We start from the raw sequence: 57,671 nt of genomic DNA on the forward strand, positions 1-57,671 counted from the left end.
ATTGCATCATTTGCAACGGTTGCCGCTACTAACTGGGCAATTATCATACGTGCACCTGTAAACGAATTTATGGGAACCGTCAACGCTCTCCGTACAACAATGATTGGAATAGGCATCAGTGTGTTGATTGGGGCATTGATTATCGTTTATTTTGTAGCCCGCACAATAGTAAAACCGATACAAAACACCGTTTCGGCCTTGCAAAATATTTCGCAAGGAGACGGCGACTTAACGGTACGCTTGCCTACCGGCGGTAATGATGAAATTAGCGATATGTCCGAATATTTCAACAAAACAATAGATAAAATCGGCACATCGATACGGACGGTCGGTATTAACAGTCATGCAATGGAAGAAGTCGGCAATGAACTTGCAACCAATATGACAGAAACCGCAAGTGCGGTAAATCAAATCAGCACGAACATCGACGGCGTTAAACAGCAAGCACTCACTCAAGCAGCCAGCGTTACCGAAACGGCCTCAACAATTGAAGAAATTGTCCGAACGATTAAGCAGCTTAATACCAGCATAGAGACCCAAGCTAATAGCGTCGCTCAATCTTCCGCCTCGGTAGAGCAGATGGTTGCAAATATTGCTTCCATCAGCCAAACGCTCGGTAAAACCGACAGCGCAATCGGAAATCTTACGACTGCAACAGGAGACGGTAAGTCCACCTTGGTAATATCGAACACTGTAACCCAGAAGATAGCGGAAGAATCAGGTTCTTTGATGGAAGCTTCGAGCGTTATTCAGCACATTGCATCTCAAACCAATCTGCTTGCAATGAATGCCGCCATCGAAGCTGCCCATGCGGGCGAGGCAGGAAAAGGTTTTGCCGTCGTTGCCGATGAAATCCGTAAACTTGCAGAAGATTCTGCAGCACAGGGAAAAACCATCACCACTACCTTGAAGAACTTGAGCGGAGAAATAGAAACGCTTTCCAGCTCTTCAAAAACCGTAGAGGAAAAATTCAATACGATTTTTAACTTTGCCGAACAGGTAAAAGAGATGAGCAATAGCGTTACCGAAGCGATGCGGGAGCAAGAAAACGGAAGCCGGGAAGTATTAACCGCGATTAAAGATATCAATATGATAACGGCCGAAGTACAGGCAGGTTCCGAAGAAATGCTGAAAGGCGGTGAAAGTGTTGCAGAGGAAATGCGAAAACTCGATGAGCTTACCCGTAACATTACCGACAACATGACCGAAATGGCATCAGGTGCGGTGCAGATTAACAATGCTATACAAGAAGTAAATGAAATTACACAGAAAAACAAACATAGCATTGAGAGTCTGGCGGAGGAAGTAGCCAAGTTTAAAGTATAATCAGAACCGCCACGGATGGCGGTGGTTCCATACAGAAGCGAGATTTGCGTTTGACGCAAATCTCGTGCTGAGGGGAGTACAGGGATGTAGTCCCCTCAGTGGGCGGCTTAGGTAGATTGCGAGCCGGCGCAGCAATCTACCCTAAGAACCCGCCGTTGTTCTAGGGTTTAGTTCTAAAAAAAAAGGCAGCACCGAGTGGACGCTGCCTTTTTTTATCAGTCGTTAGAGCTGTTAAAGCCGTATCCGCTTAGGAAACGGCTTATTCGATTTAAAATACATCCAGCCGGAGACCTACCGATATATGCGGCAGGACGGCGTCGACTTTAGCTTTTGAACCTTCGCCGACATCGGTTGGGATAAACCATAATTGACCTTCGGTATAAACCGCAAAGCTTCTAAAATATTTCAGCTGCTTTTTAGGCAGTCTAACACGTGGAAATTCTATCTGCATAAGCATGGCAGCCAATACTTGCGGTGAGCCCTTCTGGGTTTCAGTAAAGACCGAGAAATTTGCACCTAAGGCGCCGGTCATGTAGAGCCATGACCAATCGGGGCCTGCAAAGGATTCAAAAGGAAGCTCGAATACGTTTGCAAGAATCTTCATAGAAGCAACATGCCCGCCGTACCGCATCTTAACATCTCCCTTATAGAATAGATCCCATTGCGATTGTAAGAATTGTCCGTAATGCAGCTGTAATTTAACATTGCTGCTGAAGAAGCTGAGCCCGACGCCCATATTCCACAGTGTCGAACCCCAGAAACCGACATCAAAATGCAGTCCCTGTACAAGCGTCGGTATACCGTAAAGGTATTTATCACCCTTTCGTAAGGCTAAAGTAACGTTTGTAACCGCGATATTATCGATTGCTAATCCCGCATACGTTAAAGATTGATTATAAGTACCGCCCTCATCGGGAGTTATCAAGGTAACCTCCGGCGCTGTTTTATCAATGCTTACAATCATGCGGCAAACGGCGGTTTCGTTATTCGCCATCCGGGCACGTACAAGCAGGAAATGCTCGCCTTCGGCCATATCACCGGTTTCCAGCCGGTATTTCCAGTTTGCTTTTGTACCGAGGGGAATAAACGTTCTGCCGTTGTTCAAGCTGATCTCTACTGCAGCTAATTTTTTTGAGGCAATCGCTTCCCTAACAGTTGCTGCGGTCGACTTATCCTTGAGCAGAAGAATTTCTTCTTCGGATACGGCATATCCCGCCCTTCCCTTCAGATACGGCCGGTCGACGGCAAAATCACCCATCGCAAAATTATCGATTGTAATCCATGGGCCTGTAGACTTATAGATTATCGAATGTACGGCAGAGCTTTCCGGTTTATTTTTGACGATTTCCGCCTTAACCGATATTGCGTGCGAACCTTCCGTCATACCTTCCGGCGTTATCCTAAAGTTAAAATAACCGGTTGATGAAACAGTAGACGTATCGCGTTCAACTCCATCGATATATAAGGTAACCGAATTGGGATAAGTCGTACTGGAAATTTTTCCATATACATTGAACTCTCCGGTTACGGTCTCCCCTGCAAACGGAGCCAGTAAATCGATTTTTCCTTTATCATTGCTTCGGTCTATTGTAAAATTGCGGGCAATATTGGTAATATTGCCTGCTTCGTCCGAACCGACAATCTCCAAATTGTATGCACCTTCGGGAAGATCGGCGACATTGATGGTTTTAACGGCGATAAGCTTGGTTTCCAACACCGTATTTAAAAACTTTGCCGGTACTGGCTGGCCTTCTAATCCTTTAATGTGGATAACAACTTCTTTTAACGCAATTTCATCGTATACTTGGCCGGAAACGAAAAGTTCGCTGTCATACTTTCCTCCGGGGATAGGGTATTCAAACTGCAGTACCGGTGGAGTATTATCAATATTTACCAGTGTTGACGTCAACGATTCTTCACCGTATTGATCGACTGCTTTTATAAATACTACATGAGTCCCATCGGCAATAACAGACGTGCTAAAGTCGTAGTGCCAGTTTTCTCCTCCTTCCGCTTTGGAATAGGTGCTGCCATTGTCAAGAGAAACTTCAATTGCCTTAATACCATTCTTATCGTTTGCAGTTCCTGTGATGGAGATTACATCTTTTACCATAGCCGTACTTACAGGAGTTCGGACTTCGACGGACGGCGGTGCGAGTGATACACGGACTTTCCGGTTAAATACATTGCTCTTAACGCCGTAAATATCTTCTGCGTAAATCGAAATCGTATGCTCGTTATCGGTAAAATCGGTTAAAGCAAATGGGACCGCAAAGGTATTCGTCACTTCAAGAGATTTTACAGCACCGTTATCAATCTGATAGAAGACTTTTGAAACACCGTCATCATCATATACAATACCGGAAAGCACAAAATCTTTTACAACAATAGAGTCTTCTTCCGGTAGATGAACTTCAATAACCGGCTTATCCGACTCGGTGTCTACCTCAAAAGAAAAATCGCTATAAGTGGAAACATTCCCCGCTTTATCCGTAAACCGGAACTGCATCCCCTTGCCGATCGGTGCGGATACCGTACCGATAATTCTATGCGGAATGGGCGAAACTTCCATCGGCTCCCATGAATGATTGGCGCCATCCGGTTTATATTCGGCTTTTTCCAGCAAAGAATAGTTATCCGGTTTGAATGCAACCAAAATAGAACCGTTTACCTTGTCCCCTTCACGCGGCAGAATCAATGAGACCTGCGGCCCCTGTAAATTCTTATAGAATGTCCGATATACGGAGCTTTTCTGCCCAAGCGCATCAACGGCATGTACGCCGACAACAATAATACCGTCGGGATAATCTTCAAGTGCAATTCTCTGAGAGAACTTAGCGGAAGAAAGCGGAAGCGCTTCAGAATCGCCGACCGTATAGGTGATTGATTGCAATGCGGAAATATCGGAAACGGTACCTGTTAGTTCCAAGGCTTCCTTTATAAACCGCGGTTCGTCGGCAAGACCGAGCGTAATTGCCGGCGCGGTATTATCGATAAGAATATCAATGCCTGAAGATGTAAAGGTGCGTCCTTCGGTATCGGTAACGGTAATCCGTACGTTTTTATAAAGCCCTTCTTCGGAGGCGGCCAGCGTAATAACATGCCCGGAGAAAGAGAGTTCACACGGTATTACTGCATCGGCTAATTCAACCGAAGCGATTTCCGACTCTCCTGCAGGCCGGTAAATACCCGTTAAAGTATTGTTACCGGGTAAAATAAAAGCTCCATTGGGAGATTTATCACCTTCCGCCCATGCGAAAGATTCTTCTTCAGCTGTTACCTGTGAATCTATTAAAATAGTTTGCGAAACCGAACGGCCGTATATATCGACTGCACGTACCGCAACAGGGGTAATCTTGCCGGAAAATGAAGAGTCAACCGGAATACGGATGAGCGTATTTGCAGCGCCCTTTCTGATAGAAACGGAAATTTCGGCATTATCTCCCATCGTATATGAAACGGAGTCCAGTCCCGCCCCTGCGCTGACATTTATCGTAACGGTTGCGCGGGTTCCGGGGGGTATTTGCTGTACAACGCCGCCGGTTCCGTCAATATTGATAACAGGCTTTGTTCCCATTACCGAGAAAGGCACCGTTTCGGTATTTCCCTTTACCCCTTGAGGATTAACGGCATATACGGAAAGTGTATGCGTTCCGCTTGAAATATCGGTAATAGGAATGCCGAACACATTCATGCTGACAGGCACAACTTTTTCTTCTTCTTTATCGAGCTTATACCGTATTTCGGAAACACCGAAAACACTCTCGACCGAACCGGCAAGGTAAACCGTATCATCGGCAACGGTATTGGCAACAGGCTGTACTATTGTAAGACGCGGAGCATCAAGCGATTTATCGATTTTGATTGCCCGCGTTACCGTTGTAATATTACCGGCAACGTCTTTAGCGGTGATTTCTACCGTTTCGGTCTTATTGGATGCGCCGCTTACATCAAATTCTTTTACCCAATACGGGTTTCCTTTTACCAGTTCAAACGTTCCTGTCTGGTTGCCCATACGCCATGACACAGACTCTAGGTCAACCGAGTCACTCGCGGAGCCCGCCACCCCAAAGACACTGCCGACCGATTCCGAAGGGGAAGGATAAAAGAAGTCCACAACCGGGGCTGTATTATCAATAAAAAAGAGAAATGTAGAAACGCCTTCTGCGCCTAATGTGTCGACAGCCTTAAACCAGCATACGGTCGGCCCTTCGGGCATTTTACGTGTGTCAAGATCGAATTTGAACGAAGAAGCTGCTGTTTTTTTATCATATTTAAGAGAAAGCGGTATATAATTTTGCCCTGCATCAAGTGAGTAGGAAAGCTTGCTGACTCCGTTTCCATCCCGAACAATTCCTTCAATTACCTGCTTACCGGATATTAGCGCACCGTCATCCATGTTTGTTACCATAGTTTCGGGCGTGTGCAGATTCAAATTGAACTGAACCGAGACGCCGTTCCCTTTCAATCCGTTAATATCGGTACCCCAAGCGGTAATACGGTGAAGCCCTTCCTGCAAGTTTGCCGTAGTAAAGGTTTGCGTCCAAAACTGTTTCCCTTTTGCCCGGACAGGTTCTCCGTCATCTAATGCCACTTCGACATAGTCGATGCCGTCATCATCAAAACATGTCCCGGAAGCACTGAAAGCCCCCATAACGTTCATATTTCTAGTGGGATTGGTAATAGAGGCAACCGGTAAATCGGAACGGGGATCAATGTACATATTGAAGGGACCCGCTTCGCCCACATTGCCTGCCGAATCTTCGGCAGTAACCAGTACATTGTACTTACCCGGTTTTTTTTCAGTAAGGTCAAATGATTCATCCCAGCTTTCGGGATTTTCTACGGTACGGGTTTCAACCTTGCCTCCGGCACATAGCAATGATACCATGGAGACATACATACAGACACAGAGCAGTAGCTTTTTCATAGAAGGTCCTTATTATAAAATAAATAAGCTTTCGCTTAATACGGAAGCTTTCTCCGGAAACCTACAGAAAGTACCGGTAGGCTGCAACTTTTATAGTAATTCGGATTAAGGTCGAGGGTATTATCGGCATCTCGGTTGGTTTTTCAAGACGCCCGGTAATATAAATCCCCTCATTTTTATCGGTACAATAGCCTGAAAACTTGAATATATCAAGCAGCTGATGCACGAATATTAAATGGAGACGACTTTTTTTATATCAGGATAAGATTCTTTTAGCTGAGCTTCAATACCGGACTTGAGGGTCATCAATGCAACGGGACAAGAACCGCATGCCCCCTTAAGCCGAACGGAAACAACGCCGTCATCCGACAACGAAACAAATTCTACATCGCCGCCGTCCGCCTGCAAATGAGGACGGACAACATCCAAAGCTTGCTTAACTTCATCAACGGTAACCATATATACCATCCTTGTGTAAAACTTGCGGAGAGGCTAAAAAGTAACCGCTTTTGAAGCTTCCCGCTTATCATACTGCTCATTATAATAGGCATTTTTAAAATTTTCAATGAAATTTTCAAAAAACTTACTCTTGCAATACATAAAGGTTTCCAGTATAATTTGTAATCTTGCTTATAGGCAGTTTTTGAAAATTGATATTTTTTAGCTGCCGGTTTTTTTGACGTAAAAAATCTATAGAAATGAGGTAGAAGAATTATGAGTAGTGATATTTCAAAAATGAGAAATATCGGTATAAGTGCGCACATCGACTCGGGAAAAACAACCCTTTCAGAGCGTATCTTATTTTATTGCGACCGTATTCATACCATTCATGAGGTACGAGGAAAAGACGGCGTCGGCGCCGTTATGGATAATATGGAATTGGAGCGGGAACGCGGTATCACAATCCAGTCCGCATCGACGCAGGTAAAATGGAAGGATCATACCATTAACGTTATCGACACGCCCGGACACGTTGACTTTACCATCGAGGTTGAACGTTCTTTGCGCGTTTTGGACGGCGCTATTTTGGTGCTTTGCTCCGTTGCCGGCGTACAGTCTCAGTCTATCACCGTTGATCGCCAGCTTAAACGCTACCATGTTCCGCGTATCGCGTTTGTTAACAAGTGCGACAGAACCGGCGCAAATCCGTTAAAGGTTCGGATGCAGCTGCGTGAAAAGCTCGGCCTAAATGCCTATATGATGCAGCTCCCGATCGGGCTTGAGGATAAGCTCGAAGGTGTTATCGACCTTGTAACAATGAAGGCGCTGTACTTTGAAGGAGACAGCGGTACCGAACTCCGCGTGGCCGAAATTCCTGCACACCTGCTTGATGATGCAAAAAAATACCGTGAAGAAATGATCGATGCGGCTTCAATGTTCTCTGATGAGCTTGCAGAAGCTTTCCTCGAAGGCGCCGAAACGGAAGAGATGATCCGTGCAGCGGTACGCGCCGGTACTTTAAAAGAAGCATTTGTACCGGTATTCCTCGGTTCAGCCTATAAAAACAAAGGTATCCAGCCGCTGCTCGATGCCGTTACCTACTACTTACCCAATCCGACGGAAATTACCAATAAGGCGCTCGATTTGGATAAAAACGAAGAGCCCGTTGTGCTGACCTCCAATCCTGATGATCCGGTTGTATCGCTCGGCTTTAAGCTGGAAGACGGAAAGTACGGCCAGCTGACTTATGTGCGTATCTATCAGGGCACGCTGAAAAAGGGCGGCGAACTGTACAACACCCGTTCACGCAAAAAGTTCAAGGTAGGACGTCTTGTCCGTATGAACTCCGCCGAAATGGAAGATATTTCCGAAGGCGGCCCGGGAGACATCGTTGCGCTCTTCGGTATCGAGTGTGCATCGGGCGATACGTTCTGCGGCGGAGACCTTAACTATGCGATGAGCTCCATGTTTGTTCCCGATCCGGTTATTTCGCTTTCGGTTACCCCTAAGGACAAGAAATCGGCGGATCAGATGGGCAAGGCCTTAAACCGCTTTACCAAAGAAGACCCCACCTTCCGCACCTATGTAGACCCCGAATCGAACGAAACGGTTATTCAGGGTATGGGCGAGCTGCATCTGGATGTATATATCGAACGGATGCGCCGCGAATACAAGTGCGAGGTAGAAACAGGTATGCCGCAGGTTGCGTACCGCGAAGCGATCAGCCAGCGTGCGGATTTTAACTACACGCACAAAAAGCAAACGGGCGGTTCCGGTCAGTTCGGCCGCGTAGCAGGTTTTATTGAACCGACCTCCGAACAAGATTACGAGTTTGTCGATCAGATTAAGGGCGGCGCCATTCCTTCGGAATTTATCCCGTCTTGCGATAAGGGCTTTAGAGCGGCGGTAAAGAAGGGAACGCTTATCGGCTTCCCGATTGTCGGCGTACGGGTTACGATTAACGACGGCCAAACACACCCTGTTGACTCTTCCGATATGGCATTCCAAGCCGCAGCTATCGGCGCCTTCCGTGAAGCATACAAAAAAGCGAACCCGATTGTACTTGAACCGATTATGAAGGTTTCGATCGAAGGTCCGCAGGAATTTCAAGGAAATATCTTTGGACTTATCAACCAACGTCGTGGTATAATCTTGTCATCCACTGAAGATGAACAGTTTACCCGCGTCGATGCGGAAGTCCCGTTAAGCGAAATGTTCGGTTTTTCAACCATTTTGCGCTCTTCAACGCAGGGTAAAGCGGAATACTCAATGGAATTTGCAAAGTACGGCAAGGCACCCCAGAGTGTTACGGAAGCCTTAATTAAGGCGTACGAAGAAAAACGCAAAGCGGAACAACAAAAATAGGAGGCGGGAAATGGTTAAAGAGGATTTAATCGAACGCAGCGCTGTTCGTAATTTTGAGAAAGCGCTCGGCGGGGCGTTACAGCCGGGAGAAGTCGGTATTGTAACCGCTAAAAGAGGCGTCGGAAAAACTTCCATGCTGGTACAGCTCGGATTGGATCAGCTGCTGCAGGGTAAACCGATTGTGCATATCTCGTTCAGTCAACAAACCGATTATGCCATTACATGGTATAACAACATGTTTGACGAAACAGCCGAGAAAAAACACCTTGAAAAAGCGGCTGAGTTAAAGTCGGAGGTTATCGCACGGCGTATTATCCTGAATTTTAATCAAGATATTGTGCGTACCACTCAGATTATCAAAACCGTAAAGGCGCTGTTTGAAGTAGGCTCCAAGCCTTCCGCGCTGATTATCGATGACTTTGATTTTTCAAAAGCGGTTCCCGAGGCAATTCAGCAGATAAAAGCTTTTGCCAAAGAAACCGGTATGTGTGTCTGGTACACCGCCTCCGCTGATGTACGGGAAAAGGTTATCCATCCCGACTTAAAGCCTTATGCCGACGATGTTGACGTTATCCTGTATTTGGAACCGGCGCCGGACGCAATTAAAATATATGCGTTAAAAGCCCGCGGAAAAACGGACTTCGACACCGGCTGCAAACTTGATACCAAAACAATGCTTTTAGCGGAAAAATAATTTTCCTTATAGCTCTGGATAAGCACACCGAGGCTACAAAGGCTATCGAAAAGCCCTGTCGATTATATCGGCAGGGCTTTTTTTATGGTATACAAAGTCTAATTTTTATATTGACAATACTAATACTCAATGCTATGATATTGATATGTGAGTATTTTTCGCATAAGGAGATCATTATGAATGATGAAGATAAAAAAAAAACTTTTTCAAACTACTGAGCGTCAAAATTGGACTAAACTTTCCGAAGAAGAATTAAAACGTTTATCAGCTTCGCGTGCTTGTATGTATGGTAGAAAGCAAGAAACAGAAGATAATTAATAATTGCATATACGTCTCAGTCAATTGATATTTTTTTAATATAACAAAGAAATTAGCTAATAAGCAAAATAGATATCGTGATGATTTCTTTACTGAGACTTGAATGAAAAAGACCTTATATTATTTTTCAACCCCTTTGTCAGGTAACAGGTATTTCTTATTTCATACTTTGTTGTTTGATTATATTGTTCTCGATTCTAATGAATTTGCTTATTGGCAAAAAGATCTATTTGAACGATTTCCGCCTAACATACATGATGAGTTATGTGATAAACGTTTTATTGTAGATAATGGTGATGACGTATTATTAAATGATGCTTTAGCAAAATTTTCAGATAAATCTCACTTACCGCCCTCCTTTGCAATTTATATTACGAATAAATGCAATTTATGCTGTCGCTTTTGTTTTACTGGATATGAGTTAAAGAAACAATATGGTCAATTAACAATCCAAAATATACATGCTATTTTTTCTGCAATTGATGATATTATTTCGATACATAATTCATATTTTTATAAAGGGTTGCCCACAATATCTATTTTCGGTGGGGAACCGTTATTACGGTCTAATAAATATCTTCTTGATGAAGTATTTAAGTTGTTAAAGTATAGAAACTTACGAGTTGAGATCGTTTCTAATCTTATATACGCTAAATATTTTTATGATATTTTCACGTACTATGAAAAAGAATTACATTTTAAAGTAACCTTTGTTGGGGATAAAAGCTATCATAATACTATTAGATGTGATGCAAAAGCTTCAGATATATATACACAACAAATTAAGCATATCATTCATTTACTTGAGCATGTTCCGAATTCTTTGGTTAATATTTCATTATTATTAGATAAAAATAATATTAATCTGCCTCTAATTTCTTCCTTAATCAATGATTTAGAAAATAATAAGATATTAACTAATGCAAGAATCCATTTAGGCTTTGGGCTCATTCAATTTCGAACTCTTTATGAAGGCGATAACTATAAAGATAATATACTTTCCCCCACAGATTATTATCCTAAACTCCTTGACATAATTAAAAATATAAACAGCTTATCAGATATAAAACTATCCGGAAGCCCCTTTCATATATTTGCGAATATTTATGATTATTGGTTTAAAAATATTCCTTTTGTTCCTTCTTTGTCCGGATGTGATGCGGTAACTCCAGGTCGCTATTGTTTTTATCCTGATGGTAAGGTATATCCATGCTTTGATGCTGTAGGTATTCAAAGTATGAGTATTGCAGACTATGTAAATGGTTTTAAATTTAACCCGGAGAGACATAATGCATGGAAACGTTTTTGTCTTAAAAAAACTAAATGCTTCCGTTGTAAATTTATTGCTATCTGTAATGGAGGATGCTTAATTACAAACTTTTTTAGAACTGGAAATATAAATATACCTGACTGCCTACCGGTAGAGGATGCGCTAGAAAAATTTATAAACTACTTGGATACTAATGGAAAGTTTAATGATAACAAGTGATTATTTTATCTTAAATAAACATTTTGGTGTTATAATTGATTATTACACAGGAAGTATTTTGTATGTCAAGAAATCATTTCTGCATCATTTTCATAAATACAATAAAGCAGACATAGAACAGCTTGAGAATGCATATAACAAAAATTTTTCAAAATTACTTCCAAATAATCTAAATATAGTATTGGTTCCTTCATATATGTGTAATATGAAATGCCAATATTGCTACGAATCATTATATTCGAAAAATAATTTCTGTTTAACCAATAATCATATTCGATCAATCATAAATGCAATTGAAGAATATTTCAAAAGACAACATTATAATTATATTACATTTACATTATTAGGAGGGGAGCCTTTATTAGACTATAATATCCATTGGTTTAATAATTTCTTCATGGAATGTAATAATAGAAATTTAATATATGATATATTCTGCATTACAAACGGGTTGAACCTTAATGACTTATTTGATAAATGCTCATTTAAAATTAGCGGTTTTCAATTGACTATCGACGGCGATGAAAGGATTCATAATCAACGGCGTCCTTCAAAGGATAAAAAAATCAATTCATTTAATCGAGTTATTGGTGCTATAGATTTTCTTGTTGAAAAAAATATTTATTTAGATATTCGTATAAATATCGATTTAAATAATATCAATGCATTGGGATATATCATTAATTTATTCTATGAAAAGCAGCTGCATATAAATAACAATGTTAATATATATGTATATCCTGTTACTTATTATCCTATATCAGCTAAAAAGAATTCTGAATTGGAAATATTTAAAACTGTATTGTGTTATCTCAAAACATTACCTGCTGAAAAACGATTTATAGGATTAGACTTTCATGGAAGAGAGTTCATAGATTCTCTTCTACTCAATAAATTATTCATTCCAAAATTTTGGTTTTGCGGTGTATCGACTAATCAATTGGTATTCGATTCTAATGGTAATATTTCAGCTTGTTGGTGGGGAGCTGATACGGAGGCTTTTCGTATCGGTGTATTTGATGAAAAAAAATATACGTTTTATCATTGGTCTTTAGAAAAGCTTCATAATAGGACTGTTATGAAGCTTCATAGTTGTAAAAGTTGTAAATATAAATATATATGTGGAACAGGATGTGCGTTTAAAGCAGTTAACCGTAAAAATTTTGATATGAAAGGACACTGTTCTGATTTTTATCATATTATTAAGCTTTATATCCAATTTTTATTTTTCGATATCAGCCGTAGTCAAATAAAAACAAAAAAAGAAATTAAGCATCTGCGATTTAAGTACTTATCTTTTAAGCATTTGATTTTAACATATGATGGATTATTTATTAAAGTCAGTGGTAATAGTATGTTTTTATCATCACAAAAGAACATATGGGCTTATGTATCGATTGCTAAGAATTATAACATAGGTGATATTGTATTATATCTTAGAGGATATGATTTGCTTGTTCACAGAATTGTCTGCAAAAATCATAAATTTTATTTATTAAAAGGTGATAATGAAAATTATATTGAAGAAATTCATGAACGCTGCATTATCGCAAAGGTAAATGGTTTTTCTGTCGGCAAGACTTTTGATTGTACAGTAATATCTGCAATTAAAGAATACTGCTATGATAGTATAAAATTTAGGTACCATCTTAAATCAAAATTTTTGTATAAAATCGAGGCTGAAAATGTGTGAAGTTATATCGTTGCAGCATGTTTCAAAAATATACCGTATACGGAAAATTGAAAACTTTGCGGACTATTTTAAATTTTACAAACCTAAAACGGTTATTCATGCGGTCAATGATATAAGTTTTACAATACGGCAAGGAGAATCCATCGGGTTATTAGGTGAAAACGGATCCGGAAAATCATCATTACTGAAAATAATGACCGGAATTATAACGCCGACAACAGGCCATGTCCGCATTTTCAATGTAAGCCCTGCAATCAAAAGGAAGCAAATTGTAAAAAGAATTGCTGTCGTTTTTGGACAACGGTCTCAATTAATACCGGATATTTCCGCAAAAGAATCTTATAAGCTCTTACAACATATTTATAGTATTGATCAAGAAAAATATGAAAAAAACTTAAAACAAATGACGGAGATACTGGATTTAGCTTCATTTATTGATCAGCCTGTCCGTACATTATCGCTCGGTCAAAAAATGCGCGCTGAGTTTTGCGCCACGTGCTTACATGATCCGGAGATTATTTTTTTAGATGAACCGACACTCGGTATGGATGTATTTACAAAGGACATAGTACTTCGGTTTTTAAAAGATATTAACAAAGAAAAACAAACAACACTGGTATTTATAACCCATGCAGTCAATGATATTATAGATGTTTGCAATAGGATATGTTTTATCAAAAGCGGGGCATTAATTTTAGATAAAAAAACAGCTGAAATACAAGTAGCGGATGCCGTGGATATCGTAGTAACTTTTGACAAACACATACATCCTTCGATATGTGATTTACCTTTGAATTTTGAATTAAGAGATAATGTACTGACCCTCCATGATATTAATGCATCGGAAGTAGGAAATATCATATATATGCTTTCTAGATACGGTAAATTATCCGATATAAAAATACTACAAAATAGTTTTGAAAAATATTTTAAACAGGTTTACCATGAATATAAAAACGCATGATATATTGATAAAACCTATAAATAACATAAAACTTTATATCACATTGAGTAAAGTAAGTTTTTCTTCATTGCAGATTTATAATGCGGCAATCTTAGTTATGATTATTCGGAATGCTCTTGTTTTTATGCTGCAAATTGCATTATGGTACGCAATACATAAAAGTAATAACGATCTTAGCTTACCGTATATTATAAACTACCTTTTTTTATCGCAGATAATCACTGTTATGTATCCCCGAGCATCGGGAAGAAAAATAAGCCGACTAATTGCAACCGGTAATATTATGATAAAATTTTTGCGGCCTATTAGTATTTTTACCGAATTATTTTTTGATAATCTTGCCAGGAGCTTTTATTTTTTTCTTGTTAATAGCATTCCTCTTACTATTATTTATTATGTTATGTTTAAGCAATTACCGCATATCCATTTTTCGGGCGCAATTATAATTTTCTGTCTTTATTCCTATGTCTTATGTTTTTTATTTGAATGTATTTTCGGCTGTCTTTCTTTTTTTACGTATAGCTTTTGGGGTATTCAAAGTTTGGAATATGCCCTTACCGGTTTATTAACCGGTAAATTTATACCTTTGCGGTTTTATCCTCAGTGGCTGTTAAAATATATCAACATATTGCCGTTTAAGTATATGTATTATTTCCCTATAGAACAGATATTACAACATGAAAAATCAGTTTTATCAACTTTCGATATTTTTGCAATGCTTCTCTATCTTCTAGGATTTATGCTGCTACTTACGTTTGCGTATCGAAAAGGTAAAGTTTGCGTAACAATACAAGGAGGATAATCTTGCGTTACTTGATAGTATTCAAATATTATTTTTTAGTTAATCTTAAAAGCATACTGATTTATGATGTTGATTATATACTTGGAATAGCAGCCTTATTATTAAAAAATACGCTTAAATTTTGCATTCTTCTTATTATATTTCATCTTATCAAGACTTTAGATGGATGGAGTTTTAATCAGATACTTTTTTTATATGGTTTCTCGCTCACGACTTACGCACTGTGGCATTGTTTTTTTATCAATACGATTTCTATTCCAACTATGATTCAAACCGGTACTTTTGATAGATTCCTGTTACGTCCGATTTCTCCGATTTTTCAGATTATGTGCGATGGTTTCGATGAGGACGGATGGGGAGATTTATTGTTAGGGATTATTATTTTAAGTGTTGCTGCTCTGCGATTATCGATGTCCGGCATATACCTTTTACTATTACCGGTGTTGCTGTTCGCTGCAAGCCTTATTTATGCTGGTATTTCTTTGCTTCTTTCCTGCATCGCTTTTTTTACAGTCGGAAATTCCGATTTTACCGATGTAACGGGATACCTTGCAGAATTTGCGAAATACCCCTTACCGATATACGGCAGGGGCTTGCAATGTTTTTTTACCTATATTATTCCTGTTGGGTTTGCAGCATATTATCCATCATTATTTTTTATTAAAGGTTGCGCTAACGGTTTGGCAACGCTTATCGTCTCACCCTTTGTTGCTGTTTTTTTCTTTCTTGCTTCGTGCTCTATTTGGAATATGTGCCTAAGGTATTATTCAAGTACCGGGCATTGAAACTTCAGAGCAAATGCATGAGGCGCTTTTTTGAACTACCCTGTCAAGGAATGTCCGACCTCAGCCATTCCCGTAAACTATTCTGCATCCTCCGGTTGAGCGGAATTTTCCGGTTGTGGAACCGATACAGGCGCTGCGGCGCTCTGTATTTCCGCTGTTCCCTGTGCCCGTTCGGAAGGTGTAGGACCTGTCGCCGGAGATGCGTGTGGGCTTGTCGTAGCGTTTACCGTTGAATCCGTAGCAGCCGGTTGCGAAGACGGTGTCGGTTGCGGAGCCGTCCCAAGCGAAAGGCGGATAGTTTCGTATTCGCTTCTATGTCTCATTTTCACATATAAAATTCTGCTATTAGCATTGTAGGCATAGCCGGAGGAGTTATACATTTCAAAACGGGCATCGCTTCTAAAGGGTATTCCGTACATTTCTATCCGATAGAACGGCCGGATACCGTGCAAGGTAAGGTAGTGGGATTGCCCTTCCGGAAAACGGACCCGCAATACCATGGTTCTTGACGTATTTTCCAAAACCTCGATGCTCTGCGCACATGTCCACGCCCAAATGCCGGCCTCCGACTGTAACGCCAGCGATTGTGCATGGGGATACCAGCTGTTATCCGGCATAAGCATGGGGTAGAGGGTTCCGGCATCCAGCATACCGCTGTCGTCGGCCGTAATCCCAAGTTGTGTCGATTTGCTGCCGGTTACGGTAAAACCGATCGGTAAACCGGCCGACTCACCCGAATAGCGCAATAAGGACGTTAGCAGCATTCGGGCAACGGATTGCCAGACCGGCGATTGCACAGCTCCGTACCGCATCAGAATCTGCGCTGAAGCCAAAGCGGCGGTACTATCGATATACGCGCCGTCATTGCTCAGATATAGACCTTCATCGATAAGCAATAACGATTCGGTAATTTTTTTCTCGCACAGCGGCAGCAAATCTTCAAACAGAGCCTTTCTTTCGGGATAATAATGCGCACTATCGAGCCAGACTTCCAATAAACCTGCCGCTTGCCGCGCATTGAGCCGTGAAGCCTCCAGTTTTCCTATCAGCCGGAATAAGTCTTCTATACTGCGCCTTGTGCCGCGATCGGTCAAAAACGGTATTAAATCTTCATATTCAAAAATTGCAAGGGAATCATCCGCAAGAAGCGCGGCATACCGTTCCCGCTTTCGTGTATCGTCGGCGGCTAATCCCGCATGGGTTTCCTGTATATTGCCGTAAAAAGGATTGGAAAGATATGTCCGTACATTCCGGGCAAGCGTTTGGGCAGGAGCGCTTTCAATTGCACCGGCAAACCTGCCGCGCTGCCCCATTTCGGCGATATAGGCGGTCAGCGTTTTTTCGGTAATTCTCTTAGCCGAAAGCGCTTGCGTACCCGCATAAAGAACGGCTGCAGAAAACGTGTTAATTGCCGCCGTATACGATTCGACGGAAGCCAGCGGCATTGTCGGAATGGTCGTTATATCCAGCTCTTCAAGCGGTAAATAAGTTTTGTAATAAGCAATCGGCTGCGTCTTTGCGAGTACCAAATGAGGGACTTCGGATTGCCCGGCGGCATTCCCGTCATCCGTATTAAACCCGAAACTGCCGGTAAAGGTATACTGCTTTTTGCCGGAACGCACAAAAATTTTACCGTCTGCCCGCTCAACTCCGGCATTTTGAGTAATCTTCCACGGAAGCAGCACCCTTTTTATTTCGTCGGGAAGCGCCGCTTCAACCATGAGGCTGTCGATTTCTCCCCGTTTTTCGGAGTAGAAAGAAATTACGACATCATTCGAACAATGCACCGAAAAACGATCTTCCGTTTCATAAAATTGATACGCCAAAATACGCAAAGGAGAACGTTGATCCGATTCATCTACCGCATAAACCGGATTCTGCTCGCTGATATACAAGTCCAATCCATTGGACACGACATGGAGCGGCAAAAGAGGAACGGTCTCACCCGATTCGGTACGTTCCTGCCTACCGGTAACGGCCATCGACCCTAAAGTTAAAGAAAAAGTTTGTCCTTTAGTAAACTGAAGAACAAAAATACCGAAAATAACACTACAGTAAAGAGCGGTATATACAATTATTCTGCCGACAATATGCTTCATACGCTCTATCACTGTTTATATAGATAACTTACGATATCTCCAGTTCTACTTACTATACATACGTGCTCATGCGTTATAAGCCATTTGGCTTGTTTTGTTGCTTCGGTATCGCCAAATTCTTCGCTTTTAAGCCATTTCATTATTTGGCTTTCAGTCCACATATCTTTATCCTTATCAGGTAATACTTTCGATATGGCATTCCATTGTTCTGCATTAAATTCTAGCTGAATAAAATCTCCGTCTTCAAGTCTGTTTTTAAAAACTTCTTTAAATTGAGTATATGTTGACCGGTCAAGCCAGATAGTATACTTTTTCGTTTCGGGATTTGAAGAGTTATTGCCTACAGGATTATTACAAGCAGCTAAAGTCATTAAAACAGCCAGCAAGCTGAACAGCAAAAAAGGTTTCAATAAATTAATCTTTTTCATTTTACAAAATCCTCCAATTATTTTGTGAAGAAAAATAGTTCCGTACTATCTATATATAAGCTATATAGTAGCGTGATAGCACCGAAATATATTATATGCAAACTTATTCCCTGTCAATGAAGTTTTTTACAGCATCCCTAGACCAGATTGAAAAACTTGGGTAGACTAGCGGGGTTATGCAAAAGCGGAAGCCTTTGAGCAGTTCCTTTAGTTTTAAGTTAATCACCGTTCCGTAGGAGTTTTCATGAAAAATTTGTATAAAGGTATTTTAAAAAAAACGGTATGTATATACTTTATCGTCAGTACGCTTTCCTGTTTAAGTGCGCAGGGAGCAAAACCTAATACTCAGCCCGCCCCGCAAGGAGCCGAAAAAGCGGCGGCAGACGGCAGCAGCGCGGAATCGGCCGAAGAAATTCCGCCGCGGGTTATATTCGGACAGCAATTAAGCGCATTGCTAAGCGAGCAGAAATGGGATGAAGCTATTGCGCTCTTTGATACCCTTCCGGAAGAAGATAGAGATTCTCTTTCCATACGGAATTTAAAGGTGGCCGTGCTTGTTTCCACCGGACGGTTAAAGGATGCGGAGGAAACGGCAAAGGCGCTGGAAAAACAATATCCCAACGACCTCAATGTGCTGTACACTATGACAATGGTTGCTCAGGCCAAAAACGACATAAAAATGCGGAAAACCTATTTAAAAAAGATATTAAAACTCGATCCCGACAATGTGCAGGCCTTATATGAAGAAGGCGTCGATTTCTACAATCAAGGGAGCTATAAAGAAGCGGGAGAAACATTCGGCAAAATTTTAAAGAAACACCCCGACGACGTTCAGGCATTGATTTGGTGCGGCAAGGTGTATTATTTGGACAACAAGATGACGGAAGCGGAGGAATGCTACCGCACGGCATTGAAGTATCAGCCGAAAAACAGCCTTGCTATCGCCGAATTGGCTCGGATAAAATCGGAAACAAACCGCATGGCGGAAGCTATTACGGATATACAAAAAGCAATTGACTTGGAACCCGATGCAGCGCCGCATTGGACGGATCTGGGCTCTTATAATCTGCAAATAGGAAGAAAAGAAGAAGCGCTTGCAGCATTTAACCGCGCAATCGAACTTGTTCCCGATTCATATTTTATTCATATTTACCTTGCGGGATTAAACGATGATCTCGGCAATAAAGAGGATGCGATAAAGCATTACAAAAAAGTAACCGAACTGTATCCTCAATATTATTTTGCGTATGAAGGGCTCGGCATTTTACTCTTTGAAAAAAAGGATTGGGAGGGCGCCCGTCGTGCCTTTATCAATGCCCTGCGCTATGCACCGGCAAATATCTATTATGCGCTATCCGCAACGGTGTGCACTTATAAACAGAATAAAAAGGCCGAAGCAAAAGACTTTATGTCAAAATATCTTAAAACGATAGACCGCGCAAAACGGGAAACCGATTATTATCTCTGTCGCCTCTTTATCGACTTTGCCGGCGATAGCGATGTCAATAACCGCATCACAAAGGAAAAGGATGAAACGGAGCGTTTGCGTAAATTCTTTTATTTAGCCGAATTCTACCGGCTTGCAGGGAAAGGCCATCTTGCCGAAAAATTTTTGCTCGAAATTAAAACCACGCAAACGCCGACTTTTTTTGAATACCGGCTTGCAATAAGCGAGCTTACCCCCAATGCGGATACAACCGCGGCAAAAAAATAGGACAGGGCTATGGATCAAACTTTAAAACACCTTACCTTAAATGATAAAGAAATTATCCTGCTTGGAACGGCGCATATTTCCAAAGAAAGTATTGATGATGTCGAACAATGCATTCACGATGAGCAGCCCGACTGTGTTTGCGTAGAATTGGATGAACAGCGGTATAAGGCGCTTACCGATGAAAAGCAGTGGCAGGAGCTCGATATTATTCAGGTACTCAAAAGCGGAAAAGGCTTTTTGCTGCTCGCTAATTTGGTACTTGCCGCTTTTCAGAAAAGGATCGGCGCCGATGTCGGCGTTAAGCCCGGGGATGAAATGAAGGCCGCCATTACCGCCGCAAAAGAACTTTCTATTAAAACGGAGCTTGTCGACAGGCCTATTCACATCACCCTGAAACGGGCATGGGCAAAGAATAATCTCTGGGGTAAGTCGAAGCTTTTGGCAACGCTGCTGAGCAGCGCCTTTTCTACCGAAAAACTCAGCGCCGATGAGATTGAAGCGCTGAAGGACAAAAGCGAGATGGACGGTATGATGGCGGAAATGGCGGAATACTTGCCGCAGGTAAAAGAAGTGCTGATCGACGAGCGCGACCGTTATTTGGCGACAAAGATATGGAATGCGGCGGGAAAGAAAACTGTTGCGGTTTTAGGCGCGGGACACCTTGAAGGCACCGCAGCCTATCTTGAAAAACTGCAAAGCGGAACAGCGCCGAACGATGTAACCGATATTGCCGATGTGCCGCCTAAGAGCGGTCTTGCAAAACTTTCCGGCTGGATATTCCCGGCGCTGATTGTGCTGCTCATCGCGGCAGGCTTTGTGAAAGGCGGCGTTGCAGTGTCAAGCGCCTTATTGGTTCGCTGGCTGCTTTGGAACGGAAGCCTCGCCGCATTTGGAACGCTGCTTGCACTCGGCCATCCGTTAAGCATCATCACCGGTTTTTTTGGCGCCCCGCTCGCAACGCTGAATCCGTTTATCGGCGTCGGTTTATTTACCGGCATCGTTCAAGCATGGGTACGGAAACCGCAAGTCGCCGATATGGAACATCTGACCACCGACGTAACGAACATCAAGGGCTGGTATAAAAATAAAATAGCGCACATCCTGCTGATCTTCTTTTTGTCCAGCCTCGGCGGTGCAATCGGAAACTTTATCGCAGTGCCTGCACTGATCAGCGGCTTGCTGTAAGAAACCGTAAGGCGGAAGGGAATAGTGGGAACGATGCAACCAAAGCAGACAGCAATTCAACGCAGGCTCTTATCGATGCAGGATGTGCAATACAGGGATTTTAACTCAAAGCTTATTCCCACTGTTGATCCGCATCTGATGATCGGCATACGGACGCCGCTTTTAAGAAAATTTGCCAAAGAGCTTTTTAAGACGGAACCGGAACAGGCCGCCGCTTTTATGCATGACCTTCCACACCGGTATTTTGAAGAAAACAACCTGCACGCATTTCTCATCGAAAACATCAAAGACTTTAATGCGGCAATGGATGAAACGGAAAAGTTTTTGCCGTTTATCGATAACTGGGCAACCTGCGATTCGTTTTCACCCTCGATTTTCAAAAAATATCCCGATGCGGTATATCAAAAAATTTTGACGTGGCTTCAATCGTCCCATACCTATACCGTCCGTTACGCAATCGGGTTATTGCTGTCCAATTACCTTGACGAGCGCTTTAAACCGGAAATGCTTGAACTCGTTTCCGCCGTAAAATCGGAAGAGTACTATATCAACATGATGATTGCGTGGTATTTCAGCTTTGCGCTGATTAAACAGTATGACGCCGCGCTCCCCTATATCAAAAAACAAACGCTTGCGCCTTTTACCCACAACAAAACCATTCAAAAAGCGATAGAAAGTTATCGGATCCCCGCCGACGTAAAAGACTACTTACGGACGCTGAAAGTGTAACGCGGACTCGGTTGTAGGGCGCGGCATGGGGTAATTCTACAGTGCGGTTATACAAGGATACATCATCAATTTTTTCATTTATATCCTTACTTAGCAATCGGTATATAAGTTAATGATTGAATGACGATATGTTTTCTCTCAACAAGTGTACGTATTCACATTCGTAAATACCTCTATACATCTTAATGATATATACGATTCGTTTTCTGCACAAATAGCTTCAATAAGGCGTTCGTATACTACCGGCTACCGCTTACTCAGTTTCTGTCGATGTTTTAAATTTATCGATTTGATTTTGGACTGAATCGATTATTTCGTTGAGGCTTTCGGCTTCTTGGATGACGATGTGTTCGGCGCCGGAGATTTCGTCCATACCGATAAGGATTTCGGTTATGCCCGTGTTGACTTGTGCTGCAAGACTTTCGATTTTGCCGCCGGTACGGGCCAGTTCCGACGAAACGCCGCCAAGCGTCTGCGCGCTCGAAGCAACCAGTCCTTGCTGATTGCGTAGATTGAGAACGGCTTGCTGAATGGCATCCGCTGCCCCGGATACGGTTTTAATTTGTTCCCGCATGGAAATAAATGCTTTTCCCGTTTGGTGTACGCCGCTATCGATGTCCGTAAAAGAGCGCTTTGTTTCCTCGGTAATGAGTGCGGCTGCCTGTGTTCGGTCGATGATATCTTTGAGAGAATGCGCAATGGCTGCGGCATTCTTTTTTGCATCGTCGGCAAGTTGGCGAATCTCCTGTGCAACAACCGCAAAGCCCTTGCCGTATTCGCCTGCGTGTGCCGATTCAATCGCGGCATTCATTGCAAGCATATTGGTTTTTTCTGCAATATTATCAATCATTTTGACGAACGAATCGATCGCATGAATGCGCGTGTTGATATCCGTTACCACTTTTTCCGTTTCATCCATACGGAGAATCCCCGATTCGGATTTGGTTTCCAGCGATTCGGAAAACGCTTCCAGCCGGCCGATTTCTTCCGCAATAATGGAAAAGCTTTTAATCATCTCGTCTGCAGCTTCTGCTGATGATGCGCTCGCCTGCGTTTGATGTCGAATAGCTTCCACGAGATTTTGCGCGATACCGGAAACATTTTCGCTCAGTGCGTTTGTACCGCCGACATCTTGTTTCAACAGCTCCGTTGATTTTGAAATTGCCGCAGTATTGCTGCGGATTTGGTTAATGGAGGCTGCCGTCCCCTGCGATGCGTCAAAGAGTTTTTTTTCTACGAGGCCTATCTGCGACGCATTAGTCTTTAAATCGGCAATCATCGTATTCAGATGCGCAATAAAATTGTTGAAGGTATGCGCGGTGTCTGAAATTTCATCATTGCCCTTTACCGCCAGCCGAATACTCAAATCTGCCGTCCCTCTGCCGATGTCATCGAGATTCTTACGAAGCTCCATCAACGGACGCACAAAGAAAACCGTAACTAAAAACACAACTACAGCAAGACATGCCATGCAGAACAAAAATACCGGAATGACTGTGAGCCATACTGATCGCATCAGCTGTTCATGCCGCCCGGAATAATCCGAATCGACTGCAATAGCATACCGGTTTGCAGAATCAGCGTTATCAAGCGGCATAAAAAGCGACTGCACAGTTCCGAACCGATTACGGTATGGTGAAGTCGTAAAGGTTATCGTGTTCGTTTGAAAGGCTTGCAAAAGTTCCGAAGGCGGCGAGTCAAGTGTAAAAAATGAATCTGCGCCGTGTGTCGCCGTTAAAACGAGCAGCTGCTCATCTGTTTTTCTGATAAACCAAATATTGTACACACCTGTTTGCTCTTGCAATTTGTTCAGCTTCTGCTGCAATGATAGAAACGGTTCCTCCTTACCGGAATCCGCCGTCAGCACATCAAAAGGGATACCGCTGCACAGAGCCTGCACTCCCGCTGCGGTAATATGCAGGGTTCTCCGTACCTCCGCCGATGCATCCAGCGCATTCTTATAGCGCAGCACAAAAAATCCGAACGTCAAAAATCCCATAATCGCCGGAAAAAATACCATAATGAGCTTAACGGACAACGTACGTCTTATTCGCTGCATAAGTAATCCTCTTGTGAAAATATATGGCGCAGTATCGCTGGTACAGTTTGCAATACGATTGCTTCAAATACGCTTATGCAAGCCATTTTTCTTAGCATGGTGGAAAGTTGCTTGCAGGCGTTACGTAAAGAAACACATAGCATGATAAGCGATTCTATGCTATAGTTTCAAGGATGAAACAACACAGCTTTCCGCAGCAAACACACTTTATCGGAGTTCTCCTCCCGGAGGATATCACCCTTACCCTCGAAGACTGCCGGCGATATATGAACAAAACTTACGGCTGCAAGTCCGGACATGCTACCCCAATTCATGTTACCCTTGTTTCTCCGTTCAGATTGCAACAAGATTATTCAACAGCCGATTTAATAAGTGCGATTGAAAAAAATGTTTTACCCAAAGGTTTAGGCTTTTCAGCTCATATAGATAACTTTGATGCGTTTGGAGATAGGACACTTTTTGCAAACGTAGTTGCGTACGAGGCTTGGACAAAACTCCGTGATGAAACGGTAAAGGCAATTCTGAACGCCTGCCCGGGCTGTACTAAAAAAGACCAAAGACCATTCCAGCCACACGCCACCGTTTCAAACCGGGACATTCCTGCGGGGGTAATGACAGAGGCGCTTCAGGTTATGAATGAATTAAATCTTGTAGAAGATTTTCCGGTTGATAACATCACGATTTTTGAACGCAAAGGCAACAGGTGGGAAGCGGCTGTTACGATGGAGTTGGGGGTATAAGCTGATGATCGGTAGGGTGTCGTAGGCTTCATCAGCGATAATACTGGGAATATGTGGTCGAATCGAAGGAACTCAGAAGTGTGAGAATTCATACGTAATTCTGAAAGATGCAAAAAAACGATATACAAATTTGTTTACGAAAAAGATAATGGCTAAAGGAATATTCGGTAAAGTATAAATTTTAAGCAGGTATATGACGTGAAGATACTCGATAATATTAACAATACTGTCCGCGATGATTTGCTGGCAGAGATAAAACGCGGAAGCAAGGTGTCCGTTGCGGCAACCTGTTTTTCTATGTACGCCTATCAAGAATTAAAAAAGCAGCTGGAAGCCGTAGAAACCTTCCGATTCATTTTTACGTCGCCTACTTTTATACAAGAAAAAGCTGAAAAGCAGAAACGTGAGTTTTACATTCCCCGTCTGTCTAGAGAAACCAGTCTATACGGTACGGAATTTGAAATCAAGCTTCGGAATGAGATGACTCAGCGTGCTATTGCAAAAGAATGTGCAGACTGGATTCGCAGAAAAGCACAATTCAAGTCCAACACCACCGGAGAGAACATGACGGGTTTTATGACCGTTGATACCGGAAATGTCCAGACCGCCTATACACCTGTAACCGGGTTTACTACGGTGGACATCGGGTGTGAGCGCGGTAACAACACCTACAATATGGTTAATTGCATAGACGCGCCCTTTTCGCATCAGTATATGCAGCTGTTTGACCAACTTTGAAACGATTATGAAAAAATGCAGGACGTGACGGATCTGGTCATTGAAAACATCAGCACAGTCTATACCGAAAACGCTCCGGAGTTCATTTACTTCATGACGTTATACCATGTATTCAGTGAGTTTCTGGATGATATATCTGAGGACGTACTTCCCAATGAGGACACAGGCTTTAAGCAAAGCCGTATCTGGAATATGCTCTACGATTTTCAACGAGATGCAGTACTGGGCATTATCAATAAATTAGAAAAATACAATGGCTGCATTCTTGCGGATAGTGTTGGTTTAGGTAAAACATTTACTGCACTGGCTGTTGTGAAATACTATGAAAACCGTAATAGGTCTGTGCTGGTTCTCTGCCCTAAAAAGCTGGCAGAAAACTGGAATACCTATAAAGATAACTATGTCAATAATCCCATCACCGCCGACCGCCTGAATTATGATGTGCTGTTCCATACAGACCTTTCCCGTAACGGCGGAATATCGAACGGACTGGATTTAAACCGGCTCAACTGGGGCAACTATGACCTGATCGTCATTGATGAATCCCATAACTTTCGCAATGGTATCGGCACACACAGTAATACGCAAGAAAACCGCTATCAAAAGCTGCTGGAAAAAGTGATCCGTGCCGGGGTCAAGACAAAAGTTTTGATGCTTTCCGCAACGCCGGTCAATAACCGATTTATTGATTTGAAGAATCAACTTGCTATTGCCTACGAGGGCAATTTCGAATATTTAGATGAACGGCTTAACACCACAAAAACGCTTGACGACATCTTTAAACAAGCACAAAAAGCCTTTAACGCATGGAGTAAGCTCGATCCGGAACAACGTTCAACGGACGCGCTGCTTCGTACATTAGATTTTGATTTCTTCGAACTGCTGGACAGTGTGACTATTGCCCGGTCGCGTAAGCATATCGAAAAATACTATGACGCAAATAAGATCGGTAAGTTCCCTGAAAGATTGAAACCAATATCCCTTCGTCCGTGTCTGACGGATCTGGACGATGCTATTAACTATAACCAGATTTATGATCAGCTGATGCAGCTTTCCCTGTGCGTCTATACGCCATCGAATTATATATTTCCAAGCAAGATTCAAAAGTACAAAGATCTTACGCATAATAAAGGCGAAAACTTAACTCAGACCGGTCGTGAGCGTGGTATTCAGCGTCTCATGAGTATTAACCTACTCAAGCGGCTCGAAAGCTCGGTCAATTCTTTTAAGCTGACACTAAATCGCATCATGAAATTGATCAACAATACAATTGACGGAATCAATCGGTTTGAGAAATACGGTTCAGCAGATATCTCCATGTATGAGGCAAACGGTGACGACTGGGATATGGATGATGAAAATACGGAATTCTTCACTGTGGGTAAAAAAGTCAAAATTGATCTTGCCGACATGGACTGGAAAAGTTGGCGGAAAGAATTAACGCAGGATGCTGAAGTGCTGGAATTACTCACACTGATGATAGCCGATATAACTCCGCAACACGACAGTAAATTACAGAAGCTTTTCTGTCTGCTGGACGAAAAAATTGCCCATCCCATAAATCCCGGTAATAAGAAAGTCCTTATATTTTCCGCATTTGCGGATACGGCAGAGTACCTCTATGATCATGTAAGCATGTATATAAAAAACAAATATGACTTACACACGGCGGTCATAACCGGCTCCATCGATGGACGTACAACAATCAAAGAATTTAAGGCAACGCTCAACAATGTATTGACGTGTTTTTCGCCGGTTTCAAAAGATCGCGATGTGCTGATGCCAAACAATAAGACGGAAATTGATATTCTGATTGCAACCGATTGCATCTCGGAAGGGCAGAATCTTCAAGACTGCGACTATCTTATTAACTACGATATTCATTGGAATCCTGTGCGTATTATCCAACGGTTCGGACGTATCGATCGTATTGGCAGCAAAAATAAGACCATACAACTGGTGAACTTCTGGCCTGATCTACCGTTGGACGATTATATTAATCTGAAATCCCGTGTGGAAACCCGTATGAAGATAACTGTCATGACCGCTACCGGAGATGATGATCTTATTAACTCAGAAGAACATGGCGATCTTGAATACCGTAAGGCGCAGCTTAAGCGCTTACAGGAGGAAGTTGTCGATATTGAAGATATATCTGATGGTATTTCTATTATGGACTTGGGTCTTAACGAATTCCATCTTGACCTATTGGATTACATAAAGCACAATAATGATATGGATAAGAAACCCCGCGGACTACACACCGTTGTACCCGCCACAGATGAGCTGCCGGAAGGGGCAATCTTTGTCCTGAAAAATGTCAACAGCAGTACCAATGTAGATAACGGCAATCGGCTTCATCCGTTCTACATGGTTTATGTTGGAATAGACGGTAAAATTATCTGTAATTACCTTAATCCTAAAAAGCTGTTGGACGATATTCGGTTGCTGTGCCGAGGAAAAACAACACCGATTCAAGAAGTATATGAGCAGTTTAATAGGGAAACGGATGACGGAAAAAATATGGCAGCTATGTCAGAATTACTGACTCAAGCGATCGACTCCATCATTGACGTCAAGGAAGAAAGTGACATCGACAGTCTGTTCTCCGCCAGCGGAACATCAGCTTTGATGAGCCATGTATCCGGATTGGAGGATTTTGAATTGATTTGTTTTCTGGTGGTTAAATAACTTTATTATGGGGAGGTTCTGATCTTGTTGGGATTGCCGGAATCAACGGAGTTTAACGCGAGAATTCCAAAACAAAAGTTTTATGAAAATCTATCGATTACTCCTGCTATCAAAAAGGCGTTCACGGAGCAGATAAAAATGATTTACTGGCGCAATAAGCTGGCTGCAACTACGCTGAATCTTGCTGCTGGAAAACGGGTCATGGAAATCGAGATATTTGAGGTAAACCTTAACTCGCTCGACCTTGATGAAAATGTGCTGCGTTTAATTGACCGGGAAATATCTTATCATATTCTGTTTATTTTGGAGCATAATGGGAAATATCAGGCTGTAATGGGATACAAAGAAACTGCAATTTCAGGCAAAGCAGCGTTTAAAGTTGACCGCTACTACCATACGGAATGGGTGGATGAAGAAGAATTGCCGCTGCATCTGGAAGGCTTGACAATGGATGCCGTGTACGAAAACTTCATCCGGCAAATTGCAGGGAATAGCCTCAACGGTAAAGAACATACCACACTGAAAGAAAGTATCGAACAACAGAAAAAACGCGAGCAACTGGAGAAGCAGATTGCCACGCTTGAAGCGAAAATAAGAAAGGAAAAACAGCTAAACCGACTGATGGAAATAAATGCGGAATTGAAGCAATTGAAAAATGAGGTTGGAAGAAGCAAATGAAGATAAAAAAGATTGAACTGAACAATTTCAAGCGGTTTACCCATTTAGTTGTTGAGGATATCCCTGAAACAGCTAAGCTGATAGTCTTAGTTGGTCCGAATGGTTCAGGAAAGACATCGTTTATGGAGTCCCTGAACCATTATTATAAATTTGCTGGATATAATAATATCGGTGATTACGATTATTTGAACAAAAGTAGTACGGCAGAGGCTTTCAACTATAGCCGATGGTATTATCACGCATCAAAAATTGTGAGTATTGACTTCTATGATATACATTTACCCAAAGACATTGGCGATAGTACCGATATAAGAGGTCATTTCTATTTCCGAAGCGCGTATAGAAACGAGCCTGATTTCAAAATAAATTCCATGCAGAGGCAGCAAGACCCTACCGAGTCGATCCGATTGGAATCACTTATCCAGAACGACCAAACGGTTTCTGCAAATTATCAGAGGCTTATTGCCAATACCATCGCAGGTGTGTTTAATAATGAAAATGACACAAAAGCCGTTGCTATGCTGCGCGATGAATTAATTGGAAAAATCAAAGCAGCCCTTAAACGCGTATTCGAGGATTTGGAACTTTCATCGGTCGGCGATCCGCTCCAAAATGGAACCTTCTATTTCACAAAAGGGACTACTAAGGATTTCAGCTATTGCAACCTTTCGGCAGGAGAAAAATCTGCTTTCGATTTGATATTGGACATGGTTGTTCAATCTAAATATTATCCTGACGCTATTTACTGTATTGATGAACCGGAAACGCACATGCACACTAAACTGCAAGGGAAAGTGCTGCGAGAGCTATATTTGCTTATTCCGGGGCAATCACAACTGTTGCTTTCGACCCATTCCATCGGGATGCTCCAAGAGGCGGAAGAAATTGAACAGGAACATCCGGGGACAGTTGCTTTTTTGGATTTTGGCGGGAGAGATTTTGATACAGATCAAATAATTCGTCCTGCAAGGATTGGAAAAGCAGTCATGGATAAGTTTTACGAACTCGCTTTTGGAGACTTTGCAAAGTTGATGCTTCCACGAATAATCGTGTTTTGTGAAGGTGACCCAAACGGAGGAAAGCGTAAAGATTTTGATAAAATGATTTACACCACCATTTTTGCAGAGACTTATCCCGAAGCATTCTTTATTTCCGGCGGCTCATGCAACGATATTGAGAATATTGAGAAAACACACGGAGGGATTATTAGTACACTACTTAAAAATACCACGGTCATAAAAATTGTAGATCGAGATGACAGAAGTGATCCGGAAATTTCGCAGCTTGCAGAAAAAGGCATTAGAGTATTAAAAGAACGAAACCTTGAGTCCTATCTGCTTGATGATGAAGTAATCAAAAAATTATGTGAATCAGTTGGAAAACCTGAGGAATACGATGAATGCATACGTGAAAAGGACAAAGCACTTGCCGCATCAATAAGCAGGGGGAATGCAGCGGATGATTATAAGTCTGTTCGCGGGGAGATTTATAATGTATTAAAAAAGCGTCTTACACTTACAAAATGCGGAAACAATCAGGATTCATTCATCCGTGATACCCTTGCCCCTTTAATTACCCCGGATATGGATGTATACAAACGTTTAGCGTTAGAAATATTCGGCAATGACACTAACGGAGGAAATAACTAATGGAAAAAATGCGTATGGAATCGCCCGATTTAACTGCACAGAATATAGACCGCATAGCAGCCATGTTCCCTAACTGAATCACGGAGATGCTGGACGAGGAACATAGTACACCGGAGAAAAAGGTGTACAAGCGGGCAATTAACTTTGAGTTGCTGAAACAGATGCTCTCACCCGACATAGTAGATGGCGACGAAGCTTATGAATTTACCTGGGTTGGAAAGAAGGCTGCGATCATAGAAGCCAACAAACCGATTCGTAAGACACTGCGCCCTTGTCCGGCAGAAAGCAAAGATTGGAACACCACCGAAAACCTCTATATCGAGGGCGACAATCTGGAAGTCCTAAAACTGTTGCAGGAAAGCTATCTCGGCAAGGTCAAGATGATTTATATTGACCCACCCTATAATAGAGGCTACGACTCTTTGTACCGTGATGATTTTGCTATGTCTTCTGATGAATACTCAGAAGAACGTGGCGCAACAGATGACGTTGGGAACAGAATGTTCAAGAACACAGATACTAATGGTCGGTTTCACTCAGATTGGTGCAGCATGATATATTCACGGCTGATGCTCGCGAGGAATTTGCTAACGGATGATGGAGTGATATTCATTTCGATTGATGAACACGAATATGCTAACATTAAAAAAATATGCGATGAAGTGTTTGGTGTGTGCAACTTTATTGCTGAACTTATTTGGTCTGCTGGTAGGAAAAATGACTCCAAGTACATTTCTGTTTCTCATGAATATATTCTGTGCTATTTCAAAGATTTACTATGGGTGAAAGAACATAAGCTCCTGTGGAGAGAAAAGAAGCAAGGCCTACCCGACATTTATGCCGAATATGAACGTCTAAAAAAATTGTACGGTGAAGACTGTGCTACAATCGAGAAATATCTTAAAACATGGTATAAATCATTGCCAGACGGTCATCCTGCAAAAGATCATTCACACTATAATAGAGTAGATAGTCATAGCATATTTTTCGCGTCTGATATTTCTTGGCCCGGTGGTGGCGGTCCGAAGTATGAAATAATGCACCCTATTACCCATAAGCCAGTCCGTATTCCGTCAAGAGGGTGGATTACCAACCATGAAACAATGCAGCGTTGGATAGCAGAAGGACGGGTGAACTTTGGTGTGGATGAAAGTTACGTCCCCACTATAAAATCATACCTGTCAGAACACGAATATGGCGTACCCTACAGTGTGTTCTATCAGGATGGACGAGCTGCATCTAAGCGTCTCGCAACTCTAATGGGTGATAAAGTTTTTGAAAATCCAAAAGATGAAGAGATTATACAGCGAATTATCCGGTTTTGCGGTAGCGATGACGGAGATATAATTATGGACTTCTTCTCTGGTTCGGCAACAACTGCTCATGCACTGTTCCTAGCCGATGCAGAACAAAACAAGCATCGCAAGTTTATTCTTGTTCAGCTACCTGAAACGATTGATCCGCAGAAAGAAGTATCGGAGAAAGCCAGAAAGGTTGCTCAAAATGCAGTTAATTTGTTGGACTCCATAGGGGCTGTACATAATATTTGCGAAATTGGTAAGGAGCGTATCCGTCGTGCCGGGGAAAAGGTCAAATCCGAAAGTCCTATGACTACTGGAAACCTTGACGTCGGCTTTCGTGTCTTTAAGCTTGATGACACCAATATGAAGGATGTCTACTATACACCGGATGATTACGATCAAGGGATGCTCACGGAAATGGAATCCAATATCAAGGCTGACCGCACCGATCTCGACCTGCTATTCGGCTGTCTGTTGGATTGGGGCTTGCCGCTGTCTCTGCCATACACCTCTGAAACGATTGATGGCTGCACGGTACATACCTACAATGACGGCGACCTGATTGCATGTTTTAACGACAACGTGCCGGAATCCGTGGTGAAAGAGATTGCCAAGCGCAAGCCGCTTCGTGCGGTATTCCGCGATTCCAGCTTTGCATCTAGTCCGGAGAAAATCAATGTATTCGAAATTTTCAAGCTCTATATGCCGGAGGATGCGAACGATATCACCAAACGAGTGAGAGTCATCTAAGAAAGGAGCTGCCGCATGAAACTACAATTTAAGCATCAGAAGTTCCAGGCCGATGCTGCAAAAGCGGTTGTTGACGTATTTGCGGGGCAACCGTATCTCACTCCTACCTACATGATGGATAAAGGTTTCGGAACCTATCAGATTGAACTTAACGAAGAAGAAAAATTTACCGGGTGGCGCAATGAACGGATTATACCGGAACTTTCAGATGCGCTGATTTTAGATCATTTACAAAAGATTCAGCGGGCAAATCAGATTGAACCTTCCCCAAAGCTCGAAGGCAGATATAACCTTACAATTGAAATGGAAACCGGCGTCGGAAAAACGTATACGTATATCAAAACCATGTACGAGCTGAACAAACACTACGGCTGGAGCAAGTTCATCGTAGTTGTTCCCAGTCTTGCTATCCGCGAAGGTGTTTATAAGTCCTTTCAGGTAACGCAAGAGCATTTTGCGGAAGAATATGGAAAGAAAATTCGCTTTTTTATCTATAACTCTGCCAAGCTCACGGAGATTGATCGTTTTGCCTCTGATAGTTCAGTCAATGTAATGATCATCAATTCTCAAGCTTTTAATGCCAGGGGAAAAGATGCCCGGCGTATCTACATGAAACTGGACGAGTTCCGAAGCCGCCGACCGATTGAGATTATCGCAAAGACAAATCCGGTTATGATTATTGGCGAGCCGCAATCTGTGGAAGGCAAGCAAACAAAAGAGCGGTTGAAGGAATTTTGCCCGCTTCTGACGCTGCGTTATTCTGCTACTCACAAGTCCGACAACCTCTATAACATGATTTATCGTTTGGACGCCATGGAAGCTTACAATAAGCGGCTTGTAAAAAAAATTTCTGTGAAAGGTATTACTGAAACCGGAAGCACCGCGACTGAGGGCTATGTATATTTGGAAAGTATCAACCTTTCTAAAGCAGACCCAACCGCTACCATTCAGTTTGACTACAAGGGGGCTGTCAGTGTCCGGAAAGTTACGAGGAAGGTTGGTATCGGATTCAACCTCTATGATAACTCAAACAACATGGAGGAATACAGAGACAACTTTGTTGTGAAGTTCATTGATGGCCGTGACAATCACGTTGAGTTCCTGAACGGCATCAAAATTTTCGCTGGAGACGTTATCGGTAAGGTCAGCGAGGAGCAGCTGCGCCGTATTCAGATCAGGGAAACGATTCTTTCTCATATTGAGCGGGAGCGGCAATTATTCCATAAAGGCATCAAAGTGCTTTCTCTGTTCTTCATTGATGAGGTTGCTAAATACAAGCAGTATGATGCGTCCGGCAAGCCCTACAATGGTATGTATGCCGATATGTTTGAGGAGGAATACACTGATATTCTTGCAAACATACAGCGTGAATTTGGCGACAATGAATACATGAACTATCTGGATTCTATCAAGCCGCAAGACACTCATGCCGGTTACTTTTCCATTGATAAAAAAGGCAAGCTGACCGACAGTAAGATTTCGGACAAAACTGAAAAGACTTCTGACGATATTGACGCTTACGATCTGATTATGAAGAACAAGGAGCTACTATTGGATCGCGATCCTAAGAACTCCCCTGTTCGCTTTATTTTCTCCCACTCAGCCCTACGGGAAGGCTGGGACAACCCAAATGTATTCCAGATTTGTACCTTGAAGCAGTCTTCCAGTGACGTGCGCAAACGGCAGGAGGTTGGTCGGGGCTTGCGTCTTTGTGTCAATCAAGACGGTGAACGAATGGATGTCAATATCCTCGGGAATGATGTACACAATATTAACGTACTGACCGTTATTGCCAGTGAAAGCTATGACAGTTTCGCCAAAGGCTTGCAGAGCGAGCTCGCGGATGCTGTGGCGGGACGCCCTGTGGCTATTACTGCAGATTTATTCAAGGGCAAGATCATTACAGATGCAAATGGCAATGAGCAGGTGGTAGACAATGACATAGCACAGGCTATCTACTTTGATATGGTCGTTAATGGCTATGTTGATAAGAAAGGTGTTCTTACCGAAAAATACTACACTGATAAGGCTAACGGTGAAGTCAAAGTTGCTGAGGAAGTGGCAGACTGCGCAGACGCTGTTCTGAAGATCGTGGATTCTGTCTATGACAGTAATGCGATGAAGCCTGAAAATGCCCGCGATAAGAACGTGGAGCTTCAAATTGATCCGGATAAACTTGCTATGCCGCAGTTCAAAGAACTTTGGGAACGTATCAGACCCAAGTCCATTTATGTTGTTGACTTTGACACCGATGAGCTGGTATGGAATGCGATTAACGTTCTGAACAGTAAGCTGCGCGTATCAAAGCTGTTCTTCAAGGTCGAGACCGGCGCGATGGAAGAGATCAAATCAAAGGATACACTGTTAAGCGGAGCTTCTTTTGTAAAAGAAAAATCTGCTGCTTACGGTGCTTCCCAGAAGATTCATGCTTCCTCAAGTGTAAAATACGATTTGATCGGCAAGCTCGTTGAAGAAACCGGGCTGACAAGAAAAGCTGTTGTGGATATTCTGACCGGTATCGAAAAGACGGTGTTCGATCAGTTCAAAGACAATCCGGAAGAATTTATTATCAAGGCGGCGTCACTCATCAACGACGAAAAGGCCACAGCAATTATCCAGCATATTACCTACAGTATTCTGGATGAGCACTATACTACGGATATATTCACCGAGCCGACGATTAAAGGCACGTTAGGTGTCAATGCGATGAAAGCACAGAAACATTTGTACGATCATATCATATTTGATTCTGCTAATGAGCGTAACTTTGCAAGTGATCTGGATACCAACACTGATGTTGCCGTATATGTAAAGCTGCCGGATGGTTTCTATATCTCCACTCCGGTCGGCCGTTATAATCCTGACTGGGCCATTGTATTTTATGAAGGAACCGTGAAGCATATCTATTTCGTTGCTGAAACGAAAGGCTCCATGTCCTCCATGCAACTCCGTCTGATTGAGGAGTCCAAAATCCACTGTGCCCGCGAGCATTTCAAAGCCATCGGCAGCGGCGAAGTTGTTTATGATGTTGTCGACAGCTATCAGACACTGCTCGACAAGGTGATGAAGTAAGCAGAAGAAGACTTTTATAGAGGATATCCCAACACCTCAGCCGTAGGATTGATGAAGAAAATAGACTTGTGTATGCTGTTGAGGAAAAGCTTGTTTTACCGATCTCCTGCCGCGGACACTACAAGGCGTAATAGCATGCAGGTGTTTCACACTCGATAATAAGGAACCGCAATGGATATTTTTAATCGATACGCACCCTTTATACAGGATTATATTTACCGCTCCGGCTGGCAAACGCTCCGGGCTGTGCAGAATGCGGCGGGTGATGCCATCTTCAATACAGACAAGAATGTGCTTTTGACGGCATCTACGGCATCCGGTAAAACCGAAGCGGCGTTCTTTCCTATTTTGAGCCTTTTGTACGAAGAGCCGTCTGCTTCGGTGGGCGTGCTGTACATTGCGCCGCTCAAGGCTCTCATCAATGATCAGTTCGGGCGGCTGAATGAGCTCTGCGAAGAAGCGGGTATCGCCGTAACGCGCTGGCATGGGGATGCGCCGCAGAGCCAAAAGCGAAAACTGCTCCGTAAGCCGTCGGGGATTTTGCAGATTACCCCCGAATCGCTGGAAGCACTGATGATTACTAAGCACAGCGAAATACCGTCGCTTTTCTACGATTTGCGCTTTATCGTCATAGACGAGATCCATTCGCTGTTGCGGGCAGACCGCGGCGGGCAAACCTTCTGCCTCATCGAACGGCTGTGCCGGACGGCTGGCTGTAATCCACGGCGGGTCGGTCTGTCCGCCACGATCGGCAATCCCCAAGAGGCGGGGCTCTTTCTTGCTGCGGGCAGCGGACGGGAGACGGTTATTCCCAAATGCGACGGCGGCAAAGAGGTGTGGCGGCTTTCTATGGAACATTTTTTCAACACGGAGCCGCAAGCTGACGAGGGTAAGCCTATCACCGTAGAGGCGCTTACCGTGGAAGCCGCTACGGATACCGCTCCCAAAGCGGCGGATCCGGGCATGGGCTATATCTTTGAACACACGCGCGGCAGAAAATGCCTTGTGTTTACCAATTCCCGCGAAGAATGCGAGTCCGTTTGCCAACATCTCCGGCAATACTGCGAGGCAAACCGGGAACCCGACCGTTTTTTGATCCATCACGGGAATCTTTCCGCTTCGTACCGGGAAAGCGCGGAAGAAGAAATGAAGGATGACGACTCGCTCATCAGCGTATGTGCAACTGCGACGTTGGAGCTGGGTATCGATATCGGCAAGCTGGAACGGGCATTTCAGATTGATGCCCCGTTTACCGTCTCCGGCTTTTTACAGCGCATGGGACGTACCGGTCGGCGTGGTAACCCTTCGGAAATGTGGTTTGTCATGCGGGAAGACCATCCCGAAGCGCGGGCTCTGCTGCCGGAGATGATCCCGTGGTATCTTATCCAAGGGATTGCGCTCGTCCAGCTGTATATCGAAGAGCGCTTTGTGGAACCGCCGCGCACGGAAAGGCTGCCGTTTTCCCTGCTCTATCACCAAACGATGAGCACGCTTGCCTCCTGCGGTGAGATGACGCCGGGTGAGCTTGCCTCCCGCGTGCTGCCGCTTTCCGCCTTCCGCCGCATCAGCCAAGATGACTTCCGTATCTTGCTGAGACACCTTATCGAAATTGATCATATCAACCGCACGGAAAACGGCGGGTTGATTGTCGGGCTTGCCGGAGAGCGGATTGTCAACAATTATAAGTTCTACGCGGTGTTCCAAGAAAACATCGAATACACCGTGCGCTCCGGCTCCGAAGAGCTCGGTACGATTGTCAAGCCGCCGCCCGCCGGCGAGAAAATCGCGATTGCAGGCAGGGTGTGGGTGGTGGACGAGGTTGACCACCAACGCCGCGAGGTATACTGCACCCTCGTTAAAGGGAATATCCCTGCATACTTCGGCGATGTAGCGGGCGACATACACACACGCGTTTTAGAGCGGATGCACCGTGTCCTTACCGAACAAAAAAGCTACCCGTACCTGATGCGCCATGCCGTGTGCCGCCTGCAAGAAGCGCGGAACACCTTCAGCAAGGCGGGCATGGACAGCCGTCCGCTCATCCACCTCGGCGGCAATATGTGGGCGCTTTTCCCTCAGCTGGGAACATACTCCTTTATTGCGCTGGAACGCTTCCTCAAGCTCCGCTGCGGACGGCGGCTGGGACTCAAGGGATTGAGCCCGTCCCGCCCGTATTACCTGCAATTTACCATGCAGGCAAGCGAGCAAGACTTTTACCGCATTATCACCGAAGAAGCCGCACAAGACTTTGACCCGCTGGAGCTGGTATACGAAAGAGAAGTCCCCGTCTTTGACAAATACGACGAGTACGTACCGGCGGAGCTGGTGCGTAAAGGATTTGCGTTAGGGGTGCTGGATGTTGTCACTATGAAGCATCGCCTCATGTCCTTTTGAAAATATACGGCGCATCTACGCCAAAAGTGTACATCCTTGTACACTTTTGGCTACGAGTTTCGGCAAAGCCGAAACATCGCTTCTCTGACAGGATGTCAGTGGTTCCAAGCAATATCGAGTTTTTCGTATGAAAAACTCGAAGCTAAAAAATGTACATGGAGGTATATTTTTTAGCGATGGCATCCATGCCGCTACTGAAAGACCGTCCTCGACGTATCAGTACCGCCACGGATGCTGCTGGTTCCATGCAGTAACGAGTTTAGACGTAAGGCTAAACTCGCAGGTAAAAATGTACATGGTTGTACATTTTTACCGTGTCTCCGGTTGGAATTTTGTGGCGCCTTGTATCTGTACTGTCTCTTTCAAAAGGCTTACGGAACAGCCTCACTATTTTGCGGGGGGTATACACCCAACTGTCTGATGCGTTTACCCGAATCTCCTGTTTTCGTCCTCTTTAAAAAAAAGTAAAAATCCGCTATACTCGCGCGCATGGAATTAACGCAAGAGTTTATTGACGGCCTCACGGTAAACGAGGTCGACATTATGAAGAAGGTTGCGGAAGAACTGAATATCAGGATGCAGCAGGTCTCCGCAGTTATCACATTGGTCAACGAGGGATGTACCATTCCCTTTATTTCCCGGTATCGTAAAGAAATGCACGGTTCACTCGACGAGGTGCAGGTTCGGGATTCCGATAAATTGTTTAGATCGTACGTCAATTTGGAAACACGGCGGCTGGAAATTGTGCGGGGTGTATTTGCGGCGGGGAAACTGACCGAGCTGCTCTACGACAACATTATGAAGGCGTCGACTTTGACGGAACTTGAAGATATTTGGGCGCCCTTTAAAAAGAAGAAAAAGACCCGCGGTATGCTGGCTGTTGAGCGCGGTTTGCAGGGCTTAGCCGATTTAATGAAGGAATTGGAAGAAGCGGAACTGGTAAAACGGGCGGAAGCGTTTGTTAAAACCGATTGCGAAGATGAAACGCTGAATGTGCCGACGGTAGAGGATGCGCTTGCGGGAGCTGCCGATATTATTGCAGAAGAAACAGCACAGGACACCGAAAACCGGAAGGCAGTGCACGACTTCTTTATGGCAACCGGTATGTTTGAGGTAAAAGGCATCGGAGATGAAGAAGCCCAGAAAACCTCCGTGTATCAGATGTACTGGGATTATTCCGAGGCGCTCAACCAGATTAAGCCGCACCGGGTGCTTGCCATCAACCGCGGAGAGCGCGAAGGTGTTTTGGAAGTAAAAATCGATGTTGATGTAGACGAAGCGGTTGCACGAGTACAGAGCCGTTCGGTACAGCACAATAAATACCACAGCGAAGCGATTGCAGACGGGGTTGTGCGGCTGCTCAGCCCCGCAGTCCTGCGCGAAATCCGCAGCAACTTAGGCGAAGACGCCGACAACCACGGCATTACTATTTTTAGCGAAAACTTAAAACACCTCTTGATGACGCAGCCGATTAAGGGCACCCGCGTGCTCGGCGTAGACCCCGGTATCAGAACCGGAACCAAATGCGCCGCCCTCGACGAAACCGGCAAGTACCTCGGCTCCTTTGTGATTTACCAGCACAAAGCGGAGGAGGCAAAAGCAGCGCTCCTCAAAGCGGTTAAGGACTATAAGGTTCAGCTGATTGCAGTGGGCAACGGAACAGGCTCCCACGAGGTGCAGGAAATCGTTTCCGATATTATTAAAACGCATTGTCCCGACGTACTTTTCACCGTGGTGGATGAGGACGGAGCCTCCGTGTATTCCGCAGGAGATGTAGCCCGCGAAGAATTCCCCGATTTGGACTTAACCATCCGCGGCGCTATCTCCATCGGGCGGCGCTTGCAGGATCCCCTTGCGGAGCTGGTCAAAATCGACCCGAAATCTATCGGCGTCGGGCTCTATCAGCATGACTTAAACCAAAAGAAACTTTCGGAAGAGCTTGATACGGTTGTCGGTTCGGTTGTAAACAACGTCGGTGTTAATTTGAACACCGCAAGCGCCTCGCTTTTAAAATACGTGTCAGGCATTACGAGCGGCTTGGCGAAAAAGATTGTCAGTTACCGCGAACAGACCGGTATCTTTACCGACCGGGAGCAGCTCCACAACGTCAGCGGCTTGGGACCGAAAACCTTTGAACAGTGCGCAGGCTTTTTGAAAATACCGGAGAGCGCCAATCCGCTGGATAACTCGTGGGTGCACCCCGAAAACTACCCTGCAGCGGAGGTTATCTATCAGATTGTCCGCAAGAACGAGCCGATAACCAAAGAGGTGCGGATGGAGCTGCAGGAAAAGTACCAGATCGGCGAACAAACGGTCAGCGATATTATCGAGGAACTGAAAAAGCCGAACCGCGACCCTCGTGAAGACTGCCCCAAGCCGATTATGCAGCAGGGCGTCCTCTTGTTTGAAGACCTCAAACTCGGCATGGCGGTAAAAGGGAAGATTAAGAACGTTGTGGATTTCGGCGCCTTTGTCGACCTCGGTATTAAGGAAACCGCCCTGCTGCACATTTCCGAAATGAGCGACAGCTTTGTGTCCGATCCGCTCGAGGCGGTAAAGGTCGGTGATATTGTCGAGTGCCGCATTATTGCGCTTGACGAAGCGCGCCGCCGTATTTCACTCAGCAGAAAAAGCGAAAGCGGAGTGCAGGGTAAGCTGACCGCAAAGCAAAAAGCGGACGTGAAAAAGATTACTATCAAGACCAAGGACGGAAAAACCGTTGCGGTTAAGACAAGCGGCGGCAAACCTGCCGTACAGGGTGAAAAGCATTTAAGTTCCCGCGGAGAGCGGCAGCCTGCAGTCCGTTCGGAAAGGCGCGTCGCGGAATCTCGACCCCGCAAGGATGATGACGGCACCAAGTATAATCCGTTTGCGGCATTCTTTAATAAGAAGTAAGACAAAAAAAATCCCGATAAAAGGTACCTCTTTTATCGGGATTGGTTCATTGAATGCTCGTACCCTTTAGGTATCTAATAGGTACGAATGCAATAGATAACCTTAATGAGCAGCATCTGCAATTTCTTTTTCAGTAGGAGTGGTAACTTTCTGCAGTTCTACCTCTGCATTGCTTGGTATACCTGTAATGCCTACTGGCTTTACTGTCATCTTCTCGCCCTTTAATGTATATGGGCTGACGTTGCTTCCGATAGTTATGTTTTTGTTATCGATAGTGTAAGTCCCCAATTTTACAGCAGTTAAGCCTAGCAGTTTTGTTGCCTGGTATGCATTACCATCGGAATGGAAGCAAAGGTATGTCTCACCGGGTATAGGAATACTTACTCCTGCGGCAGTTATTTTTTCCATCTTCCACACGGAACCTTTTGCCGGCTTACTTCCGCATCCCGTTACCATCATCACTGCACCGAACAGTACAACACACAGAGCCAATGCTGAAACAATCTTTTTCATTGTCCCCTCCTTAAAAGTAATATAGTCACCGGAAATTGCATATACTAATACGCTATGCAGCTTTTGCGATAGAGGCTATACAGCTGTAAAATGCAGATACAATTCACGCAGTAACCTGTCTTCTATGGTATCTCTCCTTCTTCAAAAATCAAGAGCAAAAACATATTTTGTTCCGATTTTGACGGAAAACACGAAAAGCAAGCGAAAAAATTCCCCTTGCTTAAAAGGATAAAACTTTCTATAATAAAACATTCTTATTTTCTTAAAAAATGGTTAGGAGAAAAAAATATGGAAACTCGAAGCCGTTATGCCCCGTCTCCGACAGGATTACAGCACATTGGCGGAGTACGTACTGCGTTATTTAATTATCTTTTTTCCCGCGCAACCGGCGGAAAATTCATCTTACGCATAGAAGATACCGATCAAACCCGCTATGCAGCCGAATACGAAACCAATCTGTACGATACCCTTGACTGGCTTGGAATTGACTGGGATGAAGGCGGCCCCCGCGGAGGCCCTTATGCACCCTATATTCAATCCCAACGCTCCGAAATATACCGCGAGTATGCTGATAAACTGGTTAAAAGCGGTCATGCGTATTACTGCTTTTGCGACGAAGAACGGCTTGAACGCATCAGAAAAATCCAAACCATGAATAAAATGCCCCCGGGATATGACCGGCACTGCCGCAATTTAACGCAGGAAGAAATCGATGCGAATATCGCGGCGGGAAAACCGTACGTTATCCGGCTGAAAGTGCCGCTTGAAGGAACAACGGTATTCCATGATGTTCTCCTCGGTACCATTGAATGGAAAAACGAAGACATCAACCCCGACCCTATCTTGCTGAAAAGCGACGGTTTCCCTACCTATCACTTGGCAAATGTTGTCGACGATCATTTAATGAAGATTACGCACGTCATGCGCGCCCAAGAATGGGTTCCTTCTACTCCGATGCACGTATTGATGTATCAGGCTTTCGGATGGGAACATCCCGATTTTTGCCATTTGCCGATGGTTATGGGAAACGACGGACATAAGCTTTCAAAGCGGCACGGCGCTACCAGCTGTAACGAATTCCGGAACAACGGCTATTTAAAAGAAGCAATCATCAATTATGTTGCGATGCTCGGCTGTTCGTATGAAGAAGGCCGGGATATGTTCTCTTTGCAAGAACTGGGCGAACGGTTTAAGCCGGAACACATCAACAAAGCTCCGGCAATTTTCGACTACAAAAAACTGGAATGGTTCAACGGCCAATATATGCGGCTTAAAACCGATGAAGAGCTTTTTGAACTTACATGGCCGTTCATCGCAAACTCAGGCATGTTCGGCGAACAGGATCCAAAAGCCCGGGAAGCGGCAGGATTGCGCTTTGCCGACCAAACTTTGCTTAAACCTACCGAGGAGCAAAAGTCAACGCTGATGAAGGTAATGCCGCTCATTAAAGAACGGCTGCACTTTTTGACGGAAGCACCGCAGATGGTGCGTTTCCTTTTTGAAGAACCGGCCGTTCCGCCCGTAGAGGAAATTATCCCTAAAAAACTGGATGCGGAAAAAACAAAGGCTGTGTTGGAAAAGGCAAAAACCGTGCTGCCTTCGATTGCACACCTTGACGAACATGCTGCAAGCGAAGTGTTCCGTGCAGAAGCGGAAGCTATGGGTGTTAAGCTGGGCGACTTTATGATGCCGATGCGTATGGCAATTACCGGCAGCCGTGTAAGTCCGCCGCTCGTCGGTTCGATCCAGATATTAGGCATTGACCGCTCTATTGCCCGTATCGAAAAAACTTTGAAAGAACGGTTCGCATAATAACCTACAGCACTTTACATAGCAAAAAGAGGAGCTTACAAAATGGAAGATCACAAAATTTCAATGGAAAAAATTGTCAGTCTGTGTAAAAGGCGCGGCTTTGTATTCCAGTCGTCTGAAATTTACGGAGGCCAGAACGGCGCGTGGGATTACGGCCCGCTCGGAATTGAATTAAAAAACAACATCGCCCGCGCATGGTGGAAGGAAATGACCCAGCTGCACAACTCAATTGTCGGTATCGACGCCGCAATTTTGATGCACCCGCGGGTATGGGAGGCTTCGGGACACGTAGAAAACTTTACCGATCCTCTGGTTGACTGCAAAAAGTGTAAAGCCCGTTTCCGCGCCGATCAAATCGACCCGGAAAAATTGGCAAAAAAAGAGTGTCCCGACTGCGGCGGAGAGCTCACCGATGTACGGAAGTTCAACCTCATGTTCAAAACCCACATCGGGCCGACGGATGATAACAGCAGTCTCATCTACTTACGCCCCGAAACCGCTCAGGGTATCTATGTGAACTATAAAAACGTTGCGCAGTCCAACCGTATGAAGATTCCCTTCGGCATTGCACAGATCGGAAAGGCATTCCGAAACGAAATCGTAACGAAGAATTTTATCTTCCGCACCTGCGAGTTCGAGCAGATGGAAATGCAGTTTTTCGTAAAGCCCGGCACCGATGACGAATGGTTTAACTACTGGCGCGAACAGCGGTGGGCATTTTACAAAAAGCACGGTGTGCGGATGGATAAACTCCGCTGGCATCGGCACGGTCCGGATGAACTGGCTCACTATGCAAAAGATGCCTACGACATCGAATACGAATTCCCGATGGGCTTTAAAGAGCTTGAAGGGGTGCATAACCGCACGAATTTTGACCTTACCCGTCATACCGAATTCTCCGGTAAGGATATGCAGTACATCGATCAGGATAACGGCAACGAGCGGTATATTCCGTATATTATCGAAACCTCTGCCGGCCTAACCCGCAACCTCTTGATGTTCCTCTGCGATGCGTATGAAGAACAAAAGGTCGCCGATAAGGGCAACGACGATGACTGGCGCACCGTACTGCACTTCCATCCGGTTATTGCCCCTATTACCGTAGCGGTGCTCCCGCTGATGAAAAAAGACGGCCTCGCAGAGCTCGCTCAAGACATCCAAGCGGAATTACGCGAAGACTTCCGTACCGACTACGACCAAGCGGGAGCAATCGGCAAGCGGTACCGCCGTCAAGATGAGGCGGGAACCCCGTTCTGCATTACTGTCGATTACGACAGCAAAGAGGACGGCACCGTTACCCTACGCTTCCGCGATTCTATGGAGCAGGTACGCGTTCCCCGTGCAGAACTTGCAAATCGGATTAGAACCGAAATAAAAAATTACACAAGAACATAAAACGATTTTCTCCCGTATGTACTGACTTGCTTTATCCTTAAAGCTGTCCGAACAATACGGGAGGAATCCGTGCTGTGCGGAGTTTTTAATGTCTGAATATTCATATACTGCAAATGATGAATCTCTATTAACGCCGGTATTGTATAAATACTTTGTCGACCCGCTTGTGAAGGTATTGCCGTATCGTCTGCCGGCGAATATTATTACGCTTATTTCTTTCGGTTTTGTTGTTATTGCTTTCAGTATCGCTGCCCACGGCTATCAGGTTCAACGGTACGATTTTTGGTGGGCAATTCCGATACTTGCTTTTTTCTATATTGTCGGCGATTGCTCAGACGGAAAACAGGCACGGAAAACAGGTACCGGTTCCCCGCTCGGTGAGTACTTCGACCATTTCTTGGACTGTTTTGTAACCGGTCTTTTAATGGGCATTTTGATGATTTCTTTCAGGGTAACAAAACCGGTTGTTATTACCATAGGGTTCTTCAATCTATATACAGGGCAGATCGGAAGTTTTTGGGAACGCTATAAGCGGCGTGTTATGAGTTTCGGGAAATTGAGCACCAGTGAGGGGATTATTACTATCGGCTTGACATCGTGGCTTATGTCAATACCGCCGATTCACAATGCGGCAAATACGATTCTGCTCTTCAATATAACAGCCGGAGAAACTCTGATTATCGTGATCATGCTGGGTGCAACGGTTTCTGCAATCCACTCATTTATCCGTGCACATATCATTTCTTTCCGCATGATTGCTCATCTTGTATTGTCATGTGCCGTTACCTATACTGCTGCATATCTCTATGGGAATAACAATATGGTATATATCACGCTTATCGTAAGCTTCTACAACGTATTTTTCCTTGCATCGCTTTTAGCGGCAACAAATCTAAATAAGCGCGAATGTTTGCCGGACATTATTGTTCCTCTTTCGTTTGTGTTATTCTTTTTTATCCCTGCTTATACTTCGCTTATTCAATATTTGCAAATTGCATATTTGGCAGTGCGGGTCAGCATAAAATTCGGCGCATTTGTCAGAATAAACCGGCAGTATTGGTATTGGATTAATCCGTCTCCACCCGCTGAAGATCTTTCAGCAACGCGGTAATCTTGTCCGGGTAGTCGGTGATAAGGCTGTCTACCCCCATTTCAATCAACTGCCGGTAATCGCATTGAATGCTGCCGAACCACGGATTGATACGGACACCGGCATTATGCAAAGCTGCAACCAGTTTGGGCGTTACACAGTAGGCAGACGGATGGTAGCATTCAATGCCGAGCTCCCGTACATACAGTTCAGGCCGGATTTGCCAGCTGTCTACCAATAATCCGCATACGACTGCAGAATCGATTTGCTTCATTCGCAGTACGCTTTCGTGATTAAAAGAGGACACGATACAGCGATCGATTAAGCCGTACTCCTTCATCAGCCGATACACAACTTCTTCGATTCCTTCATACACAAAGACACCCGTTTTTAATTCGATATTTGAAATAATATCCGGCTGCTCCGCCATATATTCAAAATATTCGCGTAATGAAGGAATCGGTGCAAAATCTACTGTTTCGGGATGCGGCTTTGCAGCATTCAGCGCTTTTAATTCACGGTAGGTTTTTTGCCCGACTAAACCTGTACCGTCCGTCGTCCGGTCAACCGTTTCATCGTGAATAATCACTGCTTCCCCATCTTTTGAAAGATGGACATCAAATTCGATGCCGTCACAACCGGCTTCTACCGCTTTCTTAAATGCAAGCATAGTATTTTCGGGATACCTGCTGCGGAATCCTCTATGTGCAATATTGAGCATATCTTTTCTTAGCATAAAAGAATTATAGCATAGAGGCTTTAATGATGTATACCGTTTAGGTTCGAGCTATGCATTGCCTGCAAGATTATATTTTAAACTTCCCAACTTCCTCTGCCAGATGCGCAATGCTGGTTGCATTTTGCGCGGTAATACAAGTTGCCTCTTCTACGGCAGATGTAATTTGTTTCGCGCCCGATGCTATTTCGGTCATGCTGTCCGTTGTCTCTTGAGTGATTACCGCAAGTTTTTTCATCTCTTCGGCAATTTGTTCGCCGCCTTCCAGCATTTCTTCCGATGCCGATTTTACACCCTGTGTTACTGCGGTGATTGTTTTAATTGCCGACAATATTTGCGTACCGTTTTCTTCCTGTTCACGCATAAGATTTACAATGGAATCTTCTTTTTCCGAAATCCGTAAGTTTCCATCCTAACTCAGGAAGCGAAAATAGATACGCTTTTCTATTTTTTCCATCCAATGTAATAGCTGTGGAGCCTTCTTTTTTTTGAACGATTTCTGAGAAAGCTATATCGATATCCCTTAGATTCTTAGAATTGAATGCACTATGGGTTGCATCTGCTAAAATCATTCCGTCATCTTGCACGAGCATACAATATCCCGTCGTTCCTATTTTGACACTACTGATAAACGATGTCAAATCCGTTAAATTGATATCAACTCCAATACAACCGAGCAATGCACCATTACTGTCTTTTATAGCCTTTGCCACCGCTACAACGGGAGTACCGTCTGTTGCAATATATACCGGTGTGATAACTATATCTCCGTTTGCTTCTGCGGCCTGTTTATACCATGATCTTTGCCGGGGATCGTATCCTCTACTCTCTTCTTGAGTCCATGAACTTGCCGCGCCGCCCCATCGGGTGCCCATATAGATTTCCTGAAATTCATCGAAGCTTCGTTCTATTGCTCTAAAAAGCGTTACAATTTCCTGTTCGGCTTTTCCGGTATGTGTATATATTATTCCCGATTTTTGCGCGTCTGTCGTATAATTGTAAATGGTTTCATCAGCACCCAATACGGCAGGATGCGAAGCAAGCATGGTAACAACGTTTTCGCCTTTTTGAATGAGGAGTTTGATCGATTTTTCGATGTTGAAAAATTGTTGTGCGGTAAATTCATTGAATTGTACGGTATTTCTTTTATAAAGTTCATAGCCGACAATGGCACAGATAACACCGATAATAGAAATAATCGTTATGGTAATTGCCCGTAGAAGTCTAAACTGAATTGAAGAAGCTCGTGTTGCCATAGTGTTCCTTTAAAGGTATATACTACCGTTAACAATATCGTCAATTTATATTATGAGTATTAGAGCAACTGATAGCGAATATATAATTTAGGATTATTAGCGGATCCTTTTGCGTCCGATGTATTTTACGGCAACGGAATAGGTGTACTTAAAAAACCGATAGATTGGTCGGCATTTTCTCCAAAGCACTGGATATACCGTGCATCAGTCGGTTTATTTTGAAGCGTTTGGAGATACCCCGTTTGCCGGCCGGTATCGTCGATTTGCAGTTGATATACGGTAAGCGGCTGCAAATCTGCGCTTAGCATAATCAATAAAAAAGATGAACACGCCACCCTATCGATTATTTGTACTGTCCACTGTTCAAATTCCAACGTAAATTCAAACGGCAAAGCGGTTATTATCTGCGGCGGCTGGAGAGAAAATGCCGTTTCGACTTTATTCCCGCCTAAGTCGGAAGCGGTGAACGTGTATTGCCCTGCAGGAAAAAAATGCCGAGGATATTTGAACTTATTTGAACCAACCCATTGCACATTTTTTGAATACCCCGCTTCCTGTAAAAAAACAGTATTTTCACGGTGAAGCGGCCATTCAAGTCCGGTCGCATCTTCACGCAGTGTTAATTCTTTGTAGTCATTCCTGCCGTCATCGTCTTCCAGCAGCATAAAAGCTGCCAGCCGCTCAGTTAATCTACCTTGCCGGTCATAGCTGTATATCCGCTGTTTCTTTGCAAGCACAACGGATGGTGTATTAAAAGAACACGCAGAAAACAATAAAAAGGCTGATAGAAAACAGATAAAACAACGGTGCTTCATCAGGCTAAAACATAAAGGAAAGATTGACAACGGTCAAATCGGCAGCGGCTCTGTTTGCGCTTGATTCAAAATGAACGTTTCTACTTTCGCATTGCTCTATAAGGTAAGAAATATAATACATACCAAGACTGCATATATCCGATCCTTCCGGCAGCGCGCGGTAAAAATCAATGAGCGAATTTTTATTAATATCCGCTTTTTTCATATCGTTTATACTTGCTTTTATTGCTTCCGAAGAGCTTGCTTTTTCTTTGTTATACAGCGAGATTTGCATTTTGCCCTGGGTGCCGATTGAAGTAGTACTTCCTCCTCCGATTTTCCACGAAACGAAAACTTTTTCTTCCTTCCGTTTCAATTCGGAAATAAGCAATTGGCGGACTTTCGGGTCAAAAAGGGCATCTTGCGGATCCTCGATATTAGGGAACAAAAGCTTCGCCTCATTCCGCATATTCATGTTTTCCGCGCTTAAAATAAGTTCCATCAGTACCAACGATATATATTCGGCAATTTTTGTTTTATCGATATATTCGTTAAGGCTTGTACGGATTGTCCGTATGATGAGGTCAAAATTCGGAGCGGATTTAAATTTAGTAATGATAAACCAAATAAACGGCCGCAGATTATTAAGAAATTTCTCACTCAAGAAAAGCTTCATATTTTTATCTGCAGGGGATAGGTCTTCCTTGCTGATAAAAGTATACAGCGGCGCAAGGATTTCCTTTTTCGTCTTATAAATGAGGTCTTCGTTTTTCTTTAAAATTGCCGCTAAATACTGCTGATTGATGTGCGTTTTTTCATCAATAATATTTGCAGGGTTGAGTCTGTTCCATTTCTTTATTACCGGAGAAGCCAAGATCTGTTTGAATATGAACATATCGTACTGCCGGTATAAGAGCGAGAAAACAATCAATTTTGATAGATCCATAATCTCTTGGCGTAACGAAACCAGTTCCGACTGCGAAATTTCAATCTTTGAAATATAATTTGCCAGGATAAGGCGCTGAATATTGTCGGGCACAAAGGAATCCAAAGAAATTCCAGACTCTTCAACATTTCCGGCTAGAGTAAACCGCAGCAGTTTTTTATTTTGTTTGATAAAGAAAGTTGAACCTTCCTGTGTTAATACTAACTTAATAGGAAGATTTAATAACCGTTTCTTTTCTACTGATGCCATAATTCTTATCCTCGTCTTAAAGATACTACCAAACTCGTCAAGTGTCCAATAGGTGTGCTAAAAAATCACTCTTGTTTTTAACGGTTCCCTAAAGATTAACCAATAATTTTCTCACTTCCGCCGCATTACGGTAATTCGGTCTTTGTTTAAGTAATTGTTCGAAAATTGCTTTTGCCTCCGCTTTGTTATCCAAACTAATATACACTTTTCCCAGCTCATAGTAACTATCCCATGCCTGCGGATTCATTTTGATAAGAGCCTGATAGGTATCGCGCGCATTTTCTTTTAATCCGGCAGATAGATAAACCGCTGCAAGATTTTGGCGGGCGTCGACATCTTTCGGCATAATTTTTATCGCATTGGTATAATAGTCAATCGCTTTTCCGTACTGTTTTTTTAAGCCGTAGAGTTTACCTAAGTTCATGTTCACTTCAAAGTTAGATGATTCCGCCCGATATCCTGCCAAGAGATGCTGCTCCGCGCTGTCAAGATGGCCGGCTTCAAGCTGAATGCGTCCGAGATTAATGCGGGGTTTGCCGTATTTCCCGTCTGCGGCAATTGCGCGCGTGTAGTAATCTTCGGCCTCATGCAGCCGATTGCTTTTTTCGAGCGCTAATCCATACGTGTATAAAAACCGGGCGTCTTTATCATTAGAAGCTAGAGCTTTTTGCGCATTCTGTAAAGCTTCCGCAGTCTTATTGAGTTCCAGCTGTACCGAAGCGAGGTTATAGTAGGTTACCGGATCGGTATCGCCGAGTGCCAACGCTTCTTTAAAATACCGCTCGGCCTGCGCGGCGTTCTTTTGTTTGGAGTACACTTGCGCCATCTCTTTTAAAGCCGATGTATTTGACGGTTCCAACGCCAGCGCCTTTTGATAATTGCTTATCGCTTCGCCGTAGTTGCGTTTTTTATCTTGCACACGTGCTATTTCTATCCACGCACGGACATAATCGGGTTTTAACGCCGCTGCTTTTGAAAAAGCCGTGAGGGCGGCATCATTTGCATTCATAATCTTATGCGTAATACCGAGATTGAAAAAGGCCGCCTCGAATTGAGGGTTCGATTTTACCGCCTGTTCAAAACAGCTGCGAGCCTGCGGATATTTTTTTTGCTCAAAATATTTTCTGCCCAGCTCATAATTATATTGAGCATTTTGGGGATCAAACCGGCGGGCAGCCTCCAATTCCTGCACTGTAAGCGCCGTGTTATTTTGGGAATCCGCTATTTGAGCGTATATATAATGAGATTTTGCATCATCGTTTTTAGACGCTATGGATTTTTTAATATAGTCGGCGGCGTCCTTTAAAGATTGCTCTTTATGAGTAGGTGCGGTTTTTGCAAATCCCTGCAAAACGTCCGCCATTTCCCGATATTGTTCCGCCGCAAATACGGCATCGCCGTCCGGCATCTGTGCAGCGGCCTTATTGAAGGCTCTTTGGGCTTCCGCAAAATTACCGGTTTCCGCGGCTTTTTTCCCTTGCTGTACAAGCGTATCGACTTCCCGTTTTTTAGCAAGCAGCTCCGCTTGCACCTTTTTTGCAGCCTCTGCTTCGGCAGCGGCGCGGGCTTGAGCGGCAGCCACCTGTGCATTTGCCGCGTTTCCGTTATTTGCCGTACCGGCCGTATTATTTTGTTGCCGTGCGGCATCCGCTTGCGTTTGCCGTGCAGCCGAGCCGCTCTGTTGTGCCGTTTGCGGTTTTGCAGCGGTGTTTGTTTGATTTGCCGACTGCGCTTCCGTAATTCTTGCAGCCAAGGCCTGCGACTCGGCGGTATTCTTTGCGGCGAGCGCTTTCTTTATATATTCATCGGCCTTGTTTAAGGCGCTCGCTTTTGTCTGCTTGTCTGCCGAATTTTCAGCCAAGTTGAACATCGCATCGGCCATTTTTCGGTAGGATTCTTCCGCAAAATCATTATCATTAGGCATAAAGCGCCCTGCTCTATCTAAAGCGAGGATTGCGTTATTCAGCTGCTTCCTTTGTGCCGCGGCAGTCCCCTGAGCTATGAGGTTTTCTACTTGCTTATGAGCAGCCGTTTTAGGCTGCTTTTGCTGCTCTTCGGCTTTCTTTTGCGCCGCAGCTTGCGCGGCTTGTTCCTGCTGTTTTCGCTGTCCTTCGGCTTTCTTTTGCGCTGCGGCTTGAGCGGCTTGTTCCTGCGGCTTACGTTGTCCTTCGGCTTTCTTTTGTGCCGCAGCTTGCGCGGCCTGCTCTTGCTGCTTCCGCTGCGCTTCCGCTCTCGCTTGCGCAAGTCGCTCTTGTTCTTTCCGTGCATCCAGTATCTTGGCGTAAAGATTCCGCGCGTTGGAGCTGGTTTGAGTCGCGAGCGCCTCTTTAATATAGCTTTCGGCCTTATTCAACGCGGTATTCACGTCATTAGGATTTGAAAGATGCTGTGCTAGATTGAGCATTGCATCGGCCATTTCGCTATATGAATCGCTTGCAAACTGTTTATTATCCGGCATTGCGGCGGCCGCTTTGTCGAAGGCGGACACGGCGTTATTTAGCTGCCGCCTGTTTACGGCATTTTTTCCCTGCCCGATGAGTTCGACCACTTGCCTCCGTTGCTGTTCCGCCTGTTCTTCCTTGCGGGCGCGGTCGGCAGCCTGCTGTTGTGCTAACAGCGTCTCTTGCCGTTTTGTCTCGGCCGCTTTTCGGTTTTCAGCTATAATCGTGCTATAGAGTTCTCGGGCGTCTGCATTATCGCGGACTGCAAGCGATTTTTTTATATACCGCTCCGCCTCGTCTCTGACGGTTTGGGCTGTCTGTGCATTGGGCACCGTTTTTGACAATAAAAAGAGCGAGGATGCTATATCTTGATACGAGGCAGCTTCAAAATCTTTATCGTCGGGCATTGCTTCACCGGCCTGTTCAAAGGCGGCAAGCGCATTAGCCGGTTGATTTTTTTGAGCGGCACTTTTTCCTTGTACAATATAGTCGCGGACTCTATTACGGCTTTCCTCAAGCTTCTGGTTTTCGGTAGTTTGCACCGCTGCCCGTTCCTGTGTTCCGCGATTGAGTGCGAGGGCATCATTCCCGAATACTCCCGGATAGCCGGAATCCGTTCCGGCGGTGGTTTGTTCATTTCGGAAACCCTGCTGATTTTGTGCACCGTTTCCATCTTGGCCGCCGTATTGCTTTGCAAGGCTTTCATTTGCAGCCTGAGCTGCCAAAAGTCGTTCTTGCTGCTCCGGAGTAAGCTCAGCATCGTCATTTTCTAAGCTGAAAGAGCCGTTATTCCCTAAAATATCGGAAGAGCGGCCCGAAGCGGTTCCTATAGCGCTGCCGTCCAGCTCGGTTCTTGAAATCGGCACATTGTTTGTTGAGCCTCTGCCGGAAAGAAGGGAGTATCCGCCCCAAATTAAAAGACACAGTACAATACCGGCTGCCGTCCCTATTAAATATTTATACAAATCATTCAAGATTATAATCCTCCGAATAGTCGAGCGTTTCGTCCGAACCGGCAGAAAGGGAAGATGCGTTGTCTACCGATTGCAAATTGGCATTTATTTCGTCCTGCAGTTTTCTATACCGATCTTCCGCTGCCCGTTGTTCCGCTTCTTCCGCAAGTTTCTGAGCTTCCGCTTGCATCCGAACTATTTCGGCCTCCCGCTGTTCCGCTTCCAAAAGCGATACCATACGCTGAATTGCTTGCCTTTGTGAAGAGGCCGGCTCAAGATTTAAATAAAATTTGTAATCTTCCAGCGCTTGGGGATATTGCTCCAATTTAATATATGTATTGGCTCTATTCAACACTGCGGGGGGATATGCTCGGCGCACTGCCAGCGCTGCGGTATACGCCTCTTCCGCCTCCGTAAACCTGCTTTGTAAAAAATAGATATTCCCCAAATTATATGAGTACAGATACGAACCACCGGCATCTTTACTTTTACCGGCCAACAGCTGCTGTTCGGCTTCCGCATATTTACCGAGGCTGATATAGCATACCCCTAAATACAGATTAATTTTAGGATCGTTCTGTCCTTCCGATGCCGCCTTATAGAAAAGCGGCACTGCCTTATCCGGCTGATTATTCAGCAGAAACTTTTTGCCTTGCGTTAGAGCATCTTCCGTAAAGCCTAATGCAGCGGCAAGTATTAGATAGACAATAATCGGGATTAAGTGCCGAACAACTATGCGGCCAACACGCTTCATTGACATTACCTCTCAAAAATTATACCATAAAATTATGTCTTTGTACCTTATTAGTTTCATTAGCGTTCTCGCTTTTTTCATTCTATTGCTCGCTTTCTTACTGATACGTTCAATAATTTCACCGAAAAAGGCTGCTTCAATAGAAAAATATATCAATGCCGGCAAGTACGCAGCAGCAATTAAACGGGCAAAAGCCATTATAGCAAAAAACCCGCGTGATACAAAAGCCCATTATCTTCTTGGTAAGGCTTATTTGGCCGACGGCCGTGCGGAACTGGCATTGATGGAATTTAAATCAATCAGCAAGGCATCTTTTGAATCAAAAGCCCAAGAAAAAGAATTTCGAAATTTAACGGCGCAGCTGTATGAGCGCTTCCAACAACATACAGAAGCCCTCGCCGAATATGCATTACTGATAAAGCTGGATCCCCAAAATGCGGAATATCACTACGCAATCGGGCAGCTTTTTGAACAACTTAATAAAACCGAACAAGCAATCTTTCATTATCGGCAGGCTATCACCCTTGATCCTAAACATGCTGCAGCCCACGCAGCGCTGGGACTGCTCTTATTCCGCAATAAAATGATGAGCGAGGCAAAACAGGAAATCAGTACGGCGCTTAGGCTTGAACCCGACAATACCACTGCGCTTTACTATCAAGGACGGCTTCTCCGCGAAACAAAGGAATATGCCCAGGCCTTGGCTTCGTTCGAGAAAGCCGCCCGTAATGCGGATTTACGGCAAAAATGCTTTACAGAGCGGGGCTTGTGCTATCTTGATGCAAACAGCCTTGAAAAAGCAGCTTTTGAATTCGACCGTGCACTTAAACTCACAACGGTGAAAAATTCAAATCCCGATACACTCCGGCTCCGCTATGCGGCTGCTTCATGTTACGAAAAAATGAGAGACCTTGACCGCGCTATCGAGCAATGGGAAGCAATTCATGCCGTAGCATCGGGATATAAGGATGTTGCAGATAAACTGAACCAATATCGCGATCTCCGTTCAAATGATTACATGAAGGAATATCTTACCGTCGGAGCGGAACCGTTTCTCAAACTCTGTAAAGCGATTACCGAACAAGCTTTTGCGCTTTCCGTTCAATCCCAAAAAGAGATTAAACAGGGATGCGCCATTATCGCGCTCGAAGATAATTCCGAAAAATGGATGAATGTGCGTAAGCAGCCTAAACTCTTTATCTATTCGCGGGACAGCGACATCATCGGAGATTCTTTTTTACGCTCGCTGCATGAACAGATGAAAGCTCAAGGGTTGGTGCGCGTCGTTGTCATTACTTCCAGCGGCTTTTCTCGGTCGGCATTAAGCTTTGCAGAAAACAGGCCGTTTGAATTGATCGATAAGGACAAATTGGAGTCAATGCTTAAAACAATAAAAGGTATATAGCATGAAGATTCTTTGTGTTTCCGACCAAATCGATCCGCTTGTATACAGCATAAATATTAAAGAGCGGTATCAAGATGTCGATCTTGTGATTTCAGCCGGCGATTTACCGATGGAATACTTGGAGTTTATCGTTTCATCGCTGAATAAACCGCTCTTTTTTGTGTTCGGGAACCATAATCTTAACACATTACCGTATTATCATAAAAACCTTAGAACGGATGCCTCTTTTCAATCAATGGCCGAAGAGCGGTCTGAAGGATACGGCTCTACCTATCTCGGCTTTACCACCCGCCGGGAAGGAGGGGTTCTGTTTGCAGGCGTTTCAGGATGTATCCGGTACAATAGCGATATAGGACAATATACCGAGCGGCAAATGAAGTGGCAATTGCTTGCGCTTGTTCCGCGCCTTATTTACAACAAGCTTAGGTACGGTAGATATGTAGATATTTTTATTGCACACGCTGCGCCGTTCGGCATCCATGACCGACCGGATCCGTGCCATACGGGATTTAAATGCTTTTTATGGTTCATAAAAAAATTTAAACCGCGCTACTTTCTACACGGTCATATTCATCTGTACGATCTGCAGGCTCCGCGGGTAACCGTCTATGAAAACACAACAGTCATTAATGTATTCAGCAACTACCTTTTAGAATTCGACCCTGCACAAATTGCGGAACAGCCTCATGCACAGTGATTTAACAACTCTTATGTTTATAAGTAAAAAAATTGAAATAACCGAAAAAACCAATCTAATCCATATAACATCACACTAATAAGGAGATTATGATGATAAATAATAAAACGGTGCTTGCCCGTAAGAAGCTTTTTAACGAAACAGGCGATATAGAAGTTCATTTGCGGAAAATGATAGGCGGTAATACCACCAACCTCAACGACTTCAACAATATGAAGTATGCGTGGGCAAGCGAATGGTACCGGCAGGCGATGAATAACTTTTGGATACCGGAAGAAATCAATATGAACACCGATGTGCAGGATTACCGCAAGCTGAGCCCGGCGGAAAAAACCGCTTATGATAAAATCCTGTCCTTCCTTATCTTTTTGGATAGTATTCAGACGGCAAACCTGCCGAACGTCGGGCAGTATATCACCGCAAACGAGGTGAATCTCTGTCTTACCATTCAGGCGTTTCAGGAAGCGGTGCATTCGCAAAGCTACAGCTATATGCTCGACACCATCTGCTCCCCCGACGAGCGGACTGCGATCCTTTATCAATGGAAGGATGATGAACATTTGTTAAAACGGAACAAGTTTATCGGCGACTTATACAATGAATTTCAGGATGATAAAAGCGCTCTGGCTCTTTTGAAGGTTGCCGTTGCCAACTATATTTTGGAAGGTGTGTATTTTTATTCCGGTTTTATGTTTTTTTATAACCTCGGCCGAAACAACAAGATGCCCGGATCCGTGCAGGAAATCCGCTACATCAACCGTGACGAAAATACGCACCTGTGGCTGTTCCGCTCGATTATCCATGAGCTGCAAAAGGAAGAACCGCAGCTGTTTACACCGGAAAACAATGAACTGTTCCGCAGTATGATCCGCGAAGGCTGCGAGCAGGAAATTGCGTGGGGACATTACGTGATCGGGGACGACATTCCCGGACTGACCCGCGGCATGGTTACCGACTACATTCAGTACCTCGGCAACCTTCGCTGCGAAAACCTCGGATTTGAACCCTTGTATGAAGGGCACCGCGAAGAGCCCGCCTCGATGAGCTGGGTAAGCCAATACAGCAACGCAAACCTGATTAAAACGGACTTTTTTGAAGCAAAATCCACCGCCTACGCAAAATCTTCCGCGTTAAAGGATGATCTATAGGGATATCACCAATTTTCGATGAACAGACAAGGGCGATTAAAGAGTGGAAAGCAGAACCACTGTAATATAAAGTAAATCTCGCACCAATCCGCCTATGAATCATGCTTTTGGGACAGCCCCGGCAAGGCTAAAACTTACCGCCGCCGAGTTTAAAGCTCAGGTTATAGCCGATGGAACCTTTGGTATGCGCCGAAGGGCTTAGCGGATACGTGAATATCGGGCCTGTACTCATCTGCACAAACTTAAATATCTTCCAGTTGAGGCTCAACGTGGTCATACCTTCAAGTTCGCTGATTGCAAATTGCTGGAATAAATTTGCCGTCAAATCTTCCGTACCGATTTTATTTTGAGCAACGGTAAAAGCGATGTAGTGTTGCCCTCGGTTTCCCATTGCGGTAATATCTCTGTATTGTTGGCGTAAAGAATCGGTAAAATTTTGCTTTTTCAGTGCGGCAGCAGCATTGTCCGTAATGCGGTCGGCGGCTTTCGTGTTCTTATAGCCGAAACCGTTATAGTAATATTGGAGTGCAATGGTTGTGTGCGACTTTTCGTTT

Annotated in this window: 42 protein-coding genes (2 of these 42 cut by a window edge); 28 read left to right on the top strand and 14 right to left on the bottom strand. The window is 44.1% G+C overall.

Annotated features, from left to right (window positions below; translation table 11 throughout):
- Positions 1 to 1,326: the 3' portion of a methyl-accepting chemotaxis protein gene (locus HMPREF1222_RS06360; RefSeq protein ID WP_016518701.1), read on the top strand. The gene continues 768 nt to the left of window position 1, outside the view; the window shows 1,326 of its 2,094 coding nt (coding positions 769-2,094); its start codon lies off the left edge, out of view; its stop codon occupies positions 1,324 to 1,326.
- A 268-nt stretch (positions 1,327 to 1,594) separates the two neighbouring features.
- Here the strand turns inward: HMPREF1222_RS06360 and HMPREF1222_RS06365 are convergent, their stop codons facing one another.
- The gene (locus HMPREF1222_RS06365) at positions 1,595 to 6,256 is read right to left on the bottom strand and encodes an Ig-like domain-containing protein (RefSeq protein ID WP_016518702.1); all 4,662 of its coding nucleotides are present in this window, start codon (positions 6,254 to 6,256) and stop codon (positions 1,595 to 1,597) included.
- 231 nt (positions 6,257 to 6,487) lie between these two features.
- On the bottom strand, positions 6,488 to 6,715 hold the full coding sequence (locus tag HMPREF1222_RS06370; protein WP_006187718.1) for a NifU family protein: 228 nt from the start codon (positions 6,713 to 6,715) through the stop codon (positions 6,488 to 6,490).
- Positions 6,716 to 6,970: 255 nt separating this feature from the next.
- Between HMPREF1222_RS06370 and fusA the strand changes: the two genes are divergently transcribed.
- The 8 genes from fusA to HMPREF1222_RS06405 all read left to right on the top strand — a co-directional run bounded on the left by fusA (position 6,971) and on the right by HMPREF1222_RS06405 (position 15,806).
- On the top strand, positions 6,971 to 9,061 hold the full coding sequence (gene fusA / locus HMPREF1222_RS06375; RefSeq protein WP_016518704.1) for an elongation factor G: 2,091 nt from the start codon (positions 6,971 to 6,973) through the stop codon (positions 9,059 to 9,061).
- A gap of 10 nt (positions 9,062 to 9,071) precedes the next feature.
- Entirely contained in the window at positions 9,072 to 9,755 is a 684-nt protein-coding gene (locus HMPREF1222_RS06380; RefSeq protein ID WP_016518705.1) for a hypothetical protein, read from the top strand.
- 180 nt (positions 9,756 to 9,935) lie between these two features.
- Positions 9,936 to 10,073 carry a hypothetical protein gene (locus HMPREF1222_RS12735; protein ID WP_016518706.1) on the top strand — a complete coding sequence of 46 codons (138 nt, stop codon included), beginning with the start codon at positions 9,936 to 9,938 and terminating at the stop codon, positions 10,071 to 10,073.
- A 103-nt stretch (positions 10,074 to 10,176) separates the two neighbouring features.
- Entirely contained in the window at positions 10,177 to 11,562 is a 1,386-nt protein-coding gene (locus HMPREF1222_RS06385; protein WP_006187714.1) for a radical SAM/SPASM domain-containing protein, read from the top strand.
- Positions 11,537 to 13,255, top strand: coding sequence for a radical SAM/SPASM domain-containing protein (locus HMPREF1222_RS06390; protein ID WP_016518707.1), 1,719 nt, complete (start codon positions 11,537 to 11,539; stop codon positions 13,253 to 13,255). The genes HMPREF1222_RS06385 and HMPREF1222_RS06390 overlap by 26 nt, the downstream gene beginning before the upstream one ends.
- The gene (locus tag HMPREF1222_RS06395; RefSeq protein ID WP_006187711.1) at positions 13,248 to 14,219 is read left to right on the top strand and encodes an ATP-binding cassette domain-containing protein; all 972 of its coding nucleotides are present in this window, start codon (positions 13,248 to 13,250) and stop codon (positions 14,217 to 14,219) included. Before HMPREF1222_RS06390 ends, HMPREF1222_RS06395 begins: the two co-directional genes overlap by 8 nt.
- Before the next feature lie 124 nt (positions 14,220 to 14,343).
- Positions 14,344 to 15,021 (top strand): ABC-2 family transporter protein, encoded by a 678-nt coding sequence (locus HMPREF1222_RS06400; RefSeq protein ID WP_244870165.1) that lies wholly within the window; start codon positions 14,344 to 14,346, stop codon positions 15,019 to 15,021.
- 2 nt (positions 15,022 to 15,023) lie between these two features.
- Positions 15,024 to 15,806, top strand: coding sequence for an ABC transporter permease (locus HMPREF1222_RS06405; RefSeq protein ID WP_006187709.1), 783 nt, complete (start codon positions 15,024 to 15,026; stop codon positions 15,804 to 15,806).
- A gap of 77 nt (positions 15,807 to 15,883) precedes the next feature.
- On the opposite strand, the gene HMPREF1222_RS06410 is transcribed toward HMPREF1222_RS06405, so the two are convergent.
- Both HMPREF1222_RS06410 and HMPREF1222_RS06415 read right to left on the bottom strand, forming a co-directional pair.
- Positions 15,884 to 17,905 (bottom strand): hypothetical protein, encoded by a 2,022-nt coding sequence (locus HMPREF1222_RS06410; protein ID WP_016518709.1) that lies wholly within the window; start codon positions 17,903 to 17,905, stop codon positions 15,884 to 15,886.
- An 8-nt stretch (positions 17,906 to 17,913) separates the two neighbouring features.
- Positions 17,914 to 18,333 carry a hypothetical protein gene (locus HMPREF1222_RS06415; protein ID WP_006187707.1) on the bottom strand — a complete coding sequence of 140 codons (420 nt, stop codon included), beginning with the start codon at positions 18,331 to 18,333 and terminating at the stop codon, positions 17,914 to 17,916.
- Between the two features lie 244 nt (positions 18,334 to 18,577).
- Between HMPREF1222_RS06415 and HMPREF1222_RS06420 the strand changes: the two genes are divergently transcribed.
- From HMPREF1222_RS06420 to HMPREF1222_RS06430, 3 genes are read left to right on the top strand one after another with little or no spacing between them, the layout of a single operon-like run.
- Positions 18,578 to 20,047 (top strand): tetratricopeptide repeat protein, encoded by a 1,470-nt coding sequence (locus tag HMPREF1222_RS06420; protein ID WP_016518710.1) that lies wholly within the window; start codon positions 18,578 to 18,580, stop codon positions 20,045 to 20,047.
- Positions 20,048 to 20,056: 9 nt separating this feature from the next.
- Complete coding sequence (locus tag HMPREF1222_RS06425) at positions 20,057 to 21,232, top strand: TraB/GumN family protein (protein WP_016518711.1); 1,176 nt, start codon at positions 20,057 to 20,059, stop codon at positions 21,230 to 21,232.
- 33 nt (positions 21,233 to 21,265) lie between these two features.
- Complete coding sequence (locus HMPREF1222_RS06430) at positions 21,266 to 21,961, top strand: DNA alkylation repair protein (RefSeq protein WP_038076563.1); 696 nt, start codon at positions 21,266 to 21,268, stop codon at positions 21,959 to 21,961.
- A gap of 253 nt (positions 21,962 to 22,214) precedes the next feature.
- Here the strand turns inward: HMPREF1222_RS06430 and HMPREF1222_RS06435 are convergent, their stop codons facing one another.
- Positions 22,215 to 24,020 (bottom strand): methyl-accepting chemotaxis protein, encoded by a 1,806-nt coding sequence (locus tag HMPREF1222_RS06435; RefSeq protein ID WP_016518713.1) that lies wholly within the window; start codon positions 24,018 to 24,020, stop codon positions 22,215 to 22,217.
- Between the two features lie 173 nt (positions 24,021 to 24,193).
- Here HMPREF1222_RS06435 and HMPREF1222_RS06440 point away from each other — a divergent pair, with 173 nt between their 5' ends.
- The 10 genes from HMPREF1222_RS06440 to HMPREF1222_RS06475 all read left to right on the top strand — a co-directional run bounded on the left by HMPREF1222_RS06440 (position 24,194) and on the right by HMPREF1222_RS06475 (position 40,928).
- Positions 24,194 to 24,760 carry a 2'-5' RNA ligase family protein gene (locus HMPREF1222_RS06440; RefSeq protein WP_006187702.1) on the top strand — a complete coding sequence of 189 codons (567 nt, stop codon included), beginning with the start codon at positions 24,194 to 24,196 and terminating at the stop codon, positions 24,758 to 24,760.
- 198 nt (positions 24,761 to 24,958) lie between these two features.
- Complete coding sequence (locus tag HMPREF1222_RS13135) at positions 24,959 to 25,498, top strand: phospholipase D-like domain-containing protein (protein WP_016518714.1); 540 nt, start codon at positions 24,959 to 24,961, stop codon at positions 25,496 to 25,498.
- Between the two features lie 15 nt (positions 25,499 to 25,513).
- A complete protein-coding gene (locus tag HMPREF1222_RS06445; RefSeq protein ID WP_016518715.1) occupies positions 25,514 to 28,189 on the top strand; it encodes a DEAD/DEAH box helicase in 2,676 nt (891 codons plus the stop codon).
- Positions 28,190 to 28,222: 33 nt separating this feature from the next.
- Complete coding sequence (locus HMPREF1222_RS06450) at positions 28,223 to 28,867, top strand: DUF4391 domain-containing protein (RefSeq protein ID WP_244870166.1); 645 nt, start codon at positions 28,223 to 28,225, stop codon at positions 28,865 to 28,867.
- Positions 28,864 to 30,516: an AAA family ATPase gene (locus HMPREF1222_RS06455; RefSeq protein ID WP_016518717.1), complete on the top strand. Its 1,653-nt coding sequence runs from the start codon at positions 28,864 to 28,866 to the stop codon at positions 30,514 to 30,516. The genes HMPREF1222_RS06450 and HMPREF1222_RS06455 overlap by 4 nt, the downstream gene beginning before the upstream one ends.
- A gap of 86 nt (positions 30,517 to 30,602) precedes the next feature.
- Positions 30,603 to 32,567 (top strand): site-specific DNA-methyltransferase, encoded by a 1,965-nt coding sequence (locus HMPREF1222_RS06460; protein ID WP_016518718.1) that lies wholly within the window; start codon positions 30,603 to 30,605, stop codon positions 32,565 to 32,567.
- Between the two features lie 15 nt (positions 32,568 to 32,582).
- The gene (locus HMPREF1222_RS06465; RefSeq protein WP_016518719.1) at positions 32,583 to 35,639 is read left to right on the top strand and encodes a type III restriction-modification system endonuclease; all 3,057 of its coding nucleotides are present in this window, start codon (positions 32,583 to 32,585) and stop codon (positions 35,637 to 35,639) included.
- Between the two features lie 23 nt (positions 35,640 to 35,662).
- Positions 35,663 to 35,770 (top strand): type II toxin-antitoxin system YoeB family toxin, encoded by a 108-nt coding sequence (locus HMPREF1222_RS13285; protein WP_081636900.1) that lies wholly within the window; start codon positions 35,663 to 35,665, stop codon positions 35,768 to 35,770.
- Positions 35,771 to 35,810: 40 nt separating this feature from the next.
- Positions 35,811 to 38,033, top strand: coding sequence for a DEAD/DEAH box helicase (locus HMPREF1222_RS06470; RefSeq protein WP_016518720.1), 2,223 nt, complete (start codon positions 35,811 to 35,813; stop codon positions 38,031 to 38,033).
- A 489-nt stretch (positions 38,034 to 38,522) separates the two neighbouring features.
- Entirely contained in the window at positions 38,523 to 40,928 is a 2,406-nt protein-coding gene (locus HMPREF1222_RS06475) for a helix-hairpin-helix domain-containing protein (RefSeq protein ID WP_016518721.1), read from the top strand.
- Positions 40,929 to 41,030: 102 nt separating this feature from the next.
- Here the strand turns inward: HMPREF1222_RS06475 and HMPREF1222_RS06480 are convergent, their stop codons facing one another.
- Positions 41,031 to 41,441 (bottom strand): hypothetical protein, encoded by a 411-nt coding sequence (locus HMPREF1222_RS06480; RefSeq protein WP_016518722.1) that lies wholly within the window; start codon positions 41,439 to 41,441, stop codon positions 41,031 to 41,033.
- 288 nt (positions 41,442 to 41,729) lie between these two features.
- Between HMPREF1222_RS06480 and gltX the strand changes: the two genes are divergently transcribed.
- The 3 genes from gltX (at position 41,730) to HMPREF1222_RS06495 (ending at position 45,759) form a co-directional block, all read left to right on the top strand.
- Positions 41,730 to 43,253 (top strand): glutamate--tRNA ligase, encoded by a 1,524-nt coding sequence (gene gltX / locus HMPREF1222_RS06485; RefSeq protein WP_016518723.1) that lies wholly within the window; start codon positions 41,730 to 41,732, stop codon positions 43,251 to 43,253.
- A 42-nt stretch (positions 43,254 to 43,295) separates the two neighbouring features.
- Complete coding sequence (locus HMPREF1222_RS06490; protein WP_016518724.1) at positions 43,296 to 44,648, top strand: glycine--tRNA ligase; 1,353 nt, start codon at positions 43,296 to 43,298, stop codon at positions 44,646 to 44,648.
- Between the two features lie 88 nt (positions 44,649 to 44,736).
- Entirely contained in the window at positions 44,737 to 45,759 is a 1,023-nt protein-coding gene (locus HMPREF1222_RS06495) for a CDP-alcohol phosphatidyltransferase family protein (RefSeq protein WP_016518725.1), read from the top strand.
- Here the strand turns inward: HMPREF1222_RS06495 and HMPREF1222_RS06500 are convergent.
- From HMPREF1222_RS06500 to HMPREF1222_RS06530, 7 genes are all read right to left on the bottom strand, one after another.
- A complete protein-coding gene (locus HMPREF1222_RS06500) occupies positions 45,716 to 46,474 on the bottom strand; it encodes a glycerophosphodiester phosphodiesterase (RefSeq protein WP_016518726.1) in 759 nt (252 codons plus the stop codon). The genes HMPREF1222_RS06495 and HMPREF1222_RS06500 overlap by 44 nt on opposite strands.
- Positions 46,475 to 46,544: 70 nt before the next feature.
- Positions 46,545 to 46,838 carry a hypothetical protein gene (locus tag HMPREF1222_RS13145; RefSeq protein WP_016518727.1) on the bottom strand — a complete coding sequence of 98 codons (294 nt, stop codon included), beginning with the start codon at positions 46,836 to 46,838 and terminating at the stop codon, positions 46,545 to 46,547.
- Positions 46,831 to 47,730 carry a cache domain-containing protein gene (locus HMPREF1222_RS06510; RefSeq protein ID WP_016518728.1) on the bottom strand — a complete coding sequence of 300 codons (900 nt, stop codon included), beginning with the start codon at positions 47,728 to 47,730 and terminating at the stop codon, positions 46,831 to 46,833. The genes HMPREF1222_RS13145 and HMPREF1222_RS06510 overlap by 8 nt, the downstream gene beginning before the upstream one ends.
- A gap of 125 nt (positions 47,731 to 47,855) precedes the next feature.
- The gene (locus tag HMPREF1222_RS06515; protein WP_016518729.1) at positions 47,856 to 48,545 is read right to left on the bottom strand and encodes a hypothetical protein; all 690 of its coding nucleotides are present in this window, start codon (positions 48,543 to 48,545) and stop codon (positions 47,856 to 47,858) included.
- A gap of 4 nt (positions 48,546 to 48,549) precedes the next feature.
- Positions 48,550 to 49,719, bottom strand: coding sequence for a DUF8084 family protein (locus HMPREF1222_RS06520; protein WP_006187690.1), 1,170 nt, complete (start codon positions 49,717 to 49,719; stop codon positions 48,550 to 48,552).
- Between the two features lie 88 nt (positions 49,720 to 49,807).
- A complete protein-coding gene (locus tag HMPREF1222_RS06525) occupies positions 49,808 to 53,134 on the bottom strand; it encodes a tetratricopeptide repeat protein (RefSeq protein WP_016518730.1) in 3,327 nt (1,108 codons plus the stop codon).
- Complete coding sequence (locus HMPREF1222_RS06530; RefSeq protein WP_016518731.1) at positions 53,127 to 53,867, bottom strand: tetratricopeptide repeat protein; 741 nt, start codon at positions 53,865 to 53,867, stop codon at positions 53,127 to 53,129. Before HMPREF1222_RS06530 ends, HMPREF1222_RS06525 begins: the two co-directional genes overlap by 8 nt.
- Positions 53,868 to 53,901: 34 nt before the next feature.
- Here HMPREF1222_RS06530 and HMPREF1222_RS06535 point away from each other — a divergent pair, with 34 nt between their 5' ends.
- From HMPREF1222_RS06535 to HMPREF1222_RS06545, 3 genes are all read left to right on the top strand, one after another.
- On the top strand, positions 53,902 to 55,272 hold the full coding sequence (locus tag HMPREF1222_RS06535) for a tetratricopeptide repeat protein (RefSeq protein ID WP_016518732.1): 1,371 nt from the start codon (positions 53,902 to 53,904) through the stop codon (positions 55,270 to 55,272).
- Between the two features lies 1 nt (position 55,273).
- Positions 55,274 to 55,969, top strand: a complete 696-nt coding sequence (locus HMPREF1222_RS06540) for a metallophosphoesterase (RefSeq protein ID WP_006187686.1) — start codon at positions 55,274 to 55,276, stop codon at positions 55,967 to 55,969.
- 92 nt (positions 55,970 to 56,061) lie between these two features.
- Positions 56,062 to 57,117, top strand: coding sequence for a ribonucleotide-diphosphate reductase subunit beta (locus HMPREF1222_RS06545; protein ID WP_016518733.1), 1,056 nt, complete (start codon positions 56,062 to 56,064; stop codon positions 57,115 to 57,117).
- 127 nt (positions 57,118 to 57,244) lie between these two features.
- Here the strand turns inward: HMPREF1222_RS06545 and HMPREF1222_RS06550 are convergent, their stop codons facing one another.
- Positions 57,245 to 57,671, bottom strand: partial view of a hypothetical protein gene (locus HMPREF1222_RS06550; RefSeq protein ID WP_016518734.1) — the 3' end only. It continues 1,037 nt past the right edge of the window; 427 of the gene's 1,464 nt are visible here — the last part of the coding sequence; the start codon falls outside the window, past its right edge; the stop codon is at positions 57,245 to 57,247.

The sequence above is a fragment of the Treponema vincentii F0403 genome, from assembly GCF_000412995.1.
Classification (GTDB): Bacteria; Spirochaetota; Spirochaetia; order Treponematales; family Treponemataceae; genus Treponema; species Treponema vincentii.

What these genes read in the sequence shown, in the direction of transcription:
- HMPREF1222_RS06365 (WP_016518702.1), bottom strand. Translation starts at nt 6,256, where the DNA reads ATGAAAAAGCTACTGCTCTGTGTCTGTATGTATGTCTCCATGGTATCA.
- HMPREF1222_RS06370 (WP_006187718.1), bottom strand. Translation starts at nt 6,715, where the DNA reads ATGGTTACCGTTGATGAAGTTAAGCAAGCTTTGGATGTTGTCCGTCCT.
- fusA (WP_016518704.1), top strand. Translation starts at nt 6,971, where the DNA reads ATGAGTAGTGATATTTCAAAAATGAGAAATATCGGTATAAGTGCGCAC.
- HMPREF1222_RS06380 (WP_016518705.1), top strand. Translation starts at nt 9,072, where the DNA reads ATGGTTAAAGAGGATTTAATCGAACGCAGCGCTGTTCGTAATTTTGAG.
- HMPREF1222_RS12735 (WP_016518706.1), top strand. Translation starts at nt 9,936, where the DNA reads ATGATGAAGATAAAAAAAAAACTTTTTCAAACTACTGAGCGTCAAAAT.
- HMPREF1222_RS06385 (WP_006187714.1), top strand. Translation starts at nt 10,177, where the DNA reads ATGAAAAAGACCTTATATTATTTTTCAACCCCTTTGTCAGGTAACAGG.
- HMPREF1222_RS06390 (WP_016518707.1), top strand. Translation starts at nt 11,537, where the DNA reads ATGGAAAGTTTAATGATAACAAGTGATTATTTTATCTTAAATAAACAT.
- HMPREF1222_RS06395 (WP_006187711.1), top strand. Translation starts at nt 13,248, where the DNA reads ATGTGTGAAGTTATATCGTTGCAGCATGTTTCAAAAATATACCGTATA.
- HMPREF1222_RS06400 (WP_244870165.1), top strand. Translation starts at nt 14,344, where the DNA reads ATGCTGCAAATTGCATTATGGTACGCAATACATAAAAGTAATAACGAT.
- HMPREF1222_RS06410 (WP_016518709.1), bottom strand. Translation starts at nt 17,905, where the DNA reads ATGAAGCATATTGTCGGCAGAATAATTGTATATACCGCTCTTTACTGT.
- HMPREF1222_RS06415 (WP_006187707.1), bottom strand. Translation starts at nt 18,333, where the DNA reads ATGAAAAAGATTAATTTATTGAAACCTTTTTTGCTGTTCAGCTTGCTG.
- HMPREF1222_RS06420 (WP_016518710.1), top strand. Translation starts at nt 18,578, where the DNA reads ATGAAAAATTTGTATAAAGGTATTTTAAAAAAAACGGTATGTATATAC.
- HMPREF1222_RS06425 (WP_016518711.1), top strand. Translation starts at nt 20,057, where the DNA reads ATGGATCAAACTTTAAAACACCTTACCTTAAATGATAAAGAAATTATC.
- HMPREF1222_RS06430 (WP_038076563.1), top strand. Translation starts at nt 21,266, where the DNA reads ATGCAACCAAAGCAGACAGCAATTCAACGCAGGCTCTTATCGATGCAG.
- HMPREF1222_RS06435 (WP_016518713.1), bottom strand. Translation starts at nt 24,020, where the DNA reads ATGCAGCGAATAAGACGTACGTTGTCCGTTAAGCTCATTATGGTATTT.
- HMPREF1222_RS06440 (WP_006187702.1), top strand. Translation starts at nt 24,194, where the DNA reads ATGAAACAACACAGCTTTCCGCAGCAAACACACTTTATCGGAGTTCTC.
- HMPREF1222_RS06445 (WP_016518715.1), top strand. Translation starts at nt 25,514, where the DNA reads ATGCAGGACGTGACGGATCTGGTCATTGAAAACATCAGCACAGTCTAT.
- HMPREF1222_RS06455 (WP_016518717.1), top strand. Translation starts at nt 28,864, where the DNA reads ATGAAGATAAAAAAGATTGAACTGAACAATTTCAAGCGGTTTACCCAT.
- HMPREF1222_RS06460 (WP_016518718.1), top strand. Translation starts at nt 30,603, where the DNA reads ATGCTGGACGAGGAACATAGTACACCGGAGAAAAAGGTGTACAAGCGG.
- HMPREF1222_RS06465 (WP_016518719.1), top strand. Translation starts at nt 32,583, where the DNA reads ATGAAACTACAATTTAAGCATCAGAAGTTCCAGGCCGATGCTGCAAAA.
- HMPREF1222_RS06470 (WP_016518720.1), top strand. Translation starts at nt 35,811, where the DNA reads ATGGATATTTTTAATCGATACGCACCCTTTATACAGGATTATATTTAC.
- HMPREF1222_RS06475 (WP_016518721.1), top strand. Translation starts at nt 38,523, where the DNA reads ATGGAATTAACGCAAGAGTTTATTGACGGCCTCACGGTAAACGAGGTC.
- HMPREF1222_RS06480 (WP_016518722.1), bottom strand. Translation starts at nt 41,441, where the DNA reads ATGAAAAAGATTGTTTCAGCATTGGCTCTGTGTGTTGTACTGTTCGGT.
- gltX (WP_016518723.1), top strand. Translation starts at nt 41,730, where the DNA reads ATGGAAACTCGAAGCCGTTATGCCCCGTCTCCGACAGGATTACAGCAC.
- HMPREF1222_RS06490 (WP_016518724.1), top strand. Translation starts at nt 43,296, where the DNA reads ATGGAAGATCACAAAATTTCAATGGAAAAAATTGTCAGTCTGTGTAAA.
- HMPREF1222_RS06495 (WP_016518725.1), top strand. Translation starts at nt 44,737, where the DNA reads ATGTCTGAATATTCATATACTGCAAATGATGAATCTCTATTAACGCCG.
- HMPREF1222_RS06500 (WP_016518726.1), bottom strand. Translation starts at nt 46,474, where the DNA reads ATGCTAAGAAAAGATATGCTCAATATTGCACATAGAGGATTCCGCAGC.
- HMPREF1222_RS13145 (WP_016518727.1), bottom strand. Translation starts at nt 46,838, where the DNA reads ATGCGTGAACAGGAAGAAAACGGTACGCAAATATTGTCGGCAATTAAA.
- HMPREF1222_RS06510 (WP_016518728.1), bottom strand. Translation starts at nt 47,730, where the DNA reads ATGGCAACACGAGCTTCTTCAATTCAGTTTAGACTTCTACGGGCAATT.
- HMPREF1222_RS06515 (WP_016518729.1), bottom strand. Translation starts at nt 48,545, where the DNA reads ATGAAGCACCGTTGTTTTATCTGTTTTCTATCAGCCTTTTTATTGTTT.
- HMPREF1222_RS06520 (WP_006187690.1), bottom strand. Translation starts at nt 49,719, where the DNA reads ATGGCATCAGTAGAAAAGAAACGGTTATTAAATCTTCCTATTAAGTTA.
- HMPREF1222_RS06530 (WP_016518731.1), bottom strand. Translation starts at nt 53,867, where the DNA reads ATGAAGCGTGTTGGCCGCATAGTTGTTCGGCACTTAATCCCGATTATT.
- HMPREF1222_RS06535 (WP_016518732.1), top strand. Translation starts at nt 53,902, where the DNA reads ATGTCTTTGTACCTTATTAGTTTCATTAGCGTTCTCGCTTTTTTCATT.
- HMPREF1222_RS06540 (WP_006187686.1), top strand. Translation starts at nt 55,274, where the DNA reads ATGAAGATTCTTTGTGTTTCCGACCAAATCGATCCGCTTGTATACAGC.
- HMPREF1222_RS06545 (WP_016518733.1), top strand. Translation starts at nt 56,062, where the DNA reads ATGATAAATAATAAAACGGTGCTTGCCCGTAAGAAGCTTTTTAACGAA.